At 44.9% G+C, this 43,529-nt stretch carries 43 protein-coding genes and 3 pseudogenes; 23 read left to right on the top strand and 23 right to left on the bottom strand.

The genetic code is table 11. From position 1 onward, the window contains the following. A pseudogene (locus AACV78_RS22995) lies at positions 1-127 on the top strand (ISKra4 family transposase); the annotation flags it as partial. 5 nt (positions 128-132) lie between these two features. Here the strand turns inward: AACV78_RS22995 and AACV78_RS23000 are convergent. Continuing rightward, positions 133-1,131: pseudogene (locus AACV78_RS23000) on the bottom strand (IS630 family transposase). Between the two features lie 121 nt (positions 1,132-1,252). Between AACV78_RS23000 and AACV78_RS23005 the strand changes: the two are divergent. After that, positions 1,253-1,477: pseudogene (locus AACV78_RS23005) on the top strand (ISKra4-like element ISMae18 family transposase); the annotation flags it as partial. On the opposite strand, the gene AACV78_RS23010 reads toward AACV78_RS23005, so the two are convergent. Both AACV78_RS23010 and AACV78_RS23015 read right to left on the bottom strand, forming a co-directional pair. After that, complete coding sequence (locus AACV78_RS23010) at positions 1,455-1,907, bottom strand: transposase family protein (RefSeq protein WP_194009778.1); 453 nt, start codon at positions 1,905-1,907, stop codon at positions 1,455-1,457. The pseudogene AACV78_RS23005 and the gene AACV78_RS23010 sit on opposite strands and share 23 nt — an antisense overlap. Before the next feature lie 363 nt (positions 1,908-2,270). Next, positions 2,271-2,894: a cytochrome c oxidase subunit 3 gene (locus AACV78_RS23015; RefSeq protein WP_194009779.1), complete on the bottom strand. Its 624-nt coding sequence runs from the start codon at positions 2,892-2,894 to the stop codon at positions 2,271-2,273. Positions 2,895-3,011: 117 nt separating this feature from the next. On the opposite strand from AACV78_RS23015, the gene AACV78_RS23020 reads away from it, so the two are divergent. After that, on the top strand, positions 3,012-3,206 hold the full coding sequence (locus AACV78_RS23020) for a hypothetical protein (RefSeq protein ID WP_194009780.1): 195 nt from the start codon (positions 3,012-3,014) through the stop codon (positions 3,204-3,206). A 38-nt stretch (positions 3,207-3,244) separates the two neighbouring features. Here the strand turns inward: AACV78_RS23020 and ctaD are convergent, their stop codons facing one another. The 4 genes from ctaD to AACV78_RS23040 all read right to left on the bottom strand — a co-directional run bounded on the left by ctaD (position 3,245) and on the right by AACV78_RS23040 (position 8,440). Then, positions 3,245-5,050: a cytochrome c oxidase subunit I gene (gene ctaD, locus AACV78_RS23025; RefSeq protein ID WP_194009781.1), complete on the bottom strand. Its 1,806-nt coding sequence runs from the start codon at positions 5,048-5,050 to the stop codon at positions 3,245-3,247. A 204-nt stretch (positions 5,051-5,254) separates the two neighbouring features. After that, positions 5,255-6,256 (bottom strand): cytochrome c oxidase subunit II transmembrane domain-containing protein, encoded by a 1,002-nt coding sequence (locus AACV78_RS23030; protein ID WP_194009782.1) that lies wholly within the window; start codon positions 6,254-6,256, stop codon positions 5,255-5,257. 328 nt (positions 6,257-6,584) lie between these two features. Continuing rightward, positions 6,585-7,328 carry a class I SAM-dependent methyltransferase gene (locus AACV78_RS23035; RefSeq protein ID WP_194009783.1) on the bottom strand — a complete coding sequence of 248 codons (744 nt, stop codon included), beginning with the start codon at positions 7,326-7,328 and terminating at the stop codon, positions 6,585-6,587. Between the two features lie 98 nt (positions 7,329-7,426). After that, the gene (locus AACV78_RS23040) at positions 7,427-8,440 is read right to left on the bottom strand and encodes a S66 peptidase family protein (protein WP_194009784.1); all 1,014 of its coding nucleotides are present in this window, start codon (positions 8,438-8,440) and stop codon (positions 7,427-7,429) included. Between the two features lie 197 nt (positions 8,441-8,637). Here AACV78_RS23040 and AACV78_RS23045 point away from each other — a divergent pair, with 197 nt between their 5' ends. Further along, entirely contained in the window at positions 8,638-10,068 is a 1,431-nt protein-coding gene (locus AACV78_RS23045; RefSeq protein WP_194009785.1) for a carotenoid oxygenase family protein, read from the top strand. Between the two features lie 581 nt (positions 10,069-10,649). Next, complete coding sequence (locus AACV78_RS23050; RefSeq protein ID WP_194009786.1) at positions 10,650-11,459, top strand: SDR family NAD(P)-dependent oxidoreductase; 810 nt, start codon at positions 10,650-10,652, stop codon at positions 11,457-11,459. 201 nt (positions 11,460-11,660) lie between these two features. Here AACV78_RS23050 and AACV78_RS23055 read toward each other — a convergent pair whose 3' ends face one another. Then, positions 11,661-14,027, bottom strand: coding sequence for a CHAT domain-containing protein (locus AACV78_RS23055; RefSeq protein ID WP_194009787.1), 2,367 nt, complete (start codon positions 14,025-14,027; stop codon positions 11,661-11,663). A 153-nt stretch (positions 14,028-14,180) separates the two neighbouring features. Next, a complete protein-coding gene (locus AACV78_RS23060; RefSeq protein ID WP_339383780.1) occupies positions 14,181-15,860 on the bottom strand; it encodes a N,N-dimethylformamidase beta subunit family domain-containing protein in 1,680 nt (559 codons plus the stop codon). Positions 15,861-16,230: 370 nt separating this feature from the next. Here AACV78_RS23060 and AACV78_RS23065 point away from each other — a divergent pair, with 370 nt between their 5' ends. The 5 genes from AACV78_RS23065 (at position 16,231) to AACV78_RS23085 (ending at position 20,565) form a co-directional block, all read left to right on the top strand. Beyond that, positions 16,231-18,183 (top strand): FAD-dependent oxidoreductase, encoded by a 1,953-nt coding sequence (locus tag AACV78_RS23065; protein WP_194009788.1) that lies wholly within the window; start codon positions 16,231-16,233, stop codon positions 18,181-18,183. A gap of 127 nt (positions 18,184-18,310) precedes the next feature. Then, positions 18,311-18,637, top strand: coding sequence for a hypothetical protein (locus tag AACV78_RS23070; RefSeq protein ID WP_194009789.1), 327 nt, complete (start codon positions 18,311-18,313; stop codon positions 18,635-18,637). A gap of 29 nt (positions 18,638-18,666) precedes the next feature. Then, entirely contained in the window at positions 18,667-19,353 is a 687-nt protein-coding gene (locus AACV78_RS23075) for a class I SAM-dependent methyltransferase (protein ID WP_194009790.1), read from the top strand. Beyond that, positions 19,353-20,423 (top strand): aromatic ring-hydroxylating dioxygenase subunit alpha, encoded by a 1,071-nt coding sequence (locus AACV78_RS23080; protein WP_194009791.1) that lies wholly within the window; start codon positions 19,353-19,355, stop codon positions 20,421-20,423. Before AACV78_RS23075 ends, AACV78_RS23080 begins: the two co-directional genes overlap by 1 nt. Beyond that, complete coding sequence (locus AACV78_RS23085; protein ID WP_194009792.1) at positions 20,416-20,565, top strand: hypothetical protein; 150 nt, start codon at positions 20,416-20,418, stop codon at positions 20,563-20,565. The genes AACV78_RS23080 and AACV78_RS23085 overlap by 8 nt, the downstream gene beginning before the upstream one ends. An 87-nt stretch (positions 20,566-20,652) precedes the next feature. Here AACV78_RS23085 and AACV78_RS23090 read toward each other — a convergent pair whose 3' ends face one another. Further along, positions 20,653-21,126: a hypothetical protein gene (locus AACV78_RS23090; protein WP_194009793.1), complete on the bottom strand. Its 474-nt coding sequence runs from the start codon at positions 21,124-21,126 to the stop codon at positions 20,653-20,655. 97 nt (positions 21,127-21,223) lie between these two features. Between AACV78_RS23090 and AACV78_RS23095 the strand changes: the two genes are divergently transcribed. Continuing rightward, positions 21,224-21,625: a type II toxin-antitoxin system RelE/ParE family toxin gene (locus tag AACV78_RS23095; protein WP_228042418.1), complete on the top strand. Its 402-nt coding sequence runs from the start codon at positions 21,224-21,226 to the stop codon at positions 21,623-21,625. After that, positions 21,609-21,983, top strand: a complete 375-nt coding sequence (locus AACV78_RS23100; protein ID WP_339383781.1) for a helix-turn-helix domain-containing transcriptional regulator — start codon at positions 21,609-21,611, stop codon at positions 21,981-21,983. The genes AACV78_RS23095 and AACV78_RS23100 overlap by 17 nt, the downstream gene beginning before the upstream one ends. A 16-nt stretch (positions 21,984-21,999) precedes the next feature. On the opposite strand, the gene coaBC is transcribed toward AACV78_RS23100, so the two are convergent. The 6 genes from coaBC to AACV78_RS23130 all read right to left on the bottom strand — a co-directional run bounded on the left by coaBC (position 22,000) and on the right by AACV78_RS23130 (position 25,230). Then, a complete protein-coding gene (gene coaBC / locus AACV78_RS23105) occupies positions 22,000-23,199 on the bottom strand; it encodes a bifunctional phosphopantothenoylcysteine decarboxylase/phosphopantothenate--cysteine ligase CoaBC (protein WP_194009795.1) in 1,200 nt (399 codons plus the stop codon). Positions 23,200-23,265: 66 nt separating this feature from the next. Then, positions 23,266-23,517 (bottom strand): hypothetical protein, encoded by a 252-nt coding sequence (locus AACV78_RS23110; RefSeq protein ID WP_194009796.1) that lies wholly within the window; start codon positions 23,515-23,517, stop codon positions 23,266-23,268. A 76-nt stretch (positions 23,518-23,593) separates the two neighbouring features. After that, positions 23,594-23,806, bottom strand: a complete 213-nt coding sequence (gene isiD, locus AACV78_RS23115) for a protein IsiD (RefSeq protein WP_006632739.1) — start codon at positions 23,804-23,806, stop codon at positions 23,594-23,596. A 47-nt stretch (positions 23,807-23,853) separates the two neighbouring features. Continuing rightward, on the bottom strand, positions 23,854-24,480 hold the full coding sequence (locus tag AACV78_RS23120; RefSeq protein WP_194009797.1) for an alpha/beta hydrolase: 627 nt from the start codon (positions 24,478-24,480) through the stop codon (positions 23,854-23,856). A 195-nt stretch (positions 24,481-24,675) separates the two neighbouring features. Next, entirely contained in the window at positions 24,676-24,816 is a 141-nt protein-coding gene (locus AACV78_RS23125; protein ID WP_228042419.1) for a hypothetical protein, read from the bottom strand. Between the two features lie 165 nt (positions 24,817-24,981). Further along, positions 24,982-25,230 (bottom strand): hypothetical protein, encoded by a 249-nt coding sequence (locus tag AACV78_RS23130; RefSeq protein ID WP_194009798.1) that lies wholly within the window; start codon positions 25,228-25,230, stop codon positions 24,982-24,984. Positions 25,231-26,200: 970 nt separating this feature from the next. Between AACV78_RS23130 and AACV78_RS23135 the strand changes: the two genes are divergently transcribed. The 3 genes from AACV78_RS23135 (at position 26,201) to AACV78_RS23145 (ending at position 27,696) form a co-directional block, all read left to right on the top strand. Further along, entirely contained in the window at positions 26,201-26,425 is a 225-nt protein-coding gene (locus AACV78_RS23135) for a hypothetical protein (protein ID WP_194009799.1), read from the top strand. After that, positions 26,413-26,790, top strand: a complete 378-nt coding sequence (locus AACV78_RS23140; protein WP_194009800.1) for a BON domain-containing protein — start codon at positions 26,413-26,415, stop codon at positions 26,788-26,790. The genes AACV78_RS23135 and AACV78_RS23140 overlap by 13 nt, the downstream gene beginning before the upstream one ends. A 489-nt stretch (positions 26,791-27,279) precedes the next feature. Next, a complete protein-coding gene (locus AACV78_RS23145) occupies positions 27,280-27,696 on the top strand; it encodes a Na-translocating system protein MpsC family protein (protein ID WP_194009801.1) in 417 nt (138 codons plus the stop codon). On the opposite strand, the gene AACV78_RS23150 is transcribed toward AACV78_RS23145, so the two are convergent. Continuing rightward, positions 27,665-28,123: a response regulator gene (locus AACV78_RS23150; protein ID WP_194009802.1), complete on the bottom strand. Its 459-nt coding sequence runs from the start codon at positions 28,121-28,123 to the stop codon at positions 27,665-27,667. The two genes, AACV78_RS23145 and AACV78_RS23150, sit on opposite strands and share 32 nt — an antisense overlap. Before the next feature lie 279 nt (positions 28,124-28,402). On the opposite strand from AACV78_RS23150, the gene AACV78_RS23155 reads away from it, so the two are divergent. From AACV78_RS23155 to AACV78_RS23165, 3 genes are all read left to right on the top strand, one after another. Next, a complete protein-coding gene (locus tag AACV78_RS23155; RefSeq protein ID WP_194009803.1) occupies positions 28,403-28,555 on the top strand; it encodes a hypothetical protein in 153 nt (50 codons plus the stop codon). 241 nt (positions 28,556-28,796) lie between these two features. After that, entirely contained in the window at positions 28,797-29,600 is an 804-nt protein-coding gene (locus AACV78_RS23160; RefSeq protein WP_194009804.1) for a DUF2267 domain-containing protein, read from the top strand. Between the two features lie 392 nt (positions 29,601-29,992). Further along, complete coding sequence (locus AACV78_RS23165) at positions 29,993-32,602, top strand: EAL domain-containing protein (RefSeq protein ID WP_228042420.1); 2,610 nt, start codon at positions 29,993-29,995, stop codon at positions 32,600-32,602. A gap of 397 nt (positions 32,603-32,999) precedes the next feature. Here the strand turns inward: AACV78_RS23165 and AACV78_RS23170 are convergent, their stop codons facing one another. Beyond that, positions 33,000-34,652, bottom strand: a complete 1,653-nt coding sequence (locus tag AACV78_RS23170) for an alpha-amylase family glycosyl hydrolase (RefSeq protein ID WP_194009806.1) — start codon at positions 34,650-34,652, stop codon at positions 33,000-33,002. A gap of 473 nt (positions 34,653-35,125) precedes the next feature. Further along, entirely contained in the window at positions 35,126-35,845 is a 720-nt protein-coding gene (locus tag AACV78_RS23175; protein ID WP_194009807.1) for a response regulator, read from the bottom strand. A 533-nt stretch (positions 35,846-36,378) separates the two neighbouring features. Here AACV78_RS23175 and AACV78_RS23180 point away from each other — a divergent pair. Beyond that, positions 36,379-38,274 (top strand): sensor histidine kinase, encoded by a 1,896-nt coding sequence (locus tag AACV78_RS23180; protein WP_194009808.1) that lies wholly within the window; start codon positions 36,379-36,381, stop codon positions 38,272-38,274. Positions 38,275-38,606: 332 nt separating this feature from the next. Here the strand turns inward: AACV78_RS23180 and AACV78_RS23185 are convergent, their stop codons facing one another. Further along, the gene (locus AACV78_RS23185; RefSeq protein WP_194009809.1) at positions 38,607-39,134 is read right to left on the bottom strand and encodes an orange carotenoid protein N-terminal domain-containing protein; all 528 of its coding nucleotides are present in this window, start codon (positions 39,132-39,134) and stop codon (positions 38,607-38,609) included. A 327-nt stretch (positions 39,135-39,461) separates the two neighbouring features. Between AACV78_RS23185 and AACV78_RS23190 the strand changes: the two genes are divergently transcribed. After that, positions 39,462-39,827, top strand: coding sequence for a hypothetical protein (locus tag AACV78_RS23190; protein ID WP_194009810.1), 366 nt, complete (start codon positions 39,462-39,464; stop codon positions 39,825-39,827). Between the two features lie 288 nt (positions 39,828-40,115). On the opposite strand, the gene AACV78_RS23195 is transcribed toward AACV78_RS23190, so the two are convergent. The 3 genes from AACV78_RS23195 to AACV78_RS23205 all read right to left on the bottom strand — a co-directional run bounded on the left by AACV78_RS23195 (position 40,116) and on the right by AACV78_RS23205 (position 41,931). Beyond that, positions 40,116-41,264: a glycerate kinase gene (locus AACV78_RS23195; protein WP_194009811.1), complete on the bottom strand. Its 1,149-nt coding sequence runs from the start codon at positions 41,262-41,264 to the stop codon at positions 40,116-40,118. A gap of 57 nt (positions 41,265-41,321) precedes the next feature. Then, positions 41,322-41,654 carry a DUF565 domain-containing protein gene (locus AACV78_RS23200; RefSeq protein ID WP_194009812.1) on the bottom strand — a complete coding sequence of 111 codons (333 nt, stop codon included), beginning with the start codon at positions 41,652-41,654 and terminating at the stop codon, positions 41,322-41,324. A 136-nt stretch (positions 41,655-41,790) separates the two neighbouring features. Next, positions 41,791-41,931, bottom strand: a complete 141-nt coding sequence (locus AACV78_RS23205; RefSeq protein WP_194009813.1) for a hypothetical protein — start codon at positions 41,929-41,931, stop codon at positions 41,791-41,793. 32 nt (positions 41,932-41,963) lie between these two features. On the opposite strand from AACV78_RS23205, the gene AACV78_RS23210 reads away from it, so the two are divergent. From AACV78_RS23210 to AACV78_RS23220, 3 genes are all read left to right on the top strand, one after another. Further along, positions 41,964-42,542: a hypothetical protein gene (locus tag AACV78_RS23210; RefSeq protein WP_194009814.1), complete on the top strand. Its 579-nt coding sequence runs from the start codon at positions 41,964-41,966 to the stop codon at positions 42,540-42,542. Then, entirely contained in the window at positions 42,518-42,724 is a 207-nt protein-coding gene (locus AACV78_RS23215) for a hypothetical protein (protein WP_194009815.1), read from the top strand. The genes AACV78_RS23210 and AACV78_RS23215 overlap by 25 nt, the downstream gene beginning before the upstream one ends. Positions 42,725-43,067: 343 nt before the next feature. Then, the coding region (locus AACV78_RS23220; protein ID WP_339383782.1) for an ArnT family glycosyltransferase at positions 43,068-43,529 on the top strand (462 nt) is incomplete at its 3' end.

Below are 43,529 nucleotides of genomic sequence, written 5' to 3' on the forward strand. Positions count from 1 at the left end.
AGCTCTCGAAGAGAGGTACTAGATTGGTATCAGGGGAATAGAAAATCTACATAGAGTAGGAGGTTCGCTCAAACGACTGAGGAGAGCGCAGAACCAACTGTGGCAAGGGTCAACAGTAGAAGCCATAAGTAGTTAAGCAAAATTAATTACATAATTATCTCCAAATTCTTTAAGAATTCTTTCTACAGATGAAACAAGAGATTGCCAGCTAGAGTAGGCATCTATTTCGATCCATTGATATTTTATAAACCGCCACAAAATCTCAATTAAATTCAATTTAGGTGAATAAGTCGGCAATTCAAATATAGTTAAACCGCGTTCTTTCCATTCTTCAATTTTCTCAAATATGCCATTGTTAGTATGAATAGAAGCTTGATCTACTACAATAAATGTTGGTCGCTCCACCACAGCAAAGAAAGTATCTATGCAGGCTATAATTACAGAGCGAATTAATAGTCTGCTCTGAAACATAAGCATGAAGAGTGTTTTGCCGATTCATGATTCCCAAGACATTTAAACGCTTAGTTCTACGACTATCAATTGACAAATATTCACCAATATCTTGCCATCCATAAGGGACACAAGGGATGCCACAAAATCCGGACTCATCCAAATAGTATAAATCAATTTTCCCCTCATCTTCTAGTTGTTTTAATTCTGACAACTTTTCTTTTTTTTCCTTGTATTCTATGGGGTCTGGCTTGCCGCCAACACCTCGACGCATCCTATGCCAACTCATTCTTTTTTTTTAATTATTCTCTTAATTGTTTCGGTACTTATATTAATAGACCATTCTTTTTTGATTTTTTGTACTACTTCCTTTAATTGTTTTGGTTGCAATTTTACCCAGTCTCTGATTTGATCTGATTGTGCGGAATTAAATGTTTCTTTTCTGCCTCTACCGGGTTTATTATATAATCCGAGCATTCCCTCATATTCCCATCGATTCAACCAGTTATACATGGTCTTATAACTAACTTTAAAAATTTTCATCAAATTTTTATTTTTGATATTTTGTGAAAGCAAAATTAAAAATTGTGCTCTTTGACGCACTTGATGATGTCTGCTTTCGCGATAAATTCGGTTTAGCAATTTCAACGAAAGTGGATTGATATCTCGAAGTAAAAACATATAAAATTTCTTTGAATACAAGTTGATATTTTCAGTATATCATATTAGTTGATTTGTGTAATTAATTTTGTTGAGGTACTTAGCCGAATTTGTTGGTGTTGCGAGTAAAGGGAGTGAAAGGTTCCAGAAATATCTGCGAAAACATCAGTCAAGAATCCCAGATTACCAGAATTATCAACAGCAGGGTATTGACATTGGTTCGGGAGCTGTAGAGTCTTTAATTAAACAGATTGGAGCAAGAATTAAGATTGTAGGTGCACAGTGGAACGAAAAAAATGTGCCTCAAATTTTAAGACTGAGATGTGCGTATTTAAATAATGACATCAAGCTAGGTGTTTCTGCTTAGTCAAAAAGTGGGATGCTCCCTGATGATGACTATAAACGGAAACCATAGTGACAAAGTTTTGGTAAGAGCTGTTGCCACCTGTTAAGGTGCTTTTAATACTTTTTCCGTCCATTGCCATCAATTCTCCTTCGTCTATTGATAATGTTTGTTTACACCACACATTAAAAAGAACTGCTAAAATCTCAAAATCTAATGCTTGAATTATATTTCTAAACGTTGAATCTGATGGAAACCGAATATCAGGCGGGAGAGCCAATAATTTTATGAGGTTTTTTCGAGGATTTTTTGTAAATTCTACCAAGGGCTTATACCCCCAATATCCCGTGCAACTACCCAACAAAATTATTGTTAATATCAGCCAAAGTTCATGTCTAATACCTCTCGAATGTCGATGGTCTGGAACAGCTTTAATTGCTTCAATTAAATTCATTGCTAATTCACCCCATAATTATAGTTTACCCGTCCGGGGCAGACTTGATTACCTCTTCTATCATACCTTTTTCCCCTGACAATTAATCCACCCTGCTAGCCCCCCCTTGTAAAGGGGGGGGACAAGAACACTGTTGCATTCTTTTTTAAAATTGGTATAATATCAATTCCTCTCTTCATCGTCCTGTATTCATTTCTCTCTGTGTTCTCTGTGTTCTAGTAAGGTTAAATCATTCCGATGCAACCGGAAACGATATAAAGGTCGATCGCACTTTGCAAACAATAAAAAACCCCCAACGGGGGTCATATTAATTTCTGGTGGGGCAGGCAAGAAGGCTGCCCCTAAGTAGAACTACCTACAGGTTCAAATCACGTACAACAGTACAAACAAAACAATCCAAATCACATCGACAAAGTGCCAGTAAATCTCCGTAGCTTCGATGCCAAAGTGGTGTTCGCTAGAATAATGACCTTCCACGCGCGATCGCCAAACTACCCCGGCCATCAGCAGCACTCCAAACGTAACGTGCAAGCCGTGAAAAGCAGTCAAAACGTAAAAGCAACTAGCGTACAAATTAGTTGTCAGGCCAAACTCTAAATGAGTGTATTCGTAAACCTGACCGCACAAGAAAACAACGCCCATGAGGATAGTTGCAAGCAACCAATTCCGCATACCCGCCACATCGTTCTTTTTGATTGCAGTATCGGCATTGTGAATCACAAAACTGCTAGCAATCAAAATTATAGTATTAATTCCCGGCAGCAATAACTCGCGATCGGGCGTACCTTCAGGCGGCCACGCCGGGGCCATCGCTCGATAAATCAAATAGGCCGCAAACATACCGAGAAAAATCATGCCTTCAGCGCCCAAGAACACAATCACCCCTAAAATTCGGTGGTCGGGATGCTCTTCGTGCCCTTCTATTTCGGCGCTGTGGTGGTAATTGAGAGCTGTTTTTGCTGGATCTATCGTTGGAATTTGTTGCATGATAAATTGCTAGTTGGTAATGGGATTTTGAAGTCATTAGTCATTAGTCATTAGTCATTAGTCATTAGTCATTAGTCATTAGTCATGTTTTGCTGTCGCCTCCGAGCTTTCCGTACAATGTCATCAGTCCGATGGAAGAAGTCATTAGTCATCAGTCATCAGTCATGTTTTGCTGTCGCCTCCGAGCTTTCCGTACAACGTCATCAGTCCGATGGAAGAAGGAAGAAACAGAAAAAATTTATCGGTACATCGCTGCTGTGCGGTCAAAAGTCATTAGTTGCAAGTTCTCCTATTGCAACGAGCAATAACTAATGACTAATGACTAATGACTGATGACTCATGACTGATGACTAATTGTCATCTTGACTTTCATCCGCAGGAGAATCAGCTTTTGTTTCTGATTCAGGAGCGACTAAAGTTGCAGTACCGCCAAAGAAAGTTGAAGCTTGAGCCTCTGCAATCGGAATACCTTCTTTCTTGGCGTTGCGGGTGGCATTTTCCCTCAACTTCAGCCTGAGACGTTCCCCAGTATGCTGAATTTTTTCCATGCCGTAATCGTAAGGCCCGGTTGCTAATACCGGCACTCCTTCAAAATTTTCGATCGGCGGTGGGGAAGTCGTCATCCATTCCAAACTCAAAGCTTCCCAAGGATTGTCGCCTGCTTTCGGGCCGTATCTCCAGCTCCAAATCACGTTAACAATAAACGGGATTGTCGAGACTGCCAGCATATAAGCGCCGATCGTACAAATGACATTAATCGTGGTAAATTTCGGGTCGTACATTGCCACCCGCCGGGGCATTCCTTGCATCCCCAAAGCGTGCATTGGCAAGAAAGTTACAGTAAAGCCCACATAGGTTAAAACAAAGTGAACTCTACCCCAAAATTCGTTAAGCATCCGCCCCGTCATTTTGGGGAACCAGTGGTAAAAAGCAGCGTAAATTCCAAACACTGAGCCGCCAAACAGCACGTAGTGTAAGTGAGCGACGATAAAATAAGTATCGTGAACGTGAATGTCAAAAGGTACGGAAGCTACCATGATCCCGGTGATGCCGCCGAGGACGAATGTTGAGATAAAACCCATCCCAAATAGCATGGCGCTAACTAGGCGGAGTTTTCCTCCCCAAATAGTGGCCAACCAGCTAAATATTTTAATCCCAGTGGGCACGGCGATGATCATAGTTGTGATCATGAAAAACATCCGCAGCCAGCCAGGAGTGCCGCTGGTGAACATATGGTGCGCCCACACGATTAAGCCCAAAAAGCTGATCGCGAGACTGGAATAGGCGATCGCCAAATAACCAAAAATTGGCTTGCGCGAATGCACCGGCAAAACTTCTGAAATCACCCCAAAAAAGGGCATGATCATAATGTAAACTGCCGGGTGCGAATAAAACCAGAATAAATGCTGGTAGACGATGGGATCGCCGTTACCTGTCGGGTTAAAAAATGCCGTCCCCGCTAACAAGTCAAACGACAGCAAAATCAAAGCTGCAGCTAACACGGGAGTAGCAATTAAAGTCAGCGCTGCCGTCGCAATCATTGCCCAGCAAAACAAAGGCATTTCATTGAGACTCATGCTCGGAACCCGCATCGTGAAGATGGTAACGGCAAAATTCACCGCTCCCAAAATCGAAGAAGTTCCGAGAATCAAAACGCTGAGAATCCAAATTTCTTCTCCCGCTTGAGCAGTAACTAAGCTCAAAGGCGGATAGGAAGTCCAACCTGCCTGCGGAGCTCCCACCAAAAAACTGCTCAGCAGCAATACGCCGCCTACTGGAATTAACCAAAAGGCAACCGCATTCAGCTTGGGAAATGCCATGTCTTTTGCCCCAATCATTAAGGGGATCAAAAAGTTAGCAAATCCGGCTCCCGCTGGTACGATCCACAGGAAAATCATCACCGTGGCGTGAACGGTAAATAAACTGTTGTAGAGTTCGGGGGTGACAAAATCGCTATCGGGGGTGGCGAGTTCGGTTCGCACTATTGTCGCCATCACGCCGCCGATTAGATAGAAGACAAAAGTTGTAACTAGGTATTGAATGCCGATTACTTTGTGGTCGGTACTAAAACCGAAGTAATCTCGCCAATGTCTGTCGGCCGGCGCTGTGCCGCGAGCCTCAAGGTTGGCTGTTTCTTGGAACTGTGCTTGTGTCATAAGAACAATATAAAGGCTTCCTAGTTTGCCGTGAAAACTTCAATCTTAGTTTGCAGTAATTTTTTCAATTTTTTCTACCCTCGGGAGCCGGACTAAAGTCCTGACTGCGAACCTTTTTGCAGTAAGGATTTTAGTCACTGCTATCTTGGGGAGCCGGACTAAAGTCCTGACTGCGAAACTTTTAGATGAAGGTACGGACTATTTTTAGTGATGGTTTGGGTGAAGTTTTTCTAGGGTTTCTGGATTAATTTTTATTTCCCTGACGTAGGGAGCTAAAAATTCTCCGTCTGACATTTCCCCAGGATTAATTGCTATTGCTTCCTCTAAGTTTTGAGTGCTAGCAATTTGCTGTTCCTTCACCCAACTATCGAAGTCTTCGGGGGTGTGAACGAATGCTAAAGCTTTCATCGCTCCGTGATAAGCGCCGCACAATTCTGCACAAACAACCCGGTATTCGCCGACTTTATTTGCTGTGAATCTCAGTTCGCTGGGCCGGCCGGGAATTGCATCTTGTTTGAGGCGAAATTCCGGCATCCAAAATGCGTGCAGCACGTCTTGAGCTGCAATATTTAGCTGCACGTCGCGGTTGGCTGGCATATGCAGTTCGCCGGAACTAACGCCGCTTTCTGGATAGCTAAAAATCCAGGCGTACTGCAAGCCCATGACGTTTACAACTAAGTCTGGTGCTTTGTTTTCATTTTTTGGGGATGCGCCAACGCCAAGAGCAACGAGCTTTTGAGAGGGAATTTTAGGGGCGTTTTGGGGTGTATCTGACAGTGTGGCCGCGATCGCACTTCCGCGCATTTGAGATTGCGATTGCATGGTGCCGTGGTCGTGATTGCCCATCGGATCGAGGCCTCCCATTGAGTTGTAAATCTCAAAACTGTAGACTCCGATTCCTAAAATTATCACCGCTGGCACGGCTGTCCATAGAATTTCTAAAGGAAAGTTGTCATGCCAAGGCGGGCCGTCTGTGTTGTCTCCTTTACGGCGGCGGTATTTAATTGCAGCAACGATCAGCAGTCCCTGAACCATGATAAATAGTCCGGTGGAAATGGTCATCATTGTGTTGAAGAGTCCGTCTACCTGGGATGCCTCCTCAGATGCGGCGATCGGCATTAAACCATGATTCTGCCCGTACCAGAGACTGATCAGAGTCACTCCGATGCCGGCGAGCATGGTGATGATGGAACTTGGAATGTTCACGCTGGTACCTTAGTAGTAGCGACACTTCTTCGCTTGAACAATTAGGGAAGCAACTCTGGGTTGTCAATTTTTAATTGTAAATTGACATTTTGAGTGCAATCCCTATCTTAATGCTTACTTAAGGCTTATACCATTTTTGATTGCTGCTGATTTGATATTTTTGATGTGGAATGACTTATGCTCTAAGGGTTTGGAGCTAAGAGCAGCGGTTACATTTTTTTGTGAAACTGAGATGAGTTTTTTTGGGAGATCGCTCGTTCAGATTAATACGGCTTATGTTCCTTGACAAAACTTAGAAAATATGGTAAACAATTTGTGTTTTTTGTTACTAAACTTGAGATTGTTTCTCAAACACCATTAAATGCTGCTGGGGTAACATATCTTTTGTCTCTTTCCATACTAAACCGACGGCGGCCATTTCTTTTTTTACCTGTTTTTGGGTCATTTTGTGCAAGCCTTTAATGGGAATCATTGGATTTTCGCCCCGATACTCGATCGATACCGCGCGCCCTCCCGGCTTGAGTGCTTTGACAATTCCTTCCATCATTTCTCTAGGATATGCAAACTCGTGATAAGCATCCACCATCACAACTAAATCCACGCTATTTTCCGGCAAATTCGGATTGTCTAGACTGCCCAAAACTGGCTCAACATTAGTGATATTTTTTTCTTTTTTGTTCAACTCAATAAAATTGAACATCTCCGGCTGCACGTCAACCGCAAAAACCTTTCCTTCGGGAACTAGGGCAGCGATGCGAAAGCTAAAATACCCGGTTCCGGCTCCAATATCTGCTACAATATCAGTTGGTTTTAAATCGAGATTGTTGACTAATCGAGCGGATTTTTCTTCCATACCGCGAGATGGTCTTTCCAGCCAACCAGCGCCTTCATATCCCATGACTTGGGCAATTTCTCGACCCATATAAAATTTGCCGATTCCATCGGGATTGTGGACTGTTCGCTGCTGATAAATGGTGTCGCTATTGGCGGTTTTACTTGCTTCTGCTGCTGCACAGGCATTGAGCGGCAACAGGCAAAGAATTGTCAAAATTATTACTGTTAAGGGTTTCATTAATTTTGCGGTTTTTTTCACGATTTTACTGATTTTGTGTTTAAATTTATTTCTCGTCCCCTCGCTCTGCCTCGGTAATATCGAGAAGAGTTCAAGATTTAACTGACAGCGGATTCTAATAATTTGATTGTACCAGAATTTGCATCGATTTCGACTTCTTTGCCGATCGGCAACGTGAACTTATCCCGAATGTGTCCCGTCATTGAGCCGTACCACGCGGGAATATTCAAGGGGCGAATCCGATCCGTCAACACTTGATCTAAGGTTAAGGACTCTTGCGGTTTTTCAGCTTCGCACTTGGTACACTGTCCGAAAATAAAACCGGATATTTTATCGAGAATGCCCGCTAATTTAAGCTGCGTCAACATTCGATCGATTCGATAAACTTCTTCGCTAACTTCCTCGACAAACAAAATACTATTTTCCCATTCCGGCAAATAAGTAGAGCCTACCATTGCTGCAATTACTGATAAATTGCCGCCGATTAGTTTTCCCCTAGCTGTGCCGCGCCGGATAACTTGAACTTGCACGCTTTGGGAGTTTTGCATGGTGACAGCACCTCCGTCAAACAAAACTTTTTTGACGTAATTTACTGTAAAGGGACTCCAACTTGAGACACCTAAAGGGCCGTGAAAAGTAACTATATTAGTTTTAGCATAAATCGCTAATAAAAGCGCTGTAATATCGCTAAATCCCATAATTATTTTGGGATTGTTGCGGATAATATTATAATCTAGGAGCGGCAAAATTCGGTTGCAGCCCCAGCCGCCCATCCCGGTAAAAATAGCTTGCACTGAGTTATCGGCAAAGGCGCTGTTGACATCGGCGGCGCGATCGGCATCCTTCCCTGCTAAATAGCCGTAGCGGTCGTAAAAATGCTCTCCCAGTTTAACTTTTAAACCCAGGTTATCCAATACTTTAAAAAAATCCAGGATTTCTTTTTCGTAACTGAAAGCGGCAGGATTGATTAAAGCAACTGTATCACCGACTTGCAGGCGGGGAGGCTTAATAATTGTTTGGGGGAAAATGTTGTTTTGGGCGATAGGCAAAAGTATCGTGCCAATAGCAGTCAACCCAAAAGTTTTGAGCAGATAGCGGCGGGGGATCGTCATAAATGTTATACCATTTTTAAATTAAGTGAAATTTTAGATACTTCGGCTTCGCGAGCGTACGAGTTTTAGATTTTAGATTTGAGGAATTGTTAATTAATTGGTGAATACTTTACTCGCTTGAGAACGGCTATAGATAACTTCTGCTATAATTGTATATTGAAATTGCTGCCAGCCCAGTTAAAAATTGCCAGTTTAACATGAAAACAGACACTAACATCTCAGCTAAAAAATCCTGGGCTAAAGCTTTAGCCACTCCGGCTGCGGAGTTTCCGTTGACTCAGCTATCGGTTAAAAGCGGTAAAATTCCCGACGGATTGCGCGGCAGTCTCTATCGCAACGGGCCCGGACGTTTGGAACGCGGCGGCATGACTGCGGGACACTGGTTTGATGGCGACGGTGCAATTTTGGCAGTTCATTTTACCGATGTCGGTGCTGCTGCTGTTTATCGCTACGTGCAAACAGCGGGATATCAAGCTGAAGAAAAAGCTAATAGATTTATCTACACTAATTATGGCATGACAGCACCGGGGCCTGCGTGGTTGCGGTGGACTAAATCTGTTAAAAATGCTGCCAATACTTCAGTTTTCGCTTTACCCGATCGCCTTTTGGCATTATGGGAAGGCGGCCCGCCTCACAGCCTAGATTTGCAAACTCTGGAAACTAAAGGAATCGACAATTTAGGCAATTTAGATAGTAAATTTTCTTATTCAGCTCACTGCAAGCGCGACCCGATTACTGGCAATATTTTTAACTTTGGAATTACCAGCAGTGCGAGTCCCAAGTTAAATTTGTATAAAAGCGATTGTACGGGCAAAATCGTGCAAAAAGCAACTATTCCTTTAAAGGGGATTTCTCTCGTACACGATTTTGTTTTGGCCCGAAAGTATCTAATATTTTTTGTGCCGCCGATTCGACTCAATGTTTTGCCAGTGTTAGCTGGAATTAGTAGTTATGGCGACTCGTTTGACTGGAAACCTGAGTTAAAAACGCAGATATTAGTTATTGATTCGGAAACTCTATCTTTAGTTAGTTGCGGCGAAACTGATGCTTGGTTTCAGTGGCACTTTGCTAACGGTTTTGTCAAGGAAGATGGTTCGGTGGCGGTAGATTTTGTGCGTTTCGCTGACTTTCAAACTAATCAGCGACTGAAAGAAGTACCGACAGGTGAAACTCGCACTGACGCGGAAGGTTCTCTGTGGCGGGTATGTTTAAATCCTGAAACTGCCGAGGTGATAGCAGCCGAACAATTGCTGGATAAAGCTTGCGAGTTTCCGGTTGTACCTGCTTCCGAAATTGGTCAAGATTCGCGGTATATTTATCTGGCAATGTATCGGCCTGATGTTGATATTGTAGCGGAACGTTACGGGGCGATCGCCCGTTTGGACACACAAACCCGAAATCTCACAATTGCCGATTGCGGCGAAAATCGCTATCCCACAGAACCCGTCTACGTTCCAGATATTTCCTCGGAGAAAGGTTGGATTTTGACAGTTGTTTATGATGGGAATTCTGATAGCAGCGAAGTCTGGATATTTGACAGCGACGGACTAAACAGCACTCCTATTTGTCAGCTAGAATTGCCCGGTGTCATACCTTTGAGCTTTCACGGTACTTGGAAATCCGCCTGATGAGAAAATTGTAAAGAAGTGTTGCGGAAGATTTATTAAAAATTGTTGCCACTTTTCTGTCAAGTTGTTAAGGTGTGTGTAGAAGCGAAAAACTCATATCTAGGAGGTATGTGATTGATGCTCTATATTGCTCAAAAATCCCCGGCGAATATAATTCGCGGCTGCACAAACAAAGTCCGCCTGCGCTGACTAACCAAACAGGGGAATTAAGCCAACCAAATTCGGTAAGATTTCTTACCTTGTTTTACAATCTCAAGTTTATCTGCTTGAGTAAGGTATAGCAGCCAGATTTCTGGCAAATTTCTGGCAAATTTCTGGCAAATTTCTGGCAAATTTTTAGCAAATTTCTGCCAACCAAAAGTTTAGAGGACTTATGCACAAACTCTGTTTGTACGGTTCGCCCACAAGCACCTTACAGCAATACCACATCGAAGGATTTTTTGCATAAGTCACGGTTTAGTTGAGTTTAACTCGCGCGCGCGTTGGCGATTCAAAAGTTTTGAATTAACTCCACAAAATTCATAACTCGCAACTTATAACTCCGCGCGCGGCGATCACTTCAAATCCAGAGGGTTTAATGTATGCAACTTCAAGGAAAAACAGCTCTAGTGACAGGAGCTTCGCGCGGAATTGGGCGATCGATCGCCCTAGAATTAGCGCGACAAGGAATCAAACGCTTGGTAATAGTAGCGCGCAACCGCCGGCAATTAATTGAACTGGCAGAGGAAATCGATGTTTTTGGTACAGAAATAGTGCCGTTAGCTTTAGATTTAACTCAGTCAGTAGCGGTGAATATTGCGATCGCCCAAGCTTGGCGCGATTGCGGCCCAATTCACCTGCTAGTCAACTGTGCGGGCGTAGCGCACCAAGCATCATTCTTGCGTTCCCCGCTACCGTTAATCGAGGAAGAAATCGCCTTAAATTTGCTCGGAACCTACACAATTACCCGCTTGATTGCGAAGCGAATGGCGGCGCAAAAAGAGGGAACAATTGTCAATGTTTCGAGCTTGATGGGCAAAATTGCGGCTCCGACAATGGCGACGTATTCTGCTACAAAATTTGCAATTTTGGGATTCACCCAAGCCTTGCGTAGCGAGTTAACTCAGTACAATGTTCGAGTCACAGCTTTATTGCCATCTCTAACAGATACCGACATGGTGCGAGACTTGGAACAATTTCGCTGGGTAGTGCCCACAACTCCCGAAAAAGTTGCCCTAGCGCTTGTGGCGGGATTGCACAAAGATGCGCCGGAAATCTTGGTGGGATACCAAAGTCATTTAGCAGTTTTGTGTCACCGAATTGCTCCTTGGTTGCTAGATTTTGTGTTGCGGATGGCAACTCCAAAACTTCGCAATGGAGCGCGGGACGATCGCAAATTGCGCGAGGCTTAGGCTAACGGGCGATCGACTAATATGATGTCTAGTCGATTACCGTAACAAAAACCGTTTGTAGTGCGGACGACCGTCCGCACTACAAACCTGTTAATTTATACCAATTTCAAAAAATAATGCAACAGTATTCTTGTCCCCCCCCGCGAGCTCGGGGGGGCTAGGGGGGGGTCAAAGAGTATTGCATGATTTAGAGAAATGGTATTACAACCAATTGCCAACTAAAATATATGTCGCCCAAATATTCGCCGGCTCATATCTTTCCAACAGAGACTTTTGTGCAAAATGCAGCGCTTTTGCCCTAGTCATGCCGGGTTTCGACAGTTCCTCATAAAACCGTAACATCAGTTCCGTATTTGGTGCATCCTGCGCTTCCCACAAAGTTGATAAAGTGCTGCGCGCCCCCGCACGCACCGCTATTCCCGCAAGTCCTAAAACTGCTCTGTTATCTCCCGATGCAGTTTGACAAGCACTCAAAACAAGCAATTCAATATTAGTTTGCTGCTGCGGAGTTTCGGTTTCAATTAAATTAGCGATATCTTGACCTTTCAGGAGTTTTTGGTAAGCCACAATATAGGTTTCATCTGGGTCTGAACTGAATTCGCCGTGAGTTTTTAGGTGTATTGCTGAAAAGTTGCCTGTTTGGAGCTTATTTTGAATATTGGCTTTGGTGAAATTTGCCTCAAGCAGGGGTTGACTGGCGGGAACTTTTTGGCTAATTCCTTCTAATTCTTCCTTTAATTTTTGGATGGTTTCAAACTGTTTACCGTCAATGTTTTGCGATTGACCGATGCCGCCGACGAAGACTTTGAGTTTTTGTTGTAGCGGTTGAGGTGCAAAAAGTGTGAGTTGCGGGGAAATAGCGATCGCATATTTATCTTGTACTAAATATTGCTCGGTTTTTTCATCGTAAAGCACCGCCATCGGGATGTTCCGCAAATCGCCATCAAGGACAAATACTAATGTTTCAATTTGAGGATTTTTGTCGAGTTCGGGTTTCAGCGGTGCGATCAACCATTGGTAGACTTTTTTGGCATCCGCTATTACTTCAGGATTATTTCCCGGTGTTTGCAAATTCTTTCGGAGTTGTTGCAGGGTAGTTTCTACTGTTTTTCGAGGTACAGGAGTTTCGCGATATGTCAGGGGCTTTCCTGCTACTTGAAAAATTAGTGCTATTTTGTCTTCTAAAATAATTGGATAAATGAGTGTAGCTTCAGGATCGGGTATTTGATTGATGGCAACGGTAGGAGATAAACTGCACCGCAAAAAGTTTTCGATTTCGGCTAGTTGAAGTGCGTCAATCTGTTGGATGGCTTGTTCTAAATTTGCTTGATTTGGTTGAGTGTTTCCCTCAGTTGTTACGAGTAAATCTACGAGTTGGCGGTAAACTGGTTCGGCATTATCTCGGAAGGAAAACTGCACGTCGGGATTGACGGCAATTAAATCTTTGCGTAAAGATTGGAGGGTTTGAACTGATGCTTGATAAGCTGCGATCGCACTTTTTTTGTCTCCCTTACTTTTCACGGTCAATCTGCCTAATTGCCACTGCCACCGATAGGCAATATCCGCCGCCTGAATTGACTGTGCAATGCCTAAAGCTTCCGTGGTTAATTGTTTGGCATCGGATAATTGTCCGGTGATTTCGTACAATTCGCCGAGACTGCCTTTGGCGTAGGATTCTGCTCGCAAATCGCCTAATTTTGTAGCATCTTTGGTTGCGGATGCCAATAGTTTCGCAACATAAATTAATTCTGGGTTTCCTAGGGTTTGACTTTTGGCTGCGACAGCACAGTGTTGGACTGCAGGCGACAAAGGTAGTAAGATTTTCTCGATGTGCGATCGCTCCATTGTTTGCACTTTCAAACAAGTCAGGCTTTCGGCAAAGTCGATGCGGGCATAGATGGATTCAGTGGTGACGGGCAAATTGTCAACTTTTGACTGGATTTCTTGCCACAAATTGCTGATATCTGATTCTGGTTGAGTTTCCACAAGCAGGCTCAGTTTACTTAATTTAGCTTGCAATTGTTCGGTTTTGGCAGCAAGGGCGATCGCCCTTTCGTAAAAATCCAAAGCTTGGGCATAATTAACCTTAGCATCCTTGCGGATATCTTCTTGCCGTTTGGCGATCGCTCGCTGGAGATTTCCCAAACTGAGATAAGCGGCGCTGATAGCTTCATTTAACTGCAAATTTTGGGCAATTTCTAAACTGCGGTTTAACATGATTGCGGAAGTTTTCAAAGCACCCGTGACGCGCAGTACATCGCCTAAAGTTCTCAATCCCGATGCGCTGAGTTCCTTTTCTGCCAAGTTTTCTACTGTCGCCTTTTCTGTCGGAGATAGTTGATTGTCGATTAAGCTTTGGCAGTTGAAATTACCAATTTCTAAAACAGGGAGCAAACTATTGCAAGCTTGGCGGTAAAGTCCGGCTGATTGGAGATTTTGGGCAGCGATTAGTTGGCTGTTGGTTTTCGGGACTCTGACAATTTGAGCTAAAATAGGGATTTGGAAACAAGATATAAATGTTGTTATTGCTGCTATTATTAACCAGGTTTTCCGCTTTTTGAGATTCATTGGTGTTGGTGTAATTTAGGAATTAAGAAAAATCTAACTGTTACCTCACATTTTTGAGAAAGGGTATAATCGTCCTTCTGGTTGGAAAACTCCTTCTGAGATTATCCCCTCAGCAATCGAAGTAAAAGCATCGTCTGATAGCTGATAATTAATTCAATGTTTAGCTGAATTTAACAGCTTGGCCAAAACATTTCGCGTTATCTGTTGAGCCCCGGTATTTACAACCGAATCCCGCAACTGTGGCGCGTTGAAATCGTCCAATCCCCAAACCCACTGCATTGAACCCGTAGCGAATACTTTTGCCCCGGAATCTGCGGTATAAATCGTCATGTCAGCATGGCGGGTGCCCCCGCCGTAAGGGTATGGAGAATGGGCGACGCGAACTATATTTTTCGGGGCATTGCCAAACATTCGATCAACTTCGTAGCCCAACAGTCCAGACAATTTGTCGCCATTTTTTAAGGAAGTTTTTTCTAGCAGCCAATCGGGGGCCGTTTCATCAATTACAATATCAGAATTAACCTGAAATGTTTCGTACATAACTCCGATTAAAGCATCTTCGGGACGACCGACAGCGCGGTCTCGCCAGCGGCCAGTCACCAAGGAATAGAGTGCCGGCGATTGATTGGAAGTAGCTATTGGGTCGCGTCCCGGTTGCCCAATTCCTAACTTTAATTCTCCAGCAGCGGCTATTTCTAAAGGTAAATTAACTCCGCCAACTTCTGCTCTAAATCCGTTGAGCGGATCTAAATCTGCCATTTCTTTATAAGCAACAACAGTACGGTTAATTTCTCCAGTAATTCTGCTCGGTTCTAAGCGAATTTGCCAATAGCAAGTATTAGAACCCAAAAAACCGAGACTTACTCCATTATTTCTGGCATCTTCTATATTTAACCGCATATTCTTTGACCAATATTCGTCGTGACCTACGGACAAAAATACTTTGTGAGATAATAGCAATTCGGAATTAAAATGCGTGTCGATGTTGGTAGCATAGCTAACGTCGTAGCCTTCTTTTTCCAGCCACCTGACCATATTATATTCCCAGCCAGCGCTCGAAGTTCTCCTTTTTGGCTGAAAGTTGGTCAGAAATTCCCCCGCACCTACGCCATAAGCTGCTTTGCGGTTGGGACTCATGGCGTAGGGCCGATTAAACGAAACTTTGTAGGCTTGTTTGGCTTGACTGTTCCAGCGGTAAAGCGATTTGTAGCCCCAATTGTTGTAGGCTTGAAATGTGGTAACGCTGGATTGAAATAAAATGGCGGATTTGCGATCGTCATCCCGCACGACAAAGATAATATAACTTTGCTTGGAGGTTCGGCTGGCGGTTAGTTTGGCTAAATAAATGCCGCTTGTCCAGTCATTCGGGCGATCGCCAATTTGTAAAATATACGGGTCTTTCCAATCGCATTCTATCAGTCCCGATGCTTCATCTTCTCTCGGCGGAGGCTGTCTGATTCCCTTCCGCAAAATTGGGTCAGTCATCCGGCGGCCGCCTAGTCCGTCATACCATCCGGTGCGGAATATTTCTATGGTATAATTAGGCTCTTTAGTATTGACAAATAATTTAATTTCGCCGCCCAGATTGACACTGGTCAGAGAGGCATAACCTTCAATTTCTCGCTTGTTTGCAGGATTTTCTAACTGCCAGTCTGCAGTGCCTGGTTTTTGGTTTTCTCGGGCTGTGGGATTAACGGCTAGCGTACTTTTTTTTAGATTTAAATAGTCTTGAGAATGTGCTGCGCTGTTATAAAAAAAAGGAGCGATCAAGCCGAGTGAGAAAGCTTTCAGAAACTCTCGACGGCGCAATTTCCACAATAGTTTAACGGTCACTGGTTTAAATCTCTGAATTTCAGGTGATAGATTTTACAGTTTGGTTTGGGTGTAGCAGGCGTTACATTAATTGAGATTAACTAAGAAGACATCATACCTCGGATAGATTGTGTGTGAAAACATTTGGTCAGCAGATGTAAGATTTAAGATTTAAGATTTACTAGCATGATTGAATCTGGAAGCTTGAACTTCCGCCTACAAATTGGGGTTCACCACTAAGCGAGTAAATGACACGATATGGGTTTTTGGGCGTGTCAAAGGCGATCCGATCGGGGGATATATCTTAGTATTTCTTCACATAGCCTGATTTGGGTCTATGATTATGCCTTATGGCGTCCTTGTGTTTAAAGCCCGTTATCGCGTATCGCTGATGAGTCAATCAACCAATCCACCACAATCCCAACCAATTTCTCGAAGAACCGCCCTCAAAATCCTCGGAGTCGGTGCCGCCGGCGGGCTGCTGGGCTACTCTCGATTTTCCAAGCCAGAACCCGCCGTTTTTGGTCAAGATTCTCTTGACTTACCGCGAATGCTGAATAACCGCAAAACCGTAGCAGTTGTCGGAGGCGGCTTAGCCGGGCTCGCCTGCGCTTACGAACTGTGTCAGCGAGGTTTCGCGGTGACGCTACTAGAAAAATCTCCCCAACTCGGAGGCAAAATAGCTAGTTGGCCGATACAAGTCGGGAACGAAACCTTCATGATGGAACACGGTTTTCACGGTTTTTTTCCGCAATACTACAACCTCAAAAGTGTAGTTGAAGAATTAGAAATTACCGATAATTTTGTATCTTTAGAATCCTACGCCGTCCTGTTTAGAGACGGAAAATACCAACCAGAAGTTTTCCGTCCCAACCATTCAGCCTTCCCCTGGAATATAGTTGACCTGGCGATATCTTCTCCCAACCGTCTCAAGTGGGGAATCAACCTGACAAAACCCGCTCACTGGGAAGTGTTTCGAGAAATTGGCGGCTTTCAAACGCAAAAAACTTTCGATCGCCTCGACAATATATCAGTTGCTGATTGGGTAAAAGGTGAATTTCCGCGCGGACTTTACGACTTGTATTTTTTGCCTTTTGCCAAATCCAGCCTCAACGCTCCCGACAAATTGAGCGTCGGAGAATTAATGCAATTTTTCCACTTTTACTTTTTCGGAAATCCCGAAGGTTTGGCCTTCAACGGCACGCGGCAAGATATGGGTACAAGTTTGGTGCAGCCTATTGCCAGAGCCATTGAAAGCAAAGGCGGCAAAGTATTAACAGATGTCGCAGTTAGCAATATTCACTGGGAAAACGGCAGGATTGATTCTCTGAGTTATCAGTCGGGAGATGTGCAAAGTAAAGTGCCTTTTTGGGTCAAACGAAACGCCTTGTTAACTGACAGTAACTCTACAGAATATTTCGGCGCGGGAGACAGCGTATTTGCCAGCGCCCCCGGAGGAAAAGAAGCAATTTCTCTAAGCTGCACTCACCAAGGCTGCACAGTTCAGAAACAAAACGACGGTCAATTTCACTGTCCCTGTCACGGAGCAGTTTTTGATGCTGAGGGACGAGTTGTGAGCGGGCCTGCTCAGCGGGATTTACCCAGATTTAAGGTAGTCGATAAAAAAGCAGATGAGGTACAGTTGGCAGCAGCAGTAAACCAATCACAACCGCAAAAATTGGGAGAAACATTGCAGGCTGATTACTATGTTTTTGCTGCAGATGTTCCTGGAATGCAGCATTTGTTTAGTTTAGCTAGCGGTGAAGTAAATCAGCAGGTGCAGAGCCGAATCGAGGGCTTGAAAATAGCCGATCCGTTTGCGGTGGGCCGTTTTTGGTTCGATCGCGATTTTCCCTGGGAACACAGCAATTTTAGTTCGCTTTCCGGCTACAAACTGACTGACAGCATCACACTTTATCACAAAATTCAAGATCAATTCATCGAGTGGCATCAGAAAACTGGCGGTAGCGTAGTGGAACTGCACGCTTACTGTTACAAGGAGAAAGAATTTCCCAACCAGGAAGTTTTGCTCGCTACTTTTGAGGAAGAATTGTATGAAATTGTACCGGAATTAAAAGCGGCGACTCTGCTACACCGGGAATTGGTAAATCAAAAGAATTTCTCCGGTTATCCGCCCGGTAGTTATGCGGAACGGCCAGACACTAGCTGCGCTGTACCTAATCTTTTGTTTGCCGGAGATTGGGTAAAAATGCCGTTTCCTTGCGGTTTAATGGAAAGGGCTGTGAGCAGCGGTTTGTTAGCAGCTAATGCGATATTATATGAGGAAGGTTTGCAGAGGCGATCGCTCTTAACGGTTAATCCAGAAGGCGTGCTGAAAATCTAAGGTTTGCAGCGGGGTGGATTTTAGATAGTGTCTGCAGGAATAAAAACGGGTTCGTAGTGAGGACTTTAGTCCGCATCCATAGAAGGACTAAAGTCCTCACTACAAACCTTAATAAAATGGGTTCCTAGTGTGGAATTTAGTCGCAAAATATATCTTGCTATTCGTACCCCTGTGGTGGGTTGGGATCGGTGCAATTTACTATACCACCTCGCGCCAAGATGAGGATAAACCCGATCGCCCGATATGCAGTCCTGCACAACTAAGCTGCGGCTTTTTTGGCGCTACTTTTAGCTCTTTTAGGAGGATTAGGAGCGATCGCCTTTCTGACTTTGTTAGCAATCTTAGTAGGAATTCAGATGAATTACGGTTTGTAGGTGTGGTTTCGCCGATCAAAAAAGGCATAGCTTGCGAACAAAAAAATCATCGGTGTCAATCTGGGTGCATCTGCGGTTAAAATATTGAATGAGTATAAAGCCATAATAGATGCCCAATAGTAACTGGAAAATTCGTAATAAATCTGTAATGTTTGATGCTTTTGCAACTGAATACGATTTCGCAGCCACCTTGCAAAGTAAAAACGATTTTTTTACTAAAAACCTATCTACCAGCAAAGGTGCAGCATTAGATATTGGCTGCGGTTCTGGAATTTTGGCTTTTGAATTAGCCAAGTATTACGATAATGTCGTGGCCGTCGATATTTCACCAAAAATGCTGGATATTGCCAATCAAAAACGCTCAGCACCCAATATCGAATATATCCAAATGGATGCGAGTCAATTAGCGCTCGATCGCAAATTTGATTTAATAGTTAGTGACACCACTTTTCACCATTTTTCTAATGTCCCAGCCACTCTATCATTAATTAAAAAACTGTTGAATCAGCAGGGAAAGATTGTCTTTTTAGATAATATTTCGGAAGTCGAAAGACCTGCTACAATAAGCTATATATTAGGTGCCGTGAGAGATTTTAGACCAGACTGTTCCAAATACGGATTTCGCAAGGCTTCAAGATTATTAAAATTTAGATTGTCGCCAAGCTGGTTGAAGCATTTAGCCAGCGACAGGTATTTATCAGAAGCGAGATTTAAAAAAATGTACGGTCGTTGCTTTCCCGGCTGTTATTTTGTAAGATTGGATTGTTTTATGGGCGTGATTTGGGAAAATTTGTAATGCAAAACAACGGGATAAAATCAGTATCTGCGCGGGAAAAAAATAGTCACATCCGCGAGTTGAGCATTAATTTGGAGCAATGGTATGCAGTCGCCCGCAGCACAGAGGTGCAAACTGGGCCGGTAGCTGCAAAAATCTGGAATCGGGCGATCGTACTTTTCCGCGACAGTGCAGGCAAAATCAACGCTTTAGAAGATAGATGCCCGCACCGGCAAGTCAAACTCAGCCACGGCAAAATCAAAGGCGATTTAATCGAATGCGCTTACCACGGATGGCGGTTAAATGCCAGCGGAGAATGCGCCGAAGTCGATTATTTAGCAGAAAATCAAAAGCTACCTAACTGCAAAATTCGCTCCTATCCAGTCAAAGAACAAAACGGTTTTATCTGGCTGTTTCCCGGCGACGCAACCCAAGCCGAAACAACAGATTTATTAGACTTACCAGAGTGGGAACATCTCAATTATATTGCCACAGTTTCAGTCATCGACTGTCAAGCACACTATTCATTCTTAATTGAAAACTTGATGGATATGTACCACGGACACTTGCACGAAGACTTGCAAGCTTGGGCAAATCCAGTATTAGATACTTTAACAGAAGACGCGCATCAAGTAACCGCCCGCTACCAGGCGCAAAGTTATTACAAAATAGATAAAATCTGGTCAATTTCCCAGTTATTTTTTAAATCTCTGCGGAAGCTGCACCCGGAACCGCTAGAGGTGAGTTACGTTTACCCGCATTGGGTTTCAACCTTGGGAAGCGACTTTAAGATTTACTGCTTGGTTTGTCCGGTAAGCGAGACAGCAACTCGCGCTTATTTAATTCATTTTACCTCATTAAATGCGTTTGGGCGGCTGCACAAATTGCCTGTTTGGTTTCGCAGGTTTATTAAAGATAGTTTATTCGGTGCGGCTCAAAAGTTATTAGATGGTTTGGTGCGGCAGGATGTGTTAATGATTGAAGAAGAACAGCAGGCTTTTTTGCACAATTCAGAAAGAAAAAGTTACGAGTTAAATCGGGCTTTGGGTAGCGTACAAAAGTTGATGAAAAGTCAGGCGGAAAATGGGTAATTCAGATGATTTTGCGGTTGAAACTGCCAGAAAATCAAACGATGTCGGCCTGCGCCAACTGGTTTATAAAGAATATCCAAAACCAGGATTTGGTATAAATTGTATAGCCTTTCTCAAAAAAATGAGGCCGATTTGTTTGTAGTCAGGACTTTAGTCCCGATTGACTCAGAAGAAGGACTGAAGTCGGAACGATCGAACCTCAAAAATCTAAATTCCGCCAGCACAAACTTTACTTTTTAGCGCGCTGCTGCTGGTAAACCTTGACAACCTTATCCGCATAAGTAGCAGTTGCGCCGCTTTTACAAGCAGCGGATTCCCCAGTCATCCACCAGCAAGCGGCGCGGCGTACAGCGGCGGTTTCATTGTTGCCGCTAGCTTTGTATTCGTCGCGCAGCAAATCGCCCGCGATACAGGTAACAATTGATTTGGCTTTTGTCGCGTCGGCTTCAAATTGTTGCGGTGTTAAATCTTGTTTGGTACAGAATTTTGCCCAGCGGGAAATATTGTTGGGTAAAACTTGCCACTGACTGTACATTCCGTCGTTTGCGGTTTGCGGCGGCGCGGCTTGTCGCAGCGCTTCTACGAGGGCGGAAACTTGCGCGTCGGTGACTGGTGCGGCTGCTGCAGGAAGTGCTTGCAATCCGAGGCTAATTATCAGGCTACCGAATAGTAGATTGGTTTTTGCGATCGATTTAAAGTTCATTCACAATCCCCTGTTTGATTTAAACTTTGTTTCCTCAAACAAGGTTTACTATTTTGTCGGTAGAATGCCTCTGTCTTAAGTATGATTTGCCCACTTAATGCACTCTCATCACGCTTACGATAGGAATTGTCAATCAATTACGATAAAATTATGGAAGTACAACAAGCGTGAAATTCGACGTTACATCCGACCTGATGGCAGGATTCCTTTCTTAGAGTGGTACTACGCCCTACGAGATGGCAAAGCCCAAGTTAAGGTTGATGCAAGGCTTGAGCGAGTTAGTCTCGGCAATCTGGGGGATTATAAGTCAGTTGGAGATGGTGTCTGTGAAATTAGGATTAACTACGGCCCTGGCTACCGGATTTATTTTAGGCAAATAGGAGGGACAATTGTGCTTCTGCTCTGTAGTGGGGATAAAAGTACCCAAGAACAAGATATTCTCAAAGCGAAGGAGTATTCGGCCGACTATGAAAGAAATGAAAATGCCTACCAGCGATAGCTATTACGAGTCTCTAATTGAATCTCTCAAAGATGCTGAACACGCTGCTGGATTTATCGGGGCTATCTTGGAAGAAAAAGACCCTGAACCCGCACTTTTGAGAAATGCCATCAGAAAGGTGATTGAGGCTAAAATCAGGATGAATGCTCTTTCGGAGTCAGCAAAAGAGCATCACGAAAAACTTGACAAAATGCTGACTGAAAGCGGCGGTTCGGAAATTTACAGTTTGGTAGAATTGCTCGAAGCGTTAGGATTTAAACTAGAAATTACTGTCGCAGGTATTGAGTTGCCCGCTGAGTCGATATCAACGGAAATGGGGGAATCAGAATTATTGCCCGAACCAGCTAATGCAAGTTAAGAAGTAAATCGCACCCTCACCCTTCCAGCACAAAATCAAACAACCGATGAGCCATTTCTAGTTTGCTGCAAGGTGCAATTTCTAGTTGCTTGCCGGCGGCATTAATTAATATTGCTTGATTGGTATTGCTGCCGAAACCTGCACCTATTTTGTCGATCGGGTTTGCGGCAATTACATCCAATTTCTTCGATCGCAATTTCTCCAGCGCAGGCTTGACAATATCTCCAGTTTGTGCAGCAAACCCGACGAGTTTTTGGTGCGGCTGTTTCAATTTTCCCAACTCTGCCACAATATCCGCTACCGGTGCTAGCGGTAAAGAATTGGGGAGTTCGTGCTTCGGCAACTTCTCGCTGCTGTACTGGGCCGGTTTCACATCCGCTACCGCCGCCGCCATCACCGTCAAATCCGCATCGTGAAAGCATTCCAACATCGCCTGCAGCATTTCTCGTGCACTCGTAACCGATCTCGCCCGCACACCAGAGAGCGGTAATTCCCCAGTTATACTGTGTACCAGCGTCACCGTCGCGCCGCGGTGCAGTGCAGCTTGCGCCAAAGCTATGCCCATTTTGCCCGTGGAAGGATTGCCGATAAACCGCACCGGATCGAGATGTTCCCGCGTTCCTCCCGCGGAAATTAACACCCGCTTCCCCGCTAAATCTCGATCGCCCTTGGCATACAACAGCGACTCTATATGAGGCAAAATCTCACCGGGTTCTGCCATGCGGCCAACACCCGCGCGATCGCACGCCAGCATTCCCGCCCCCGGATTCGCCGCGTGATAGCGCCCATAAGTCAGCACCTCCCGCCAATTACCGGCAACCGCCGGCTGTTCCCACATATCCGTATTCATCGCCGGTGCCAGCAAAATCGGGCAACTAGAAGCCAAAACAGTATTAGTCAGCAAATTATCAGCAAAACCCCCCGCCAACTTCGCCAAAGTATTAGCTGTCAGGGGAGCAATTACAAAAACTTCCGCCCATTCTCCCAGTTGAATGTGCAGCGGGCGGCCGTGATTTGCTTGCCAAAAATCTTTGTCAGTAAAAGCAGGATGGCGGCAAAGAGTAGCAAAAGTCAAAGGCGTTACAAACTCAGCAGCAGCATCAGTAAGAATAGCTTTAACTTCAGCTCCAGCTTTCGCTAAAGTTGAAACTACTTCGCAAACTTTGTAAGCCGCAATCCCGCCACTAACGCCAATTAAAATTCGTCTGCCCTTCATGATTTTTTGTAATATAGCAACCTTCTAGGTTATGAAAATTTGATGAATTTCTGACACCATTCCCGATCATTGCCCCTCGCATCTCTTAATTCCTTCTTCCCTCGGACCTCTTCCTTCTTCCCTCTTCCCTCTTCCGACGGACTTACATCCGTTACATCCGTTACATCCGCTACATCCCGTACATTGCTCGTTGCCGAACTTCCCTCGGACTTCTTCCCTCGGACTTCTTCCCTCGGACTTCTTCCTTCTTCCTTCACCTATCAAAAAAAGAATCAAGAAAGAAATTAAGATGAAAATAGACAAAAATCCATAACTCATCTGTTCAACCCGCAACAAAATATGCTGCTAACTTCTTCCTCAATTCCATCAAAATTTTTAAGCTAGATTTTTAAGCCTATGCTTCGTCGTAGGCTTCCATATCCAGAAGGTGGAGATAAGGTTCAACCAGCTCCGGCCGCTGAAAGGCAAGCGATCGCAACAAATGCCAATCATTCAATCCCTCAAAAGGATCGGTATAATCGTCAACCTCCAAACGGACAGCCAATTCTGCCACGTCTTGAGAAGTAAGTACAGCAATATCGCGCGATGCTTTGGTTAAAGTTTTCATGTTTTTTACCCCTGCCCTAGACTTCCGCCATACTATATACTAAGCCTTTAATCACATTTCGACACAGTTTCTACAACAAAACTTCGCATTACATCTACAACTTCCGGTAGAATCTCGTGTCCCATCTTAAATTCTCGATACTGCACCTGAGCTCCCCAAGCAGTCAAACTGTCGCGCGATCGCACCGCAGCACTAATCGGCACAATCGTATCTTGAGTACCGTGCGCGATTAAAACAGGCGGCAAAGCACTCCCCGCAGCGGGCGAAATCGACGAATGCAAATAACCGCTCAAACAAATTAAACCCGCTACGGGCAAAGTCAATCCCACATCCAGAGTCATCGCTCCGCCTTGAGAAAAGCCCCCTAAAATCGTGCGAGACAAAGGCACGCCCGTGCTGCTTTCCAAAGAAAGCAAAAATTCCCTCAGCAATTGCCGGCTTTCTACCAATCCCCCAGCATCTTTGCTTTGAAGGTCATACCACGCTTTGCCCCCCGTTACTTGGGGATGGGGAAACGGGGCATCGGGAAACACAAACTGATAATCCGGCAAATTGAAAGCCGGTGCTAAGGCCGCCAAATCCCGAGCATTAGCACCCCACCCGTGTAAAGCGACAATCAAAGCGACAGGTTGGCGATCGGTTGTTGGCGGAATGCTAATAAATTGTAAAGACATGATAGTGTTAGTAATTGGTAATCTGGCCTTACTACAATTATAAATTGTCGCGGCGAGTAAAACCAAACTTTTAACGCTCCGGGTGCGCGACAGCACACCTTACCTAAGTCAATCCGCACTTGACTAACTGTTAACTGTAGGGTGCGCTGCGACCCGATCCAATTAGCAATCCGCCACTCACAAAACAGTCCCAATTTACTTCAAATAAACCCGCCCCAACGGTTCCTCATCCCCCAGACTATACTGTTCCATCAATCCCTGGCGGCGAATATAAATATTACTTCCTTCTCTCACCACAACAGTATAATTATCAGTGCTTTCTCTGACCAAAATCATCAGTCAACAATTCCGGCGGAGTGCAATCGAAATTGATATTACAGGTAGTTTGCCGGACATAATATCGCGGCAATCTCATAATTGAAAAACCAGTTTATGCGTCCGAGACACAAATAAAAAGAAGAGAATTTTACCTCTTCTTTTATTGCTACGATTTCTGTTTGTTTAAGCACTTTTCTGTTGGTCAAAAAACGACTGCTGCCCTTCTTCAGTCGATATTAAATTCCACCCTTGAGTTGTCAGCTTCTGAAAAGTTGCCCATCCCTTAGAACCGTCCTTTTCCAGGTAGTCGGACGCAGCGAACTGCGGAAAAGCTGTATAAGGCCGCCATGCTTGACGTAGTTCGGTACGCAAGTGCAATATCTTTTCTCCATTGCCTCCCAATCGGGGCAACCAACACATTTGTTTTAGCATTTTTAACACTCCAGAGTTTTACAGTAACGGTAATTCGCCCACATCCCAAATTAAACTTTTAGAACCCTAGAGATACTGCTCGGAATATCTAACAGGTAACAGGGACGGATGAGATTTTCACCGATTACCAATTACTGAGGTAGCAGCAGTCGTTAAAGTTGATTTGGGTTCTCGAAATTTTCTCAGTCAAAGAATAGAGAACTAATACTGTCAAGGCATAAGCAAAAATAATCATTGCTATTATCTGCTCAAACTTGACTTAAAGGCGATCGCGCGAAAATCCAGTTGCATAAAGCATTAATTTTTCTGGTTTCCCTTGCTTGATAATTACAAGCTCATGCTCCCCCTTTCCGCCTAAAATGACATCTCTCTACAGTATTAGCTCTGTAAGCTAAAAAATGTTCCTTTAGTTACAATTATTAAATTTTTGTCACGATTTATATTGTTATCAAAAGTTAAATTACTTTTCATAAACAGCGATTAATAATTTTTAGTAACTTTAGCTACATTTGCTCTGGATGGGTGAACAGTTTGGACGATCGACAGGGCGAACTCCCAACCCGCCCAACAGACGGCAATGGTTTTTATTAAAATATCGACCTAATCATGAGTTGGTGGAATGTTACAGATACCTGATTTTGCTGGGGCAAAGATTGCCTGCACTTTAAACTAAAAATATATATTTTATCCAGGATATTAAGCAGCTAAAATGTTAGTTTACTACCGCTGAAGCCTTGAGCAAACGAGAGCTGTACTTGTCGCCCACCTGTAGAATAACTATCTATATGGTAACAGCATTCCTAGCTTTCCTGCTGCGGAGACTTGGCACATTGGGCGTACAACAAAGTTGTACAAGTTGGGGAATCAGGCTTTAAGTTTGATTGGCGGGCACGGTGAGCGCTGGTATTTGTTTGAGAGTGGGAGAATTTATGTCTCCAGACAGATGATCTGCTAACTCATGCAACATTAAATGGTATTTAGGACTGGCGCAAACAACTCGAAAAACCGGGCTTTCCTAGTGGGGGCGATGGTGGAAACGATTTTTTTTTGTATAAAAATTCGGTTTCTGCGTCTAGCGAGTGCGATCGCCATTCCTGGTATTGAGCATAACAACTGCACTGCGATCGGTCAACTGTCAATTAACACAAAAATTAACACAAACTTTGTCGGAGGACAAACTCTATGGGCTGGCTAAAAAGATTGTTTGGTTTAGAAAAACTTGAAAATCAAGAAAATGTGCAAGCTCCAGCTTACCAAGCGCCTGTAGCTCAAGCTCAAGCACCTGCTCAACCTGCAGCGAACCCTCAGACAATCCCGCCGGAACGCATGGGATTGAATGGAGAATACGATCAAAGCGGTTTAGCTAAACGGGTAGCTCAGGCCTTTGATGCAAATCCTGATGTTGCGGATATTGAGACTGTTTATGTGGCGCAACTCGGCACTACGGTTGTTCTCAAAGGTACAGTTCCCAGCCAAGAAATTGTCAACAAGTTGGTGACAATTGCTAAAGGTGTTAAGGGTGCAACTGCCGTGGAAACGAATGAAGTTACTGTCGGCTAGCACGAAGTTTTTTTATAACAGTTAACAGTTAAATGTTAACTGTTATAAAAAACCGCCCGTCATAGTTAGGCGTTCTTAATTGCACTTTCCCCATGCAGTCGATTGCAACGGATGCCTCTGGAGTTTTGCAAAAATCATTTTTATTATAGTGCGATCGTCCCCGTTCGCGAGTTGTAAAATACGTTATTAGGGGACGCTCGCACGCTCAAATGCAAAACACCAGATGCTCCAAATTGCAACGGAGGCTTCTGGCGACAATAACTAAAGAGTTCATTGTTATGCCTCCAGCCTCCAGCCTTCTTCCTAATGACTAGCCTTCGACTTCGCTCTTCGGCTAGAATGACTACTGACTACTGACTATTGACCACTGACTGCTGACTATTGACTACTGACTAATGACTAATGACTACTGACTACTGACTAATGACTACTGACAACTGACTTCTTATATAACAGTTTTTTTGAATAATCTGGCTGTAGCTAAAAAATATGACCGGGGAAATTTTAGTACCTACTCGCGGCAAATTAGAACGGACTCTTGCACAGGGCATTCAAGCTTTGTACCGCTCTCTGCTAGGACACCAAACGAGTCAGGCGCTGTGCAATATTTTGGATAATAAATTAATAATTGTGATCGAAAATGCGATTACTCAGCCTGAAAAGTTGCTGGCTCAGAATGGCCAGGAAGATTTGGCTTCGCAGGTACGATCGCAATTAGAGTCAGTTCTGGAATTGCAACTGAAAGACTTAATCAAAGAGGTTTTAGGTGTGGGCGTGACAGATTTGCTCAGCGATGCGACCTTGGAGACTGGCCGCACAGGAACCATAGCAATTTTGGAGTCTGCACCTAAAGTTCGCGAGGCGAGTTCTAAGTCTAAAACTCAACCAGAAACGGCTGATAGTTGAGGTGGTGGCGGATAATAGTTTCTAAATCCTTGATATTAAAAGGTTTAGAAAGGTATGCAACACACCCGGCTTGGAGAATCCGATCGCGGTCTTCTGTTTTTGCTAGCGCTGTGACAGCCACGATCGGAATATTTGCGAGTTCGGGGTTTTGTTTGATTCGCTGGACGAATTCTATACCGTCTATATCCGGCAGACAAATGTCGAGTACGATGAGGTCGGGAGAGCGATCGGCTGCTGTCGCTAGAGCACTGTACCCGTCAACGGCTCCGATGAACTCGCAGCCGAACAAATCGAGTATTTGCGTCAGCAGTTCCAAGTTGTCGCGATTGTCGTCTACCGCCAAAACTAGAGGACGGTTGTTAATCGCCCATTGACCGTTATTTAATGACGAGGATTCCAAAGTCTGAGTCCAATTAGGGTAGTTCATAAATATCGATCGAAAGACGATCGTCAAAGTTATCAGCGAGGCATTCCTCAAGTGGCGCTCCGGCACTCGAAACAGATTGGCTCGTATTTGTAGCTCTCAGACGATCGGTCTTTGGTCTAGCTCGATTGTACAATATCGCTGCTAGTTGGGGCAAAGACTGTATCAGTCTATTGATACCATAGCATCTCCATAATTTTACCGATCTAGAGTGCAAATATATCAACTTATACGAGGCCGTGCGCCAGCCTTGACAAGCAGAGGCGATCGCCACCAAAAGTATTGCCAGAAAAGCCTTTTATTTTAATTGCTTTGATTGTTCTCAACAGTGGCAGAGGCTTTGCTGAATACTACCAGCACAGTCCCGGAGGCAAAAAAAACAGATTTCTCGGAAAAATCGTCGATCTATGTCGCTCTATTCCGAGAGATGCTTGACGCTGAAACCGGGTTTTCGACCCCGCGCGCAGGACTACCAACAGCAGACTGAGGTTAAAATCAGTAAATATACCTAAAGCAAGATCGTAACAGACACAAATCTTTAACAATTTCCCTCTGTTGACAGATACTTGTTGAGCAGATTTAGATTTCAATGTTTGTAAGTAGTAACTATCGCAAAATTAGCAAATAAAATCAATTTTTATTTGCTGTTTGCCGGATATTAACCTAGGAGATATTAATGACAATTGCAATCAGAGATGACCTGACTTACATTTTGCTCAAACAGATTGGCAGCGGCAACGCCAAGGGAGATTCGGCAATTAGGAATGCAGCCGAAGAATATGTCGGTCGAGAAGTGGCTGAAGCGGAATTGCTAGGTCACTTGGACTACCTCAACCAAAAAGAATTTATCAAAGCGGAGTTTAGCGGAGAGCCTTACGGAGGGACTGAGTTATTGCCGCCTTTAGTGGCATTTCAAAAAGCCGATTTAACCGAAAAAGGTCGCAAAATGTTGCAGAAAATGGAGACGAATCCTCCCAAGTCCCTGCATCAAGAAGGGTCAGCAGTTCCGATCGCCTCTAAGGATATGCCATTTTTGGAAAAAGTGATGGTAAACGGTAACATGGAGGATATTTTTGATGCCCGCGATATTACCGAATTGGTGTACCGGACAATGCGGGATTTGATGACAACAGAAGCAAGCGATCGCGTGGAAGCCGAACTGCACACAGAAGTTTTGCCGGCGACGGACGACAAAACCCTGCAAAAAGAAATAGCAGATCTGTGGAAAGATACGAATCCGCTGGTGGGATTGCTGAGCCGGGTGCGCCCGCCTTGGCAAGGGCCTGCACCTTTTGTGATCGATTCCAACTTGTTTATTTTTCGGGTGGAACAAGAAGGCGGACTTCCTTCTGGGGTAAAACCGGAAACTGCGATCGCCGCCGTATTTTCGGCAACAAAGGATGAGTTGTCCGAGGAACGAATTCAGGAAATAGCGGGCTTTTTGCCGGACAGAATTCTGAAAATTTGGCAGTCGGCTTGACCGAATATTTTCGAGTATAAATACTTAGCAACCGGGTTGAGGAACCAGTATTCTGTGCGTATTGCCAGAGGCTTGTCTCGTCAGCCCGGTTTCTGCGTGCCTCCAATTAGTTCGATCGAGACGAATGCAAGTCCTAAATGGATCTGGAGTTCCATTTCTGTCGGTCGAACCTTGTAATTGCTTGCTGTGAGAAACCGGGTTTTTCACCGAAATTTGTCGGCAAGTCAGAACGATCCCTAAAAACCAAATTTCTTGGTTTTACGTTGAATAAATCCCCCAGACGCAGCGAAAGTGTTGTATTCTATACTACAGGGCGAGTTGACACAGCAGCTCGCAAAAATGCTGTCAACAGCCGGAGATCAAAAGGGATGGCCCGCGCAAAAGTTAGACCCATGTCAAGATCGACTCTCGAACAAGAAATTTTACTCAATCGCATTACTAATCGCATTCGCAACTCTTTAGAACTGCAAGAGATTTTGACGACTACAGTGCGAGAAATCCGCAGTTTTTTAGGCAGCGATCGGGTAAAAGTTTATCGCTTTGAATCCGACGGTAGCGGTGAAGTGATTGCTGAGTCCATCAACGGCGACAATTTGCCATCTCTGTTGGGTTTGCGCTTTCCTGCCGGCGACATTCCCCAAAGCGCCCGCGAAATGTTTGTCAAAGCGCGGCAGCGAGTGATTGTAGATGTCCAATTGCAGCATCAAACAATTAATCGGTTAGACTGTCCCGACACCGGCAAAACTTTACCTGTTGAAGATATTCGCTATTCTCCTGTAGACTCCTGTCACGTTGAATATCTCACGGCTATGGGGGCGCTTTCTTCTCTGACGGTGCCGATTTTGCATCAAAATCAGCTTTGGGGGCTGTTAGTCTCTCACCACGGCAAACCGAAACGGTTTAGCGATCGAGAATTGAAAATGGTGCAGTTGCTAGTCGATCAGCTTTCCATTGCCATCGCCCAATCTTTTCTGCTGAGTCAAGCCCGACAGCAAGCCCGCGACGAAGCCGTTGTCAACCAAATTAGCAGTCTGCTGCATTCTCCTCTGGAACTAAACGAAATTCGGCAAGCAGTTCTCGAACAAACTGTCAAGCATTTGCGCGGTTCCGGAGGGCGGCTGTACATTGCGGCCGAGTTTGGCGATCGGCCAGCTAAACTTTATACCTGGGGCCAGCAGCCACAGGAGGGAGATATTGAACTCAGCGAGTTTTGGCAGCAGATTATGGGGTTTGCCAACCAAGACGAGGGAGAAAAAACTGCAGGTAATACCAGCCAATTAGGTGTTTTTCCCAAGTTATATTCCGAGCATTACAGTTCAATTGACACAAATTTTTCTAATTTAATTGTACCGCACTTGTACGCGATTTCCGATATTTCTCAAGAACCTCAACTCAAATCTTTATCTGCCAACTTTCTGGAAGCTGACATTCGGTCAGTTTTGGCAATACCGCTGCAATACGGCCAACAGTGCATCGGCTGTCTCACCGTTTTTCGCAGCCCCGTAGAAACGGAAATTTGGTGGGCTGGAAATTGTAATTCCGACGCCCGGAACGATCGTCCCCGACAGTCCTTTACAGCTTGGAAAGAAATCAAAACCGGGGAAACTCAACAGTGGAGCACTGAGGAACTGAAGCTAGCAAAATCTTTGGGAACTCACCTGTACATGGCTGCAATGCAGAGGCGCGTCGAGGCGATGATCCGACATCAAGCTTCTCACGACCAACTGACTGGTTTAGCGAATAGATTGCTGTTTAATGAAAGGCTGTCTTTAGCTTTAGCTAACGCTCACCAAAACGCCGAAATGCTGGCGGTAATCTTTCTAGATTTGGACAGATTTAAAAATGTTAACGATACTCTCGGGCATCCCGTGGGCGATTTGTTGCTGCAAGGTGTATCTCGGCGTTTGACTAACTGTTTGCGCGCGGGTGATTCGCTCGCTCGTTGGGGCGGGGATGAATTTACCGTGCTGCTGCACAATATCAACAGCCCAGAGGAAGCAATTAAGGTTTGCCAGGAAATTATCCACAGTTTGAGCAGTCCTTTTGATTTTGACGGGCTGGAGCTTTATACTAAGGCTAGCTTGGGAATTGCTTTGGCTCCTTACGACGGAGAAGATGCAGAAACTTTGCTAAAAAATGCTGATGCTGCAATGTACAGAGCCAAACAGAAAGGTCGGAATAATTATCAGTTTTACACGCGGGCGATCGGCAATCAAGTCTCCGAAGAACTTAACTTAGAAAATCAGCTTTACAAAGCTCTGAAAAACTCAGAATTTGTGCTGCACTACCAACCGCAAATCAACTTAAATACCGGCAAAATAGTCGGACTGGAAGCTCTGATTAGGTGGCAGCATCCCGAACGCGGTTTGATTGCTCCCAATCGATTTATTCCCTTAGCTGAGGAAACAGGATTTATCTGTCAAATAGACGAATGGGTGATGCGAACTGCTTGCTTGCAAAATCGAGCGTGGCAGTTAATGGGATTGCCGCCGATGCGGATAGCTGTGAATTTATCAGGCCGCCAGTTTATGCAGCCTAACACGGTACAAACCATCGCTAAAATTTTGTCAGAAACCGAGTTAAAGCCGGAGTATTTGGAAATAGAAATTACTGAGAGCATTGCGATGACCGATGTAAATTTTACGGTGTTGGTATTGCGGCAGTTGCAGCAAATGGGAATTCACATTTCTCTGGACGACTTTGGTACCGGTTATTCTTCTTTGTGGTCTCTGAAAAACTTCCCGCTGAACAATTTAAAAATAGACAAATCCTTCGTGGCAGATTTGCTCAACGGCAGCAGCGGTGCTACGATCGTAAAAGTGGCGATCGCCTTGGGACAGGGGCTGAATTTACAGGTGATTGCTGAGGGTGTGGAAACAGCAGAACAGTTGGCGTTTTTGCGATCGCATCAGTGCGATATCGGTCAGGGTTACTTCTTTAGCAAACCAATACCGGCGGCGGCTATAACTCAATTGTGCCTAGAAAATCAATCTGGGAAATAATATCGATTGCGGTGCCACCGGAATCGATATGACAGCTTAGGATCGGGAATTAAATAATTTACACAAGTTTGTGGCGTGTCCCGCCCGCCTTTCTGGACGGGCGGGACGCCCATCCCACAACATTGGTGACAAGTTAAGACTTAATTGCATTTGTCAATCAGTAATATTACTCAAAAAAACTGCTGTTTTAGGAGTGGAAAATTCACGATTTGAGAGGGAGTAGGTATACATATCACCCTCGGCACGATCGCACGATCGCCCTAATCTCAGTTTTGGGCCCAAAATCCGAGTAAATGTTGAGCATAATTGCTGATTGACAACTGCTTTCTTAGCTTAACTTGTTACCAATGATCCCACAATAACCATCACGTATTGTAAGTTATTTAATTCTCATTCCTTACTGCCAAACAAAGACTTTTGCTTCGTATTCCGGCAAGTCAATCATAATATTGTCATCGCCGGATTCAACATCATAATTCCCCGTCCATTCGTGCCAAGTTCCGTTTGCCGGGAAGTGGGGAACGCTGTAACCTGCTAGATAATTTTCTGACATATTCGCCACTACCACTACTCTCGAACCTTCATCGTTCCAGCGAGTGTAAGCAAAAACTTTCGAGTCGGGGTCTTCGTGGAAAAAGTCGATGTTTTCTGTGTAAAGTGCTTGGTTATTTTTGCGTAGGTGAATCAAGCCTTTGTAGTATTCCCACAAACCTTTATTCATGTCATTTCCTAGCAGAGTCCAGTCGATTTTAGATTGCTCGATTGTTTTGGGTTTGTATTCGCCAAATTCTTCGCCCATCCAAATCAGCGGCACGCCAACTGCAGTCATTAACAGCGCAACTCCCAACTTCGCCCGCTTGAATGCTGCTTCATCCAAAATTCCGCGATCGCCCAATTCTGAGAATAGGCGATCGTGGTCGTGATTGCTCAAATAATTGACTACATTTGTAGCGCCCAAGAAACCTTGGCGCTTGCAGTCGATTACCTCTTTGAGCCGCTCTAAATCAAAATTATCGCCGCACAGTTGTGGAATCAGCGAGTGATAGAAACTGTCGTGCCAGCAGCCGTCCATCGGCCCGTCTACATTGGTGATGCTGGGATTTTCGGGAATGTATTCGGCAATAGTGTAAAACGGTTTTGGGCCGGCGACACTTTTAGCTTCTTGAACGATCCAGTGCATGAAATCGTAGTTGGCAATTTGTCGCGCCGCGTCGAAACGAATGCCGTCGAGATGGTATTCTTGAACCCAATAGCGGACTGTATCGCCAATAAATTTGCGCGCTGGGTAAGTTCCTAAGTTTTCGTCGTAAAATTCGTAGTTGAATTCCGGGCCCCAATTGTTGTCTGGATCGCGGGGGGCGTGGTGGTACCAATAATCGTGATCGATTTGGGTGAGGGGGCTCGATGATTCGGAGTGGTTGTAAATCCCGTCGATGATGACGCGAATGCCGCGGGCGTGACACTCGTCTATCAGGTTTTTGAGTTCTTCTGTGGTGCCGTAGCTGGATTCGGCAGCGAAGAAGTAGCGGGGGTTGTAGCCCCAACTGTAGTCGCCGGGGTATTCTTTGAGGGGCATTAGTTCGATCGCGTTGATGCCGAGTTCGGCTAGGTAATCGAGTTTTTCGACGACGTGCTTGTATTTGCCGCGGGCGAGGGGATCTGCTTCGCCACCGGAAAAGTCGGCAACGTGCATTTCGTAAATTACTAATTCTCGATCGGCAGGGAGGGGTTTGTCGTCGTGTTTCCAGACGTAGCTATCGACGATGCGCGAGCCATCTTTGATCCTAACAACGGCGTTTTGACTCGGATCGTCAATGTCAGTCGCGTAGGGATCTACCACATCTACCCACTCATCCGCTTCCACAAACCAGCTTTTCGACTGCACGCGGAATTTGTATTGATAAACGCCATCCTCCAAATCTACTGTGGTGCTGAAATTACCTTCTTCATCCTTTTCCATCGGGATTTCTTCCCAATTAGAAAAACACCCCATCAAGGCAGCTCCTTTGTTGTAAGGAGCAAATAATTTGAATTCAATTGGAGCCGCCATAGTACCTCTTTTAGAATATTTCAGTAAGAGTTGATACTTTTAATTTCGCAAATTTAAGCGAACTCAGGAATCAGTCTGCGGATATAACTTTTTTAACTGCTCAACTATGCCTCAAAGCAGGGTATTTGGCCCTGGCTTCTGCATTTTGTGAAGTGAAATCGCGCCAGTCTTCGTAAGTGCGATCGCCATTTGTTTTATTGGCGATCGTTCAATCTTAACTATTAGTAATAGTATCATTATTTGACATCTATCTTAAGGTGTATTTACTGATAAATAATGATTTAAAATATCTGCACTGGGATAGATGCGGAGTTAAATATAGCTTTTTAATACTTAAAAATATCGGGGTGGCGATGGTGAGATTGCCGTCTATATTTCTGGCAGTAAGGTGCGCGTTGCACACCCTACTGGATCTGGGTAAGGCGCGCCATGTGCGCCCTATGTTAACTACTTTTTAGCCTTTTGATAACGCTTCATCCAACCAAGCCAGAACGGAGGGCGAGAACGGCCGCCTGAGTGCGATCGTCAGCACACAACTTGTTTAAAATATTGCGGACGTGAGTCTTGACCGTACCGACCGTAATGTACAGCTTTTCGGCGATGGCAGCATTGCTGTAACCCTGCACGATCAGTTCCAAAACTTCTAATTCCCGCTCGGTTAAAGGGTAAGTTTCAATGATGTGACTGAACTCTGGCTCGGCCGCCTTAATTGTGACTCTTTTGCCCTCAATCTTGGGTTCTTCCGGGGCAGACTCCTTCGTGCGAGCTTGTTTCAGAACAATGCGGGCGATCGCCGGATCGATCCAAGAGTTACCTTCGTGAGTTACTTTTACTACGTCTAACAACTGATCGAAGCTGATATCTTTCATACAGTAAGAGTCAGCTCCGGCGGCAAAAGCTGCCAGCACTTCTTCTTCATTGTCCTGAAAAGTCAGAATCAAAATTTTGGTATCGGGATCGGACTCCGTTATCGATTTTTTGAACTTTTGTGTAAGTTCAATACCGTCAAAATCTGGCAAACCAATGTCTACAATTGCCACATCAGGCTTTGAAGACAGAAGGAGTTTCAATCCGTCTGTAGCGTTAGCTGCATCGCCGACAACTTCTATCGTGTCACGCTGTTGTAAAGCTGTGCGGATGCCGACTCTTGTCAGGTCGTGGTCTTCTATCAATGCAACGCGAATTTTACTCATGTTTCTTCCAATAGTCCCCTAAACTTTTAAAATATCGTCCACTGACTCAGCCAAACTGAGTAAATTTGAGAATGTGTGCTGATTTAGAGTTTGACAAGCCGCACATCTTGTTTAAGCATACTCATGCAGTCGCCAAGAATGCAAGTTAATTTTTAAGTTATTTTGCCGCGATCGCCAGCTTGCGCCCGATCGCGGGACGGTTCAACAGTTGACCGGGGACTGTTGACTGGGGACTGTTACCTCGTACTCGATCGCGAAGAGATGGTCAGCGAGGAAAATTAATTTTTCCTTTCTACCTCCAAAGGGAGGCTTTAAACCCATTATTTTGCTGGTAAGCTCTCAATGTTTTTAACAGTTTAACTGAATTCTGCCATTGTCCGCCCCTTGATAGAGGTAAAGATAACACTACTCAGATACATTTAAACTATAAAAACTTTTGATGCACTCGGGTAATCAAAATAAATAAAGCTAGTAGCGCGAGTCTTGAGTCGATGTTATGGCTCAAGTTGAGTGCTTATTGATAATAACCAGTTATGACTCACTATCACGGCAATAACTATTTTCGCTCCGAGTTTTCCGACACGGAAGTATTACACAAAGTATCAGAAATAACTTCCCCCCAACGACAAGTTTGGGACTGCGAAACTCAGGACGATCGCCTGCGATCGGCCATTCCTCACATAGTTTGGAAAGTAAATGCGAAGGGCTGGGCGACTTATTTAGGTCATGGGTGGGAGGAGTATACGGGGGTACCAGCAGCAGCAGCCTTGGGTTTCGGCTATTTAGCGCGCGTTCACCCAGAAGACCGTCCTCGTCTGTTGGCCCGATCCTCTTCGTTGGCGCAGCCCCCGCAGGGGCGGGCTTCGCTAACGCACACTGCTCAAACCCCGCCGCCAAGTTACGAAATAAAATTTCGTCTGTTGGCGCGCTGCGGCACTTACCGCTGGAACTTAGCCAGAGGAGCGCCCGCGAACCCAGAAAGTCACGATGTTTTAGAGTGGGTAGGAACCTACACAGATATGGACGCGATCGAACAAACTCAAGCCGAGACAGAAGCAGAACCAGAATTTTTGGGGCCCCAAGCGCGCTCGCAAGCTAACTTCCGAGCAGAAAATTTGTGCGAACACAAGACGCTAACGCAGGCGGGGCAAGATTTGCAGGCGATCGATCGGTTTACAAATCTGTTAAGCCAGCGCGCGGGTAACTTGTCGGAATTGTTACAAGCAATCGCAGATGCGACTTTAGAGGCGATCGCCGGAGCTGAATTTTGCCTGGTAGCGCTCCCCGACTGCGATTGCAGCGGCCTCAAGCTCACCGCTGTCGGAGGATCTCAAAGCTTTGAGAAAGGCAAAACTCCGCAGGTGCAAAATAACCTGCTGTTGAAAGCGTTTGCGACGGGAGAGTCGCAACTGTGGTACTCTGACTGCGACTCAGGATTACCGGGGGCGGCAATCGCTGCGGCGATCGAGTCGGGAGAAAGTGGGCGTTTGGGCGTGTTGGCCATCGGCACCGGCAAAGAGTGCGCGGCAATTGAGGGATCTGTGCAACTGCTGGCGGTGATGGGAAAACAAGCTGCGATCGCGATTAACAACGCGCGGGCGATCGAAAAATTAAAAAAGCAAGAACAGCTTTTAGAGTTGCAAAACGAGCTGTTAATTCGCCAGCAGGAAGAACTGGAAAATCAGGGCCGGCGCATTCAACAGCAAAAATTGCAATTGCTAGAAGCAGCGAAGTTAAAATCCCAATTTTTGGGCACCATGTCCCACGAATTGCTAACTCCCATGAATTCGATTATCGGCTTTTCTCAATTGCTGCTGCGCCAGCACAAACAACTGCTGACTGAGGCGCAAACAAAGATGGTATCGCGGATTTTAAATAATGGCAAAAACCTGCTAACCCTGATTAACGATATCCTCGAACTCTCCAAAATTGAGAGTTGCCGCACAGAATTAGAAATAGAAGAATTTAATTTAGCGCACTTAGTAATGGATGCCGCTCGGGAATTTGGAACTCAAGCCATTGCAAAGAATGTAGCAATGTCTGTTAGCGTCTGCTTGCAGGAGCGGTTGATAGTTAATGACAAGTGGCGGCTGCGGCAAATTTTGGTTAATCTGATTTCCAACGCGATTAAATTCACGCATCAGGGCTGCATTTCGATCGAGGTGCGGGAATTAAAGGGCGATCGGCTAAGTATCACAGTTCGGGATACAGGAATCGGCATCTGTGAAACTGATATGCCCAAAATTTTTGACAAATTCCGCCAAGCCGACCAAACCGCAGCCCGCGCTTATCCTGGTACCGGTTTAGGATTAGCGATTTGTACTTCTTTAGTTCAGATGATGGACGGCACAATTGCCGCAGAAAGTCAACTAAAACAAGGTTCGACATTTACGATCGAAATTCCGCGAAAAATTCACGCTCAGCTATAAAAAATGCACGCAACAAAAGGCAGAAGGAAGTTCGGTTAGCTCCTTTTTGATAGCATTACAGTTATGTATTGCTGTCCCCGAAGAGCGAAATCGATCGCTCTTCGGGAACAGCACTCTCAAGGATGCAAATATACAATTCTGATGCTACCGAATTTGATATTGGCGATCGTATTATGTGCGATCGATTACCAAAAAAAAATGCTTCTGGATTGCGGACTCGTATTCCGCAATCCAGAAGCGGAATCGCATTCCGCCCTACGAACTAACCTATCTGTGCGGTTAATCGATCGGACAGGATTCTGCGTTTAGCTCGAAGCGGTTTTAACAACCGACTAAAGACTAGAAGTTTTCCCAACTTCAGCCTGAGTAGCAATTGGTTTAACATCGGTGTGGCCCATATTATTAGCTACATCGCGCAGCACCGAAATTTGCTGTTCAAAATCAAGACCTTCAATTTCACCCAATAGGCCATTGACAGCCTCAGTTGCCTCATATCCTTCGGGGATATCCACAATTTTGTCCCCCATACCAACCGCCCAAGCATACCAAACCACCAACTGATTGTTAGCAGTTAAAGCTCCGTAATCGCGAGAATAAGGCGTGTCATCGCGGTTGACAATAGCTCGCATTATATTCAGTTGTTCATCATCAGAAAGGTTGTAAAAATCACCTAGCAGCACGGGAGCTAATTCTGGCTCTGCGGCTTGGGGAGCTGCTGGTGTAATTGAATCTCCCATTTCTTCATAAATAAAGTAGAGCAGCGCCAGTTTTTCATCTGTACCCAACCCGTTGATTTTCTGAACTATCTTTTGAGTGTCCTTGGAGAGAGAGTGAGAATTGGTTTCGGCGGGTGAGTTCATAAATAAGTTCCTTAAAAATGCTTCCAGAATATATAAATATCAAGATTTGTAAGTACAAGTCACCATCCTCTAGAGGTAATGTGATTTGAGATTTGAGATTTGAGATTTGAGATTTGAGATTTGCAAATGACTTATTTTATAAGGGTTTGGGCTACGGGCTGGCGGTTGGATTAGTTTTTTATACGGGCATAATGTTTAGCCACCAGTAGTCAAAACTCATCCTTAAGATAGAAGCCACCGATACATCTGCAGATAGATGAAAAAACTGCGAAATTAAATTATTATTTAGAAATTGAATTCTTAAATAAAACTAGCAAGGAGTCCGATATGTCTGAAGTCAGTAAAGAAGCAAATAACTCTCAAACATTTGACGCTCAGCAAATAACTGAAAATGTGGAAGCTGGAGAACAAAAATTGCAGAATGTTGATGTATCGGCAGACTACGAAGCTTCCAAAGAATTCAGCGTTAGTGAAGTCGATCGCACAAGTGCAGGTGCCAAAGCTGCCGCCGCTGCAACTAAGCCTAAATTTGATGTTCCCGCTCCTAAAGATATTGCAACATCGGCAAATTCAAGCAGCAAGCCCGATGATTTTCGGGCGATGGCTAAGGAAGTTAAGCCTGCAGGTACACCGGGGAATGTTACCGACGATTTGGTAGAGAAGGCGATCGATCGCGGTACTCCTGGCAGTTAATTGAGAAATTGTCAATCCTCGACAGATAAGCTCTATCTCGTAGGGTGCGCGGGCGCACCTTACTTCTACAATTCGCGCGTCCAACCACTTTTTGCAAAAGTCCTGAATTCTCAATTGACTGTACGATAAGCAGGGAGAATCTCATTTTTGTAAAAAGTATTTTTTTTGCTTGAGTGCTTTCCGAGTTCTGAATGCAGAACACAGATGATCCAGATTTGGATTGTGGTTGAAGGGCGATTTTTCAAGTATTCTCGGCTTAAGTTTATGTTTATGAAGTTTTAAGTGTCGCTAATTGATTGATTTTAAGTCGATCGCCCGACAAATCTTGCTCGCAGTGCGATCGTCCAAAATTTCAATTACTAAGTCTACCCGATCGCCCTCCAGCATCGACTGCATAAATAACTCAGGATGCAGCGCTTTCCAGAAATATTCAACAAACCGATTAATTTCGGCTTCCGACATTCCCGACTTACCCGCCGCCATCATTTCCCGTTCCGCCTGATTCCGCCACACTTGAGAAACGCGGTAATCTCGGGGATACAAAACCATCAACCGATCTAATCGGTTCCACAGCGGCAAATAGTCGTGCAGCTTCGCATTCATATCGCGCGCAAACAGACAGTCAGCCTCTGTAGAAATAGGAAACGGCTCAGTTGCTAAAAACTCGTTTAATGTGGCATCAGCGACTGGATTCACGCCGACAAACCAACCTTCAAACAGTACAATATCCGCACCGCAAATAATTTCGGGTTGAGTTCTGTCTCCCGCACCACCCCAGCCCGATTTGTCAAACCGGGGAATTTCTATATTTTTAATTATATCTGTTGGCGGGAAATCGGATTTTAGATTGTCAACTGCTGCTAATTCGCTAGTTTCTGAACCTCGCAACTTGTCTAAAACTGCGATTCCCAAGTCAATATCGTGAGTTCCGGGGGGGCCGCGCCAAATTAAACGGGGGTCTGTTTTTTGGAGTTGTTGGCGATCGGCATAAGTCTTGTAAAGGTCATCTAAAGAAATGCTGACCGTAGAATATCCCATTTTTTCCAGAATCACCTTCAAAACTTGGCATAAAGTCGTTTTTCCGGTTCCTTGACTGCCTAAAATACCTTGAATTAGAGGACGGTTAAAACTTTGTTTTTCAGTAGATAATTGGATTGCTAGCGGCAGCCAAAGATTCCACAAAGTTTCGAGAAAAATAGTTGACTTTTGCGGGAAAGTATGCAGTTTGTCAAGCAGAGCAAACAATAAATCGGTTTTGTGACGGACAACATCGGCTGCTGAGTCGGGAGTAATGTTAAAAGCGCGCGCGCGCGCCTCATCCGCAAGTTCCCAAACTGCCAGCAATTCTAACTCGCGGGCGCCGATCTTCCTGAGCGGGCGATCGCCAGTTATCCATGCTTCTAAAATTTCTACAGGATTTAAGTTCGATCGATCCATCTGCTTAAAAATATCGGGCGGACACTCGAAAGCAAGGCCCCTACAACTCAACACTTGTTAAGAACCAAGCTTAAAAGCCTCCACAAATAAATTATAAGTAACACCAATTTTCAAAGCTTGCAGCAGTTCCACCCATAAATAACGAGTTCCTTGCCGCCGCCAGCCATAAAGCAGCAGGCTCACCAATTCCGTCCACAATACCAACAGCGCCGCGGCGATAATATCCCAATCAGAGGATTGTCCGGCGATCGTCGAAAGAGCAGTTCCCAAAAAAGTGCCGAACAGCAAGCTAATGAGCAAAAGCGAAATCCGCCGCCAAGGATTGCTCGCCCAGCGTGCGAATTGCTCGCCCAGAATGTCAAGCAATCTGTTAATTCGGGTATTCTGCATAGTCGTTAAAAATTATACTGATGAGTTAAAAAATGTGGGTCTAGAGCGACTCTAAATGTTTACCGGGTGTGTCGGCCCCCATCTAAAATTTAAAATTTAACATTTAAGATGGTATTGAGCGATCGCCACGACTGCATTAGCTTTGGCGATCGAAGGTCAAGCCCTCCTCTTTGCTAGCAAAGACGCTCGCTCGCGATCGGTCAACTAATAGTGTATCTGTATCTTGTGGCAAAGCAGCCCCAGGCTCTAGATTCCAAGTCGTTATGACTAATTGCACCTGTGCGAACTATATGTTTAAGAATAAAACTTATGAAGCTTAAAATTTACCAGATTTTAATTGGATTGTCGATCGTCCTAATGATAGGAATGTTTCTGGGACGCTTTGAAATCACGATCTCCAACGGTGCAAATCAGCCCAACGATCTACCGAACGCAGCCACCGCACTCCCCCCAATACCCCCCGTTTCTCCAGTCACCACAGCCTCGGCAGATACCGCAAACGAACCAAAACCCGACTCAATAGCAGCGCCCCGAGAGTCAGAGGAGGAATTGCTTGCCTCAATCCCTGCAAATATTAAAGCCGCCGGCATTCTGCGCGTCAGCAACCGCAGCGAACACCCAGTGCGAGTAGCCCTGCTGTCGAAAGGCCAAGCCGAGAAATCCTACGGGAAACCGGCACACTGGGATTTTGCGCCGGGGGAAGGAGGCGACAAGGGACTGATGCTATCGCTGCCGGAGGGCAAGTTAAAAGTCAAACGGGGAGACATTGTGGTGGTTTTTGCTCAAGATGGTTCCCGCCGCTACTGGGGGCCTTACGTTGCCGGGGAGACAGCCTCGCCCGCTTGGAACAGCACAGCGGAGGAATGGCAATTAATTTTGCAGCCTTGAAGGCTAGGAGGAAGGAAGAAGGAGGAAGGAAGAAGGAGGAAGGAAGAAGGAAGAAGGAAGAAGGAAGAAGGAAGAAGGAAGAAGGAGGAAGGAAGAAGGAGGAAGGAAGAAGGAAGAAGGAGGAAGGAAGAAGGAGGAAGGAAGAAGGAGGAAGGAAGAAGGAAGAAGGAGGAAGTCATTAGTCATTAGTCATTAGTCATCAGTCATCAGTCATCAGTCATCAGTGCTGTCGCCTCCGAGCTTTCCGTACAACGTCATCAGGCAGAAGGCAGAAGGAGGAAGGAAGTCGGAGGAAGACATACACAGCCAGCTCGCGAGCTATATTTGATATTTCATTAGGTGGATTTACTTAGCTGCGGCCGGAGATTTTGGTTGAGAAACCGGGTTGCTCAGCTATTGTTGAGAACGGTGCAAGATTTGAGTTGAACCGGATTCGATCGAGTTTCGAGTTTCGAGAATGCAAATCTTTCGGTAGACTCTCTAATGCGAGTTAAAATTTAAAATCTAAAATCGCAGGAAGTTTGGGTGAAGGAAGTTATTAAAAAGTTGTCAGAGTTTAGGAATCGCCCTATCGCGCCTTTGTTGCTGTCGCTGTTGTGGCTGGGGGCGATCGCCTCGGTGGCTTTTTTGTGGAATCTCGGCAACATCGGCTTAGTTGACGAAACCGAACCGCTGTTTGCCGAAGCCGCCCGTCAAATGACGGTGACAGGGGATTGGATCACTCCTTATTTCAACGGCGAAACCAGGTTTGACAAGCCACCGTTGATTTACTGGCTGATGGCGGTGGCTTACCGCACTTTGGGAGTTAACGAGTGGGCTGTACGTCTGCCGTCGGCTTTGTGCGCGATCGCCCTTACTTGCCTCGGATTCTATACGCTATCGAAGACAGAAGGAAGTTCGGCAACGGATTCTGTAGCAGATGTAGCGGATGTAGCGGATGTAACCGAGGAGAAATCCGAGGGAATATTTTCTCAGTCTCCCCCTCCC

Source organism: Tychonema sp. LEGE 07196, from assembly GCF_963890365.1.
In the GTDB taxonomy this organism is placed as follows: Bacteria; Cyanobacteriota; Cyanobacteriia; order Cyanobacteriales; family Microcoleaceae; genus Microcoleus.

Excerpts from the sequence above, each read along its gene's own strand:
- AACV78_RS23010 (WP_194009778.1), bottom strand. The coding sequence starts at position 1,907 with ATGAATTTAATTGAAGCAATTAAAGCTGTTCCAGACCATCGACATTCG.
- AACV78_RS23015 (WP_194009779.1), bottom strand. The coding sequence starts at position 2,894 with ATGCAACAAATTCCAACGATAGATCCAGCAAAAACAGCTCTCAATTAC.
- AACV78_RS23020 (WP_194009780.1), top strand. The coding sequence starts at position 3,012 with ATGTCATCAGTCCGATGGAAGAAGTCATTAGTCATCAGTCATCAGTCA.
- ctaD (WP_194009781.1), bottom strand. The coding sequence starts at position 5,050 with ATGACACAAGCACAGTTCCAAGAAACAGCCAACCTTGAGGCTCGCGGC.
- AACV78_RS23035 (WP_194009783.1), bottom strand. The coding sequence starts at position 7,328 with ATGAAACCCTTAACAGTAATAATTTTGACAATTCTTTGCCTGTTGCCG.
- AACV78_RS23040 (WP_194009784.1), bottom strand. The coding sequence starts at position 8,440 with ATGACGATCCCCCGCCGCTATCTGCTCAAAACTTTTGGGTTGACTGCT.
- AACV78_RS23045 (WP_194009785.1), top strand. The coding sequence starts at position 8,638 with ATGAAAACAGACACTAACATCTCAGCTAAAAAATCCTGGGCTAAAGCT.
- AACV78_RS23050 (WP_194009786.1), top strand. The coding sequence starts at position 10,650 with ATGCAACTTCAAGGAAAAACAGCTCTAGTGACAGGAGCTTCGCGCGGA.
- AACV78_RS23055 (WP_194009787.1), bottom strand. The coding sequence starts at position 14,027 with ATGAATCTCAAAAAGCGGAAAACCTGGTTAATAATAGCAGCAATAACA.
- AACV78_RS23065 (WP_194009788.1), top strand. The coding sequence starts at position 16,231 with ATGAGTCAATCAACCAATCCACCACAATCCCAACCAATTTCTCGAAGA.
- AACV78_RS23075 (WP_194009790.1), top strand. The coding sequence starts at position 18,667 with ATGCCCAATAGTAACTGGAAAATTCGTAATAAATCTGTAATGTTTGAT.
- AACV78_RS23080 (WP_194009791.1), top strand. The coding sequence starts at position 19,353 with ATGCAAAACAACGGGATAAAATCAGTATCTGCGCGGGAAAAAAATAGT.
- AACV78_RS23085 (WP_194009792.1), top strand. The coding sequence starts at position 20,416 with ATGGGTAATTCAGATGATTTTGCGGTTGAAACTGCCAGAAAATCAAAC.
- AACV78_RS23090 (WP_194009793.1), bottom strand. The coding sequence starts at position 21,126 with ATGAACTTTAAATCGATCGCAAAAACCAATCTACTATTCGGTAGCCTG.
- AACV78_RS23095 (WP_228042418.1), top strand. The coding sequence starts at position 21,224 with ATGCACTCTCATCACGCTTACGATAGGAATTGTCAATCAATTACGATA.
- AACV78_RS23100 (WP_339383781.1), top strand. The coding sequence starts at position 21,609 with ATGCCTACCAGCGATAGCTATTACGAGTCTCTAATTGAATCTCTCAAA.
- coaBC (WP_194009795.1), bottom strand. The coding sequence starts at position 23,199 with ATGAAGGGCAGACGAATTTTAATTGGCGTTAGTGGCGGGATTGCGGCT.
- AACV78_RS23110 (WP_194009796.1), bottom strand. The coding sequence starts at position 23,517 with ATGAGTTATGGATTTTTGTCTATTTTCATCTTAATTTCTTTCTTGATT.
- isiD (WP_006632739.1), bottom strand. The coding sequence starts at position 23,806 with ATGAAAACTTTAACCAAAGCATCGCGCGATATTGCTGTACTTACTTCT.
- AACV78_RS23120 (WP_194009797.1), bottom strand. The coding sequence starts at position 24,480 with ATGTCTTTACAATTTATTAGCATTCCGCCAACAACCGATCGCCAACCT.
- AACV78_RS23125 (WP_228042419.1), bottom strand. The coding sequence starts at position 24,816 with ATGATTTTGGTCAGAGAAAGCACTGATAATTATACTGTTGTGGTGAGA.
- AACV78_RS23130 (WP_194009798.1), bottom strand. The coding sequence starts at position 25,230 with ATGCTAAAACAAATGTGTTGGTTGCCCCGATTGGGAGGCAATGGAGAA.
- AACV78_RS23135 (WP_194009799.1), top strand. The coding sequence starts at position 26,201 with ATGGTATTTAGGACTGGCGCAAACAACTCGAAAAACCGGGCTTTCCTA.
- AACV78_RS23140 (WP_194009800.1), top strand. The coding sequence starts at position 26,413 with ATGGGCTGGCTAAAAAGATTGTTTGGTTTAGAAAAACTTGAAAATCAA.
- AACV78_RS23145 (WP_194009801.1), top strand. The coding sequence starts at position 27,280 with ATGACCGGGGAAATTTTAGTACCTACTCGCGGCAAATTAGAACGGACT.
- AACV78_RS23150 (WP_194009802.1), bottom strand. The coding sequence starts at position 28,123 with ATGAACTACCCTAATTGGACTCAGACTTTGGAATCCTCGTCATTAAAT.
- AACV78_RS23160 (WP_194009804.1), top strand. The coding sequence starts at position 28,797 with ATGACAATTGCAATCAGAGATGACCTGACTTACATTTTGCTCAAACAG.
- AACV78_RS23165 (WP_228042420.1), top strand. The coding sequence starts at position 29,993 with ATGTCAAGATCGACTCTCGAACAAGAAATTTTACTCAATCGCATTACT.
- AACV78_RS23170 (WP_194009806.1), bottom strand. The coding sequence starts at position 34,652 with ATGGCGGCTCCAATTGAATTCAAATTATTTGCTCCTTACAACAAAGGA.
- AACV78_RS23175 (WP_194009807.1), bottom strand. The coding sequence starts at position 35,845 with ATGAGTAAAATTCGCGTTGCATTGATAGAAGACCACGACCTGACAAGA.
- AACV78_RS23180 (WP_194009808.1), top strand. The coding sequence starts at position 36,379 with ATGACTCACTATCACGGCAATAACTATTTTCGCTCCGAGTTTTCCGAC.
- AACV78_RS23185 (WP_194009809.1), bottom strand. The coding sequence starts at position 39,134 with ATGAACTCACCCGCCGAAACCAATTCTCACTCTCTCTCCAAGGACACT.
- AACV78_RS23190 (WP_194009810.1), top strand. The coding sequence starts at position 39,462 with ATGTCTGAAGTCAGTAAAGAAGCAAATAACTCTCAAACATTTGACGCT.
- AACV78_RS23195 (WP_194009811.1), bottom strand. The coding sequence starts at position 41,264 with ATGGATCGATCGAACTTAAATCCTGTAGAAATTTTAGAAGCATGGATA.
- AACV78_RS23200 (WP_194009812.1), bottom strand. The coding sequence starts at position 41,654 with ATGCAGAATACCCGAATTAACAGATTGCTTGACATTCTGGGCGAGCAA.
- AACV78_RS23210 (WP_194009814.1), top strand. The coding sequence starts at position 41,964 with ATGAAGCTTAAAATTTACCAGATTTTAATTGGATTGTCGATCGTCCTA.
- AACV78_RS23215 (WP_194009815.1), top strand. The coding sequence starts at position 42,518 with ATGGCAATTAATTTTGCAGCCTTGAAGGCTAGGAGGAAGGAAGAAGGA.